Origin of the sequence: Streptomyces sp. WAC07094 (assembly GCF_036320405.1) — a bacterium.
Classification (GTDB): domain Bacteria; phylum Actinomycetota; class Actinomycetes; order Streptomycetales; family Streptomycetaceae; genus Streptomyces; species Streptomyces lannensis.
In genome coordinates this window covers 2862292-2918397 of sequence record NZ_JAVMJZ010000001.1, presented here as the reverse complement: position 1 = coordinate 2918397, position 56106 = coordinate 2862292, and the positions used below count along the sequence as shown (strand labels likewise).

Below are 56106 nucleotides of genomic sequence, written 5' to 3'. Positions count from 1 at the left end.
CGCGGACCCGGCCGCCGAGGAGCCGGTGAAGTTCACCGGGCGCAACGACGAGTTCGCCCAGGTCGTCCGCTCGGTCAACGCCCTGCACGCGCACGCCGTCGCCCTCCAGGAGCGTCTGACCACCCTGGAGTCCGACCGCAAGCACCTGGTCGGCCAGCGGCAGAGCATGGCCGACGAACGCTCCAAGCTGCGCACCGAGCTCACCGAGGCCTCCGCGCACCTCGAGCAGGTCCGGCACAGCATCCACGGCACCTTCGTCAATCTCGCCCTGCGCACCCTCGGCCTGGTCGAGCGGCAGCTCACGGTCATCGAGGGGCTGGAGGAGCGCGAGCAGGACCCCGATCGGCTCTCCACGCTCTTCAAGCTCGACCACTTCGCCACGGTGATGCGCCGCCACAGCGAGAACCTCCTGGTCATGGCCGGCACCGAGCACGTCCAGCAGCACGCCGGGCCCGTGCCGCTCGTGGACGTCGTGCGCGCGGCCGTCAGCGAGATCGAGCGCTACGAGCGGGTCCGGATCGCCGCGCTCCCCCCGCACGCGCACATCGCGGGGTTCGCCGCCGACGACCTCTCGCACCTGGTCGCCGAACTCCTGGAGAACGCCACCTCGTTCTCGCCGCCCGACGTCCCTGTCGAGGTCTCCGGCTGGCTCCTGGAGAGCGGCGAGGTGATGCTCTCCGTCCAGGACGAGGGCATCGGCATGAGCGGCGAGCGGATGGGCCGGCTCAACGAGCGGCTCGCCGAATTCGAGCCGGACGACGCCTATGACCAGGAGAGTGGGGAGGGCGGCCTCGGGCTCGGCCTGTACGTGGTGGCCCGCCTCGCCCACCGGCACGGTGTCCGCGTCCGGCTGCGCGAGCAGAAGCAGGGCGGAGTCGCGGCGGTCGTCGTCCTGCCCAAGCCTCTGCTGGCCGCGGCCCCGGCGGCCGCGGTGCCCGTCGCGGGCCCCGCGACGGGGGGCGCGCACAACACGTCCCTGCCCGGCGCCGACGCCGAAGCCAACTCGAACGTCCTCAGCAGCCGTGCGCGGATGACGGTCCGGGCTCCCGAAGGGGACGAGGACCCGCTGATCGCCGCGGCGGAACAGGCCGTGCGCGAGCGCGAGGAGAGCCCCCTCTCCCCGGAGCCCGCACGGGACCGGCAGGCGCTGCCGCGGCGCGGCAGCGACGCGACGGAGGAGGCCGGATCCGTACCGGGGGCCGAGCCGGCGTGGAAGCCCGCCTCGAGCGCGCCCGAGCCGTTCGCGGAGACCGGCCCGGAGACCACGATGGAGCTGCTGCTCCCCTCGCCCCGGGGGGACGAACCGGCATCCGGCACCACCGCCGGCATCCCGGCCCAGACCTCGGCCGACCCGTACGCCATAGGGCCCGACGCCCATGCCCGCGCCGCCGACGAGGGCGAGCCCCGGCACGCTCCGGCACCGCAGGAGCCGCAGGACGAAACCGAGGCGCCGCGGGTCACGGCCAAGGGCCTTCCCAAGCGCACCCCGAAGATCTCCGCGCCCGCCCCGGCCGCGCGGCAGCGGGCCGGCGGTGTGGACGCCGAGGCCCTGCGCCGCAGGCTCGGCGGTTTCCACCGCGGCGCCAAGGAGGGCTACCGCCACAGCGAGGCGGAGGCGTCCGAGAGGACCGGCGAGACGAGGGAACCGGTGCAACGGCCCACGCACACGGCTGAACCCGGCACGGCACAGGACGTAGAAGCATCGGGGGGCACCGTCGAGGAGGCAAGCAGTTGACCGCGCCCAGTACGTTCGGACTGAGCAGTGAGGCACGCAACCTGCACTGGCTGCTGACGAACCTCGTCGAGGAGGTGCCGGGGCTGCTGTCGGTCGCGGTGGTCTCCTCCGACGGACTGCTCCTGCTCTCCTCCGACCCCGGCCGGAACGAGCAGGCCCGTACGGCCCGGGAGGGCAGGCCCAGCGGCCCCAAGGGGTCCTCGGCCGACCTCGCCACCGTCGTGTCGGGCGTCGGCAGCCTCACCATCGGCGCCGCGAAGCTGATGGACTTCGGCGGCGTCAAACACACGATGGTCGCGATGGACGAGGGAAGCCTGTTCGTCATGTCCATCAGCGACGGTTCGCTGCTCGGCGTGCACGGCTCCGCGGACTGCGACATGAGCGTGGTGGCCTACCACATGGCGCTCTTCGTGGGCCGTGCCGGACACGTCCTCACCCCCGAACTCCGCAGCGAGCTGCGCAAGTCCTTCGAGGCCGACTCGGCAGGGAGCGCCCGATGAGCAGCACACCGAAGAAGCTTCCCGTGCGCGGCGGCGACCGCAAACCGGCCCGGGTGCGGCCCTATTCGCTGACCGGCGGACGCACCCGTTTCGGGCACGTCCTGCTCGTCGAGACCTTCGTCGCCGCGTTGGACGCCCCGGAGGAACGGCGTGAACTGACCAATGGTTCACTGGCCACCCGGGTGATGCCCGAGATGCGGGCCATCGTCGAACTCTGCCGCCGCATGCGTACGGTGGCGGAGATCGCGGCGCTGCTGAAGATGCCGCTGGGGGTGGTCCGCGTGCTCCTCAGCGATCTCGCGGACCAGGGAAAGATCCGTGTGTACGGAACCGGTCACGGCCCCGGACAGCCTGACCGCGCTCTGCTGGAAAGGGTGCTGAGTGGACTCCGTCGTCTCTGACGCCTCCCCGGGCGTCTCCCCGCTCCTCGACGACGAGGAGCAACTGCAGGCCTGGCAGACGGACCGCACCCGCGCTCCGATCGCCACGAAGATCGTGGTGGCCGGCGGCTTCGGCGTCGGCAAGACCACCCTGGTGAGCACCGTCTCGGAGATCACACCTCTGCAGACGGAGGCGCTGATGACCGAGGCGAGTGAGGAGACCGACGACCTCACCGACACGCCCGAGAAGCTCACCACCACGGTGGCGATGGACTTCGGCCGCATCACGCTCGACGACGACCTGGTGCTCTACCTCTTCGGCACGCCGGGCCAGCAGCGGTTCTGGTTCATGTGGGACGACCTGGTGCGCGGTGCGATCGGCGCGGTGGTCCTGGCGGACACCCGGCGGCTCGCCGACTGCTTCCCGGCTCTGGACTACTTCGAGAGCAGCGGCCTGCCCTACATGGTGGCGGTCAACCATTTCGACGGCAGCGAGCGGTTCGAGCCGGAGGACGTCCGTGAGGCGCTGACGATCCCCGCACGCATACCTGTCATGATCATGGACGCGCGCCGCCGGATCTCGGTGATCGAGACCCTCCTGGCCCTCGTCGGCCACGCGCTCGACGTCACCCCCGAGCAGCCTCGATAGGAGCACCACCCGCATGCGGAAGATACTCGTCGTCGGAGCCGGCCAGTCCGGACTCCAGCTCGCCCTCGGCCTCCAGTCGCACGGGTACGAGGTCACCCTGATGTCCAACCGGACCGCGGACGAGATCCGCTCCGGCCGGGTCATGTCGACGCAGTGCATGTTCCACACGGCTCTGCAGCACGAGCGCGATCTCCAGCTGAACTTCTGGGAGAACCAGGCCCCGAAGATCGAGGGGCTCGGCGTGTCCGTGGCCGGGCCGGAGTCGCAGCGCGTGATCGACTGGGTCGGCAGGCTCGACGGGTACGCCCAGTCCGTCGACCAGCGTGTGAAGATGGCCGGCTGGATGGAGATTTTCGCGCAGCGCGGCGGTCAGCTGGTCATCCACGGTGCAGCGGTCTCCGACCTCGACTACTTCTCGCGCACCTACGACCTGGTGCTGGTGTCGGCCGGCAAGGGCGAGCTGGTGTCGATGTTCGGCCGTGACGCCTCCCGCTCGCCGTACAGCGAGCCGCAGCGGGCCCTCGCGGTCGCGTATGTGCACGGTCTCGGCCCCCGTCCGGAGCACCCGGACTACGACGCGGTCCGCTGCAACCTCGTGCCGGGCGTCGGCGAGCTCTTCGTGATGCCGACCCTGACCAACTCCGGCCGTGCGGACATCCTGTTCTGGGAGGGCATCCCCGGAGGCCCGCTGGACGTCTTCAACGGCGTCAAGGACCCGTCGGAGCACCTGTCCCTGACCCTGGAGCTGATGGAACGCTTCACGCCGTGGGAGTACGCGCGGGCCACCAAGGTGGAGCTGACCGACGCGAACGGCACGCTCTCGGGCCGTTACGCGCCCACCGTGCGCAACCCGATCGGCCGGCTGCCCGGCGGCGGACTGGTCCTGGGTGTGGCCGACGTCGTCGTGGCGAACGACCCCATCACGGGCCAGGGCTCCAACTCGGCGTCCAAGTGCGCCGCCGCCTACCTCGCCTCCATCCTCGAGCACGGGGACAAGGAGTTCGACGAGTCCTGGATGCAGCAGACCTTCGACCGCTACTGGGACACGGCCCAGCACGTGACCAAGTGGACCAACGCGATGCTCGGCGTGCCGCCGGAGCACGTCCTCAACCTGATCGGTGCCGCGGGCACCCTGCCGCCGGTCGCCGACCGCTTCGCGAACGGCTTCAACAACCCGGCCGACTTCGAGAACTTCTTCTACGACCCGGAGAAGACGGGGGCGTACCTGGCCTCGGTCGCAGGAGCCTGACGGGCTTGTGACCTGTGGCTCGACCGCGGGTCGTTGTTCACTGCCGGTCGCCGTCGGACGGCCCGGAGACGGCCCCGGCTCTGTCTGCCGGGGCCGTCGGCGTTCCACCGGTGTCGGTTCCGCGATGCGAACGGGCGCGGAGACCGCCGAGGTCTGCTCGGCTTGTCCCCCTGGCCTTGGCGTGCTTCCCGTCGGCTGCGGTCTCTGCGGTCTCTGCGGTCTCTGCGGTCTCTGCGGTCTCTGCGGTCTCTGCCGTCGCGCTCAGCCTGCGAGGCGTCCCGACGGGCGAGGCCTGGATCCGCCGCACCCGGAGCACCGGCGGTCACTACTGCATTGTCAGATCTCCGAACAGACCCGCGATGACGAAGCCCGCACCGAAGATCGCAAAACTGACCACGGTCATCACGGCGAGCCGGCCACGGCCGACCCGCGGCTCCATGTGGTGCGCACGGCCGGTGGGCGGCGCCGTGGCCGCGTCGTACGGGGCCCGTTCCGCCGGGCCGTTCGCACCGCGGCCGGGCTTCGGAGTTCGTCGAGCGGGCGCGGGCGGGTGTTGCTGGTTGCCGCAGAGCGCGGCGCCGGCGAGGGCGAGTGCCGCGACCTGGGGGACCGGGCCGGTGTCGCTCCGGACCGTCATCATGCCGTGTTTGAGACCGTGGTCGACCAGCCACCAGTTCATCGGCAGCGCCACGAGGAACCCCGTGCACAGGGCGATGGACATCACGAACCAGAACCGTGGACCGGTCGGGTGCGTGGCGGCCATGTCGTGTGTCAGCCACGGAACCATGACCGCGGTCATCCCGCCCATGACGGCGTTCATGGACAGCAGCTCCGCGATGAAGGTCTTGGACAAGGACGTGCGGTACGAGCCGAACATGCCTTTCATGAAGAGGGCCTGGAACACGGTCCAGCCGAACAGGAATCCGAGGCCGTAGTCGCACAGGACGTCGGCCCACATCGGCAGGCCGGCCCCCGAGGTGAGGACCTTCGCGGCGAGGATGCCGATCCCGTCGCCGGTCACGCAGTGCATCGTGGAGCCGACCACCTGCCGCCACTTGGCGGAGACGTACTGCTCGTGGGTGCCCGGCAGCGGTTCCCGGCAGCTGAGCACGTACAGCAACGCCCCGAACAGCCCGCTGAACGCGGTGATGATCACGAATCCCTACTTCATCACCGTGGCCTCCGGCGTCGTGTGGATGTCGATGGCGACGAAGAGCACACCGATCACGACCTGGATGAACCACAGGAGCATGACGCCCTCGACAAGCATCCTCACCTCCCGAGCCGTTCGCGGCGCTTCATCCCGTGCGACGCCGACCGGCGCCGGCCTTGGCGGAGCGGATCACGTCCGAGTCCTTCTCAGGCCGATCCGGGCCCTCCGTAGCCGCCGCCGGGCGCCGGACGGCTCTGGTCGTCCCGCGGTGTTCCCCCCGTCACCGTGACCCCCGGTCGTGCGGGTCAGCCGCCGGTGCCGTACCAGGCGCGCAGCCAGTCCCGCATCTTCTGCACTTCGCCGGTCTGGGAGGTGCTGATCTGCCGGGCCAGCGTGGTCACCTGCGCGTGGGTGGCTCGCCCGGGCACGGCATCCGCGATGACGGTGGCCATCTCGTGGTGCGGGGTCATCGCCGTCAGAAACGCCTTGTCGAAACCGGGACCGGCCGGAACTGCGGCCAACCGACTCTGCATCGATCGCAGACCGGTGTGAATCCGGTTGGTCAGCGCCCGGATCGATGCGGGGGCGGCCTGCTGGCTCTGTTCCGGGGTCATGCCGTACCACTGCCGCAGCCAGGTGGTCATCTCGGTGATCTCGCGGTTCTGAGCCGCAATGATCTGCCCGGCCATGGTCCTGGCCTCGGGATGGGTGCCCCGGGCCAGTTCGAGCCGGGCCATGGCCACCGCGGCGGCGTGATGCGAGATCATGTTACCGAGGAACGTCTGTTCCAATTCCGGGCCGTTCAGCCCGTGCAAGGCGGTGGCGTAGCGCTGGGCCGACCCCAGAATCGCCTGGGCGTCACTCGGTGACGGCTGAGGGGAAGGCGGGGCGCTCGGCGTCGACGTGGGCAGAGGTGCCGCAGCGGCCGTGGTGGCCGACGCGACGACGATCGCCGCGGCCAGCGCGGCCGTGATGGTCCGGCCTATGCCTGAGCCTGAACTCATGGCTGGTGTCCCTCCTGGCGAGAGCCGGCCGTCATCGCGACGGCGCATGTCACGATCAGTGGTCATACGTGTACGTCGAGTGTACGAACGTTGATGCGCCACCGCACTCGGGGCAGACGTGGTCCAGGAGAACCCGGCGCGCTGCCCCGAAGGTCACCCCGCCTTCGCCGGATCGATTCCGTACAGCTCCGTGGCGGCGACGGCCCGCTTCACCGTGCATGGTTCCTGTTCAACGGCCGGGGCCGTCCACATGGGTATCAGCCGGGCCGACGTGGGTGTGGAGTCCATGCGCAGGTACTGGCAGGCACCGTTGATCCGCAGGGCGAGGACGTAGACGCCGTCGCCGGCGGCCGTGCCGGACACCACGGTCACGGCGTCCCCGGCCGCGACCAGGTGCTTGTCCTTCAGGAAGTCCAGGGCGCCCTGCGGGGTGTGTGCATATCCCGAGGTCGCCGTCTGCCGGTACGCGTGGGGGCCGGTGGGCTGCCGGGTGAGGAGTGCGCCCATCTGCGCCGCGAGGCTGCCGGGCCTGCCGTCGGTCCGCGTGGCGGGGCAGGACGTGACGGACTGCTTCACGCTGTATGTGCCGACACCGAAGGTGTAGCGGTAGCAGCGGACCGGATAGGCGTTCGCGGCGACGGTCCCTGAGCTCGGGGGGAACAGTCCCAACATCACCTCTGCCGTGTGGACGGTGCCGCCGGGCCCGCCCTGCGCCGCGCCGGCGCTCAGCAGCGCTCCGCCGTGTGTCTCGACCCGGGCGACGAGCGTGCCCTCGGTGAACTGTCCCCCGTAGGTACCGCCCCCCGAGTAGAAGCCGCCGTTCAGGTCCCCGCGCAGGTCCTCGGCGAGTCCGGCGGCCTGGGCGTCGACGGCGGAGGTGTCCGGGGCGGTGGTCCTCTGGAAGAGCAGCGTTCCGGCCACCCCCGTGGCACAGGCGACGAGCGCGGTCACCGAGAGCAGCAGCACCCGCGATGCGATGCCGCGCCCCCGAGTCGGTCCGGAGCCGGGCCGTTGGTAGTGCCGGCGCTCCGTGGCGTGCGTCGTCATGTCTTCTCCCCCCTGCCGGCAGGGCGTCCTGGATGCGCCGCTGCCGCCGCATACTGCCAGCCGCCCCGATCAGCCGTGTCGTTCGGGGTGCACGGGCGCCGCACACCGGCGCTGCCACCGCGCGCCGGGAGGGTTGCCCGGCGGCGGGCGCCGGCACGGCGAAACAGCCGGCGTCGGAGCCGTCCGCGGCGCCGAATCGCGGTGCCCGCACCACCCTGCCGTCGCCCAGGGACATGGCCACACGCGTGGCCTCGGGGAAGCAGGCCATCAGATCCTCCGGCCGCGGCCGGTTCAGCGGTGCGTGGGGCGGTTCGCCCCACCGGCCGCCTACGGCGTCGCGGCGACTCCGGGCGCGCCGAGGGACCCGGAGGACACGAACGTGTCCTGCGCGGCGGTCTGGCTCCTCTCGAACGCGGACAGTGCGGCCAGTTCTTCGGGGGTGAGGGCGGACAGCAGTTTCTCGACGTCCCTCAGCTGCCGTTCGACGTCGTCCCGCGCCTTCTTCTGCCGGTCGGCGAGGGTGAGCCGGTCGTCGAGGGCCTTGCGTGCCCGACGGGCCTGCGCGTCGGCCTGCCGCTCGGTGCCGACCAGCCTCTGCACGCTCTCGGCCCGCTCACGCGCCAACTGCCCGATCACATGGCCCTCGTCCAGTGCGTGCTGCGGATCGCGGGCGAGCAGCAGGCGTACGTACGCGGAGATGTGCGTGCTGCTCTGGTACTGCTGCCGGGCGAGACGGCCGACTTCGCCGCGACTGGTCTGCAGGGCGAGTCTGGTCCTGGCGAGTTCCCCGTCCAGCCGCTCGACCTCGTCCTGCTGCTTCTTGAGCTTCTCGGTCGTGTCGTTGTAGACCTCGGTGGCCTGCTCGGTCTCCCGGTAGTGCTTCTGGAGATCCGTCAGCAGCTCGGAGAGCGGGCGGGGGCCCGGCTGCGCCGCCGGAGTGGTGCCGGCGTCGGGAGCGGCCACCGAGGGAGCGGGCGCGAGTACGGCCGAGACGGTCACCGCCGCCGTACACGCCAGGCGCAGCAACCTTTCTGACATCTCATCACCTCCGGTGCGGGGATGGTCCTTCCACCTCGCACCGGCAGGATCGGGCGCCCGCAACCCGGGCGCCCGCCGGGTGGTCGGTTCGGCGCAGGGAGGTCACTCGTCGGCGGTGTCCGGGCCACCGCCCGGCGTGGCGCCTGGCGTCCGGCGCGGCTTCGACCACGGCCACCGAAGGCCCTCCCGGCTTCGGCCCTCGGGCCGGTACTCGTACTTCCAGCCCTGGTGGAGGCCGAGTCTGCTGCTCCGGCCCGCTTCCACGCGCCGGTAGACGAGCACGGTCGGCGGGCCGCCGGCCGCGTCCGGGACCGGGACGCGGTACCACTTCGGCGGGTGGCCCGTCGGGCCGAGGAGGACCGGCAGCACGCGCCCGTCCAGGGGTCCGCCCACGAACGGGGTGTCTTGGCTCTTCACGACACCAGTGTCCTCTTCGGGCGGGCCGGCGCAGGTGCCGGTCCCGGCGCGGGAGGCCGTGTCACAGCAGATGGCCCGCATCGCCGACCACGGAGAGGACGCGTCTGAGCAGGGCGCCGATCGGTCCGTCGGCACTCTCCAGGGCCAGTGCGCCGCGTACCACGGCGGCGGTCTGCGGATCGCGCCCGGCGCCGGCCACCAGGCATGCCACGAACTGCTCCACGAGCCAGTCCCGCAGTTCGTCCACCGGAGGCTGCTTGTCCTCGTCGAGCCAGATCAGGGAGGCGGCCTCCACGGCGGTGATCCACGTCCGCACGGTCATCCGCAGCCGTCTCCCGGGCTCCTCCACGTCGAGATGGCTGAGGATGTGCTCGGCTGCAGCGCGCCGTACCCCGTCGACGATGGCCGTGGTGCGGGACGTCTCGACCACGCTGCCGCCCTGGAGCAGCGCGCTGAACCCGGCGTCGTGCTGGTCGACGAAGGCGAGGTAGCGGTCGAGGGCGCGGCCGAGGCGCCGGGTCAGCGGTCCCTCCGGGGGCTCGGCGAAGCACTGCTCCAGCTCCTCGGCCGCGGAGCGCAGCGCGGCCTCGTACAGCTGCTGCTTGCCGCCGGGGAAGTAGCGGTACACGAGCGGGCGCGAGACCCCGGCCGCCTCGGCCACGTCGTCCAGCGAGACCTCTTCGGGCGCGCGCTGCGCGAACAGGGACAGCGCGGCGCCGAGCAGCTGGCTCCGCCGCTCCTCTACGCTGAGCCGACGGTACGCGCGGGTGGGGGCCTCGGAGGTCATGTGGGGCAGCGTAACCGCGTTGTCGTGCAGAACGGCGGGGCGAGCGGGTCCCCCGGCCGGGTCGGCCTGCACGGCCGGCCGCCGGAGTCCCACGGGTCCGTCCTCAGGCCAGCAGCCCCGAGGACCGCCACAGCCGCCGTCCGACGCCCCGCAGCACGCCGATGTCGTCGAGGAAGTCCGTCAGCCTCTTCGCACCCGTCTGCATGACCTCCCGCCGGTGGCCGCTCGCCCTGACCTGGGCGGCCGCCTCCTGCTTGTCCAGGCCGACGTTCGTGTAGACCTCGGGGTTCACGAACGCCACCGAGAAGACGCGTGCGAACTCACCGGAGGTGATCCGGGTGAACTCCTGCGACCACCGCGGGGCGGTCAGCATCTGGCGGCGCAGTTCCTCGCGCGCGTACCGGACGTGCCGGGCCTCCTCGACCACGTGGATGCGGGTGACCCCGCGGATCAACGACTGCACCCGCTCGTCGGGGAAGGTCAGCCGCTGCATCCAGTCGAGGACCTCCTCGCCCAGGAGGGTCGCCGTGAAGGAGCCGGGTGTCGTCGAGATCGTCTTGAAGAGGCGGCCGAGGTTCTGGTGCACCCGGCTCACCGGGTACCAGGGTGTCCCGCCGTGCGCGATCAGCCGGGCGAACATCTTCGAGTGCCGGCATTCGTCCTCGATCTCGGTCAGCGCGTAGCGCACATGCGAACTGGTCGCCGCCTTGTCGTAGATGTGCCGGACCAGCAGCTGCATCAGGATGAGCTCGAACCAGATGCCGAGCGAGGCGAGCGAGGCCGCCTCGTGCTGGGAGAGCAGGATCCGCTGCTCCTCGCCCATCCGCTTCCACAGCGGCGTGTCGTACAGCGACACCAGCTCCGGCGGCCAGAACCACTTGCCCTCCTCGAAGGGCGCGTCCCAGTCCAGTTCCTTGTCGGGATCGAAGGAGTGCTTGGCGGAGGAGGCGAGCAATCGCTCGGCCACCTGCTCCCGGTCCTTGAGCAGTCCGAGCGCGTCGCGCAGCACCTCGGCCTCGGTCACGGTCGTCATCGCTGTCCCCACCACCTCGTCGCACGGGCCGCTGTTACCGGCGGTCACGTCTTATGAGACTGCTTGTCAGCAAGGACGTCAATCCCCTGTGCGCCACTTGTTGACGGAGCGTCTACCACGTGTGAGCGTGAACTGTATGTCGACGCATGAGCTGTACGCCAAGGAACCGGGAGAAACCCTCTGGCAGGTGCCCGCGAGCGGTGCGGCGCGGTTCAGCTGGGAGTACGACGAGGGGCGTGATCGGCTGCTCGCCCTGTACCAGAAGGGCAAGGACAAGCAGTGGGACGGGCAGAAGCGGATCGACTGGGATCTGGAGGTCGACCCGTGCGACCCGCTCGGCACCCCTGACGAGGCGGTGACCCTCTACGGCACGCCGTACTGGGCGAGGATGACCGACAGCGACAAGGGCGAGCTGCGCAAGCACTACGCCTCCTGGCAGTTCAGCCAGTTCCTGCACGGCGAGCAGGGTGCGATGGTCTGCGCGGCGCGGATCGTGGAGTCCGTCCCCGATCTGGACGCGAAGTTCTACTCCGCGACCCAGACGATGGACGAGGCGCGGCACGCGGAGATCTACGGCCGTTTCCTGCACGAGAAGATCGGGATGGTCTACCCGATCAACGACAACCTCCAGTCCCTGCTCGGCGACACCCTCAGGGACAGCCGCTGGGACATGCCGTACCTGGGTATGCAGGTGCTCATCGAGGGCCTGGCGCTGGCGGCCTTCGGCATGATCCGCGACACCACGGACAAGCCGCTGCCGAAGCAGATCCTGGCGTACATCATGCAGGACGAGGCCCGGCACGTGGCGTTCGGCCGCATGGCCCTGCGCGACTACTACAAGCAGCTCACCGACGCCGAACTGCGCGAACGCGAGGAGTTCGTCATCGAGGGCTGCTACCTGATGCGCGACCGGTTGCGCGGTGTGGAGGTGCTGGAGAACTTCGGCATCCCGAAGGCGGAGGCGGAGGAGTTCAGCGAGAACTCCGAATTCCTGCGCCTGTTCCGCCAGTTGCTCTTCAGCCGCATCGTGCCCTGCGTCAAGGACATCGGTCTGTGGGGCAAGCGCCTTCAGCAGGCCTACGTGGACATGGGCGTCTTCGAGATGGGCGACTCCAATCTCGACCTGCTGATGGCCCAGGACGAGGAGATCGCCGAGAAGCTGGACGCGGAGCGTTTCGCGGTGGAGGAGCGGGAACGGGTCACGGAGGTGCGGGAGGCCGTCGAGGAGGGCCGGCGCCTCACGGGCTGATCACCGAGAACGCCCCGCTGCCGCCGTCAGCCGCGGGCCTCCGGTCGCACCTTCCCCGGCGGGAACGGCCTCTGCAGAGTGAACGCATGCTCCGTCGGCCCGTGGGAGCGGAGGTGCAGCAGGCGTTCCTCCGCCTCCGCCACCGTCGGGCGGTGGCCCGCCGGTACCCACCACAGGGCCGTGACCGCCTCCTTCAGGCGTTCGAAGAACTCGCGGCGCCGGGACAGCAACTCACGGTGCCGTCCCCGGTACACGAAGGAGGTCAGCGCGTCGGCGTCACGCCATGTCGACAGGTTGACGATCAGCCACTCGTCGCCGAGGACGGGAACGTCCGTCGCGTTCCCGGACGACTCCTGCAGGCGCCAGACGAAGCCGTCCGAGGCGTCGGCCATAGCGTTGACGGGGTCCAGGGCGTCGACGAAGTCCTTCAACTGCGGTGAGTCCAAGGAGGACTTGAGACGGGCGATGTTCACCTGGGCGAGTTCGTGCACGGATGCGGGCTGCTCGGTGTCCGTCATGGACCGGACGGTAGGTCGGCCCCGAGGGGTGCGGAAGGCCCGTCTCGACAGACGGACCGGTCAACCTCCCGTGTCCCGCTGCGACTGCAGCACCGCCCGCATCACCGACCGGGCGATCGGTGCCGCGTCCCCGCCGCCGCTGATCTCCCCCCGTTCACCCGCGGCGTCCTCCACCACCACGGCGACCGCCACCCCCGGCTCCATCGCGTCGTCCGCCTGCGCCCAGGAGATGAACCAGGCGTACGGCGTGCCCGAGTTGCCCACTCCGTGCTGGGCCGTGCCCGTCTTGCCGCCCACCGTGGCGCCGGGGATCATCGCGTTCTGCCCCGTGCCCTCCTGCACGGCGTTCACCATCATCTCGCGCAGCGCCGCCGCGGTCGCCGGGCTCATCGCCCGGCGCAGGGTGCGCGGTTCGGTGGCGGAGACCGTGTCGCCCGACTTCGTCGTCGTCCTGTCCACCAGGTACGGCGCGCTCACCGAACCGTCACCCGCCACGGCACCCGCGATCATGGCCATCTGCAGCGGTGTCGCCCGCGTGTCGAACTGCCCGATCGAGGACAGCGCCAGCTGCGGCCCGTCCAGCTTCCGGTCGAAGGTGCTCTGCGCCACCGAGAACGGGATCCTCAGCTTCTGGTCGTTGAAGCCGAACCGCTCCGCCGCCTGCGTCATGTTCCGCAGCCCGACCTCGAAGCCCAGCTTGGCGAACACCGTGTTGCACGACCACTCGAAGGCGTAGCGCAGGGACGCGTCCTCGCAGCCCCGCGCCTCGTTCGTCAACCGGGTCGTCGTGCCGGGCAGGAGGTAGGGGTCCGGGGAGTTGGTCGACTCGTCGAGGTCCCGCACCACCCCGGCGTCCAGTGCGGCCGCGGCCGTCACCACCTTGAACGTCGAACCGGGTGGATACGTCTGCCGGATCGCCCGGTTGAGCATCGGCTTCCCCGCGTCCGCGTTCAGCCGTTCCCAGGCCCGTGCGACGGAGTCCCTCGAACCGGACAGCTCACCGGGGTCGTACGACGGCGCCGAGACCAGCGCCAGGATCCGCCCGGTCGACGGCTCGATGGCGGCCACGGCACCGCTGCGCCCGCCCAGGGCCTGGTACGCCGCGCGTTGCGCCGCCCCGTTGAGGGTGGTGACGACATTGCCGCCGGAGCTGCGGGTCCGGGTGACGTCGTTCCACAGGGGGAACGGCGCCAGATCGGGGTCGGTGCCCGCGAGAGTCGCGTCCTGGGTGTCCTCCAGCATGGTCGTCCCGTAGACCTGCGAGGCGAAGCCGGTGACGGGTGCGAACAGGGGACCGTCCGTGTAGGTGCGTTCGTAGCGGAACATCCCGCCCGCGTCCCGGGAGCCGGTCACCGCGCGCCCGTCGACCAGGATGTCGCCGCGCGGTGCGCCGTACCGGGCGATCATCTGCCGGCGGTTGGCCGGGTTGTCGTCGTAGCGCGAGGCCTCGAAGATCTGCACCCGCGTCGCGTTCACCAGCAGGGCGACCAGGAGCAGCGCGCACAGGGCGGCCGCCCGCTGGATGGTGGGGGTTCCGCCGGGCCGCGCGGAGTCGAGGCCCCGGGGCAGGTTCATGGCACGGCCGTCCCGTCGTATTGGCTGCGAGCGGAGTCGCTGATCCGGATGAGCAGCGCCACGATGATCCAGTTGGTGACGACGGACGAGCCGCCCTGGGCGAGGAAGGGCATCGCCATGCCAGTGAGCGGGATCAGCCCCGTCACCCCGCCCGCGATCACGAACACCTGGAGCGCGACGATCGACGCGAGCCCGATGGCGAGCAGCCGCCCGAAGGGGTCGCGCAGCGCCAGGCCCGCCCGGTAACCGCGCTCCACCAGCAGGGCGTAGAGCAGGAAGAGGGCGGTCAGGCCCGCGAGGCCGAGTTCCTCGCCCGCCGTCGCCAGGATGAAGTCCGACTTGGTGGCGAAGCCGATGAGGATCGAATGGCCGAGGCCGAGGCCGGTGCCGAGCGCGCCCCCGGCGGCGAAGGCGAACAGGGACTGGGCCAGCTGGTTGGGTCCGATGCCCGCGTCGATCGAGGCGAAGGGGTGCAGCCAGTCCGCGACCCGCGCATGCACGTGCGGTTCCAGCCGGCCCACGGCCAGCGCACCGGCGAACGCGAGCAGCAGGCCCACGGCGATCCAGCCCGTGCGGCCCGTGGCGACGTACAGCAGCACCACGAACAGTCCGAAGAACAGCAGCGAGGTGCCGAGGTCGCGCTCCAGTACCAGCACCCCGACGCTCAGCAGCCAGATCGCCACGACCGGCCCCAGGACCCGCCCGGTCGGCAGTTGCAGCCGCCACACCCGCCGGCCGGTGTAGGCGAGCGCATGCCGGTTGGCGGCCAGGTACCCGGCGAAGAAGACCGCGAGCAGCACCTTCGCGAACTCGCCCGGCTGGATGGAGAACCCGGCGATCCTGAGCCAGATCCGGGCGCCGTTCACCGCGGGGAAGAAGATCGGCAGGGTGAGCAGGGCCAGCGCGGCCACCACACAGACGTACGTGTAGCGCTGGAGCACCCGGTGGTGCCGCAGCAGCAGCACCACCGCGATGAAGAGCGCCACGCCGACCGTGGACCAGTACAGCTGGGTGGGAGCGGCCCGGTCGCCCGGCGTCTCCAGGTCGAGGCGGTAGATCAGGACCAGACCCACGCCGTTGAGCAGGACGGCGATCGGAAGGAGCAGGGGATCGGCGTACGGGGCGCGCAGTCGCACCGCGCAGTGCGCGAGCAGGGCGAGCACGCCGAGCCCGGCGCCGTAGCGTGCGGCTCCGGGCGGGACGGTGCCCTGGGTGGCGAGCCCGACGGCGCAGTAGCCGTACATGGAGATCAGAACGGCGAGGACGATCAGGGCGAACTCGACGCCGCGGCGCCGGGGCAGCCGCAGGGCGGGAGCGGGGGCGTCGTCCGTCTCCGTCCTCGTCCCCGGCAGTCCTGGCGTTCCGGGCTCGATCATGTGCGGAACGTAGCAAGCGGCGACAGTGATGTCCTGTTATGTCGTCTCAATCAGCTCTTTCCGGTACACCTGGGGGCCTCGGCCCGGGCAGTCTCAGTGTGGCCACCGCCCCGCCGTCCTGGGCGTTGGTGAACTCCAGCGCCGCGCCGAGCACCCGCGCCTGCCCGAGCGCGATCGTCAGCCCGAGGCCGTGGCCCTTCCCGCCGCTCTCGGTCCGGAAGCGCTGCGGCCCGTGGGCCAGGAGGTACTCGGGGTAGCCGTCCCCGTGGTCCCGTACGGTGACCCGCCGGCCGTCGACGGTCAGTACCACCGGGGCCCGCCCGTGCCGGTGTGCGTTCGCCACCAGATTGCCGAGCACACGCTCCAGGCGGCGCCGGTCGGTCTCCACCCACGCGTCCCGCACCACCCGCACCCGGGTGCCGGTCCCCGAGGCCCGCACCACCCGTTCGGCCAGGGGCGCGAGATGCTCGGTGTCCAGGTCTAGACGCTCGCTCTTCGTGTCGAGGCGGGAGATCTCCAGCAGGTCCTCGGTGAGCGTGCGCAGTGTGGCCACCCGGTCGCGCACCAGCTCGGTCGGCCGTCCCGGCGGCAGCAGTTCGGCCGCGGCGTGCAGCCCCGTCAGCGGGGTGCGCAGCTCGTGCGCCACGTCGGCCGTGAACCGCTGCTCGCTCAGCAGCTTGCCGTGCAGCGTGGCCGCCATCGTGTCCAGCGCGCCGGCGACCGCGGCCACCTCGTCCTGCAGGCGCGTCGGGTCCTTCGTGCGCGGGTCGTCCACGCGTGCGTCCAGGTCGCCCGCGCTGATCCGCCGGGCCACCTGCGCGGTGGTCTGCAGTCGCCGGGTCACCCGGGTCACCGCGAAAGCCCCGACCAGCAGCGTCACACTGATCGCCAGGGCCGAGGACCACAGGATCGCCCGGTCGAGGGCGGCGATGATGCGCGCTCCCTGCCGGTAGTCGACCTGTACGGCGAGCACCCGTCCGCCGTCGGCCGGGCCCGCCGCCCACATCGTGGGCTGGGTGTCGCCGGTGCCGACCATGGTGCCGCGGCGCCCGCCCTCCGCCAGGTGCCGCAGCCGGGCCGGCAGCCCCGGAAGGCCGACGCCCGCGCCGAGCGGCAGCCGGTCGCCCGCCTCGTACGCCCGCGCCGCCTCGGTCAGCCGGTCGAGCGCCCGGCCCCGGGCCTCGCCGACGGTCCGGTCGGTGACCTGGACATGGACGAGCACGCCGAGCAGGGCGGCGAGAGCGCAGCACATCACGGCGATGAACGCGGCCGCCTTCCAGGTGAGGGTCGCGGTCCAGTCGGGCAGTCGGCCCAGGGTTCTGGCCATGGCGGTCATCACGCGCTCTTCGACGGAACCGGCGGCACCCGCCGATGCGGCGGCGCGGCGCCCGTCCGCAGGATCTCGTCCCGGCTCGCCAGCATCGCGTGCTGGTGCGGGTCCCAGGTCCACACGGTGCGGAACTCGTACCCGGGCAGCGTCGAGGGGGAGCGGATGAGCACGTCGCGGCCCGCGAGCTCCACGCTGATCACACTGTCCGAGGTGCCCATGACCTGGACCAGCCGGTGGTGCGCGACGGTGTAGACGCGTACCGCCAGCTGATCGCCGGGGAAGCGGACGCCGAGGACCATGTCGTCCCGCCCGTCCCCGGTGAGATCGCGGTAGTAGGCGTTGAGGAGCGGGCATCTGCGGCCCTTGGAGCCCTTCTTGCCGCAGTTCGCGAGCTGCCTGCGGGTCGGCGCGTACAGCGCGCTCGGCCCGGAGTACGCGTCCGCGTGGGCGGCGACCTCGGCGCGGAAGACGTCCAGCGGCGGCACCCGGTGGACGTCGTCACCCGGAACGATGACGCCGTCCACGGTCTCGGTGTCCGCCACGCCGTAGTCGAGGGCCGGCGTGGAGGCGGGCGGCAGCTGCGGCCACAGCTCGACCGGTCCGACGGCGGTGGCGGTCGGTCCCGCCGAGCGCAGGGCGCCGGCGTCGCCGCACCCCGCCAGGAGCAGGGCGGTCGCGGCGAGACCGAGGGCTGCGCGGACACGGCGGCTGGGGAACACGGGGGCACGTCCTTTTGGTCACCTGCTGGCCGGTTGCTCACTCTATGACCGGACGGCGGGTCACTCGGCGAGTTCCTCCAGCAGGCGGACCGTGTCCAGTCCCGCCCGCAGATACTCCACGAACAGCCGGTTGTGCAGGGCCCAGGGCCCGCGGCGGGCGCGGATCATGCGGATCGCCTCGTCGGCGGGGTGCCCGGCCCGGATCAGCGTGTGCGCGACGACCAGGCCCGAGCGGTTGTACCCGTGGTAACAGCGGACGAGGACCCGGCGGCCGTCCTCCAGCGCGTCGTCGGCCGCCCGGGCGAGCCGCATCACGCCGGCGATCTGGGTCCCGTCGAGCGGACCGTCCGGTATCGGCCACACATGGTGCTCGACCCCCGCGTCCGGGCCGTGCCCCGGCAGCCGCAAGAGGGTCAGCACGAGGTCGAACTCGTCGCGCACGACGGCGAGTTCCAGCCCTCCGGAGCGCCCCGCGAACTCGTGGCCGCCCATCCACAGGCCGGGCACGATCTCGCTCCACGGGCTGTCCGGAGCGGGAACATCGGGCTGCTCTCCGAGGGTCCGCAACGGCGCCTCCCAACGACTCCCCAACTGCTCACAAAGGTAACCGGGTTCTTGCCCCTGGAGCACCCCGCCTGGTCCCATGGTCGAGGGGTGATGGTGCATGAGTGGACTGCGCGTCATACCGACCTGGCGGCAGGGGCAGGAACGCCTGTACGTGTGCGCCACCGACGGCAGGAGCGTCGCCTGGTACGACCGGGAGGCGGGCCGGGTCAACCTGCTCAGTGAGGATCTGCGGCAGGACGTGCTCACCGCGCTCGGCCCGTTCCTGACCGGTCCGGTGGCGGTGGGGCCACCACCCGTCCCCACCCCCGCGGAGCTGGCCCGGCTCACCCTCCACCCGGACGACGACCTGGCCCCGAACCGGCCCGGTGAGGCGCTGCTCATCGCCCTGGACCGGGACCCGAAGGCCGCGCACCGGCTGCGCACCGATCCACGACGCAGGGCGCTGGCGGTCGAACAGCGGACCGGTGACGCCCTCGACCTGCTGGAAGGCGGGGGCTGGCGCACGCTGCACTCGGTACCGCTGCCCGGCGGGGACCGCATCCACCATCTGGTGATCGGCCCGGGCGGCCTCTTCGCGGTGCGCTCGCTCGACGCACGCAGGCAGCGGGTCCTCGTCGCCGATCCGATGGTGACGGTGGGCCGCCGCGACGCACGGCCGCTGCTGCGCCGGGTGCGCGCCGACGCGGCCCGGGCGTCGTACGCGCTGACCGCCGAGGTCCGTCCGGTCCTGGTCCTGGTGGAACCGGCCCGTCTGGAGACGACCGTTCCGCCGCGGGGGATCAGGATCCTCGCGGACACCGATCTTCCCGGCCTCGCCCGGCTCGGCGGTCTGCTCAAGCCCGCGGACGTGGAGGCGCTGCACGCGATGGCGCGGGACCGGCACATCTGGTCCAGGGTGTGACCGGTCAGGGCAGCCGGGCGGCGCCGGCGGGGTCGAGGAGCGGGGCCAGCAGGTCGCCGTGCGCCTGGAGGCGGGGGGCGATGTCCGGCGCCCGGAAGACCAGGCTGTCCGGGGACGCGCAGTCCGCGACCTCCTGCCAGGTCACCGGCGCCGACACGGTCGGCTCCGCCCGGGCGCGCAGGGTGTAGGGGGCCGCCGTCGTCTTTCGGGCCGCGTTCTGGCTCCAGTCCACGAACACCTTCCCCGGCCGCAGGCTGCGGGTCATGCGGTGGACGACCAGGCGGGGCATCGCCTTCTCCGCCGCCACGGCGAGCTGTTTGGCGTAGTCCGTCGTGGCCCGCGACGGCGTCGGTGCCACCGCCGCCAGCAGATGCAGCCCCTTCGACCCGGACGTCTTCGCACAGGTCTCCACCCCGTCCGCCGCGAGCCTGTCCCGCAGCCACAGCGCGACCTCACAGCACTCGACGACGGTGGCGGGTGGGCCCGGGTCGAGGTCGAAGACCAGCCGGTCCGCCTCGTCGGGGGCCTCGATCCGCCACTGGGGGGTGTGGAACTCGGTGACCAGGTTGGCCGCCCACATCAGGCTGGGCAGGTCCTGGACCAGCACCATGCGGGCCGGGCCCTCCGAGCGCGGCACCTGGGCCGTGACGACCCAGTCGGGCGTACCGGGCGGCACGTTCTTGGTGAAGAAGACCTGACCGTCCGGTCCGTCCGGATAGCGCAGGAACGACACGGGGCGATCGCGCAGGTGCGGCAGCAGCGCCTCCGCGGTGGTCGCGTAGTAGTGCAGCAGCTCGCCCTTGGTGAATCCGGTCGCCGGATGAACCACCTTCTCCAGGTTGCTGAGCGCGAGCCGCCGCCCCTCCACCTCAGTGATCGGCGTCATACGATGAGAATCCCATGAAATCGCCTGATCCATGAGGAAAAGGGGCGGAACGTGCGATCGATCTGGAACGGAACCATCTCCTTCGGCCTGGTCAGCATCCCCGTCAAGCTGATGAACGCCACCGAGAGCCACTCGATCTCCTTCCGCCAGATCCATCTGGAGGACGCCGGCCGGATCCGCTACCGCAAGTTCTGCGAGCTGGAGGACCGCGAGGTCGACTCGTCGGAGATCGGCAAGGGCTACGAGGACGCGGACGGCACGGTCATCCCGATCACGGACGAGGACCTGGCGAAGCTTCCGCTGCCGACCAGCAAGACGATCGAGATCCTGGCCTTCCTGCCGGAGGACCGCATCGACCCGCTCCAGCTGGACACGGCGTACTACCTCTCCGTGAACGGGACCCCGGCCGCCAAGCCGTACGCGCTGCTGCGGGAGGCGCTGAGACGCAGCGGGAAGGTGGCCGTCGCGAAATACGCGCTGCGGGGGCGGGAGCGGCTCGGGATGCTGCGCGTGGTCGGCGATGTGATCGGCATGCACGCGCTGCTGTGGCCGGACGAGATCCGGGCGGCGGACGGCGTGGCGCCCGACACGAGCGTGACCGTCCGGGACAAGGAACTGGACCTGGCGGACGCGTTGATGGACACGCTGGGGGACGTGGATCTGGACGATCTGCACGACGAGTACCGCGAGGCGCTGGAGGAACTGATCGCGGCGAAGGCGGAGGGCAAGGAGCTTCCGCAGGTACCCGAGCCCGAGGGCGGCAAGGTTCTGGACCTGATGGCGGCCCTGGAGAAAAGCGTGCGGGCGGCGAGGGAGTCGCGGGGCACGGGCGAAGCCGCGGAGGTGACACGTCTGCCGGGCGGTAGGTCGCCCGAGGAGTCCGGGGGCACGAGGTCGACGGCGAAGAAGACGACCGCGGCGAAGAAGGCCGCGGCGAAGAAGACTGCGGCGGCGAAGACGCCCGCGAAGAAGACCGCGGCCAAGAAGACGGCTGCGAAAAGGACGCCTGCGAAGGAGACGGCGGCCAAGAAGGCCGGGGCCGGGAAGACGGCGGCCAAGAAGACCGCGGCGCGCAAGCGGACCGCGTGAGGAGGCGGCTCGTCGGCGGAAGCCCGCGCGTGTGCCGGCGGACCGCCGCCGCGGACCGCTGGATCGGTCCGCGGCGACAGCCCGCCGGCGTTCACTCGGTGCGGGTCGGTGCGAGGCGCCGTCAGCGCACCGTGAAGGTGACGCGCGCGGTGCTGGTCGCGGCGGGCAGCTTGGTGGTGTCGACGGCCAGGTACTCGCCGTCGTCCTGCTGTCCGCTCGGGAGGATCTTGGAGTGCAGGGTGTAGGGCGCCGACCCGGTGGTGACGCCGTCGATGCCGAAGTCGCTGTCGTTGCTGATGAGCAGGGTGCGGCCGTGGTCGGTGGTGGCGACACCCTCGACCTTGTCGTGGCCGAAGAACGCGCCGGTCGGGTCGAGGCGGGTGACCAGGTCGCCCAGGTCCAGGTACGGGCTCTTGGCGACCGGGGTGACCCCGGCCGTCTTCAGCGCGGCCTGGGCCGTGGCGGTGTCGCCTTCGCCCACGTAGGCGTCGATGGTCTGGTGCTTCGGGCCGATGAGCAGCCCGCCCTCGGCCCCGTCGTACGTGGCGCCCCGCACCTTGGCGGAGGGGCCGACATCGGTCGCCCGGCTGATGTCGATCTTGAAGAGCTTCTTGAACGCGCCGGGCTCCATGTTGCCGTCCCGCTCGTCCACGACGAACGTGGTGTTGCTGAGCGCGGTGATCTCGCTGACCGCGCCGCCGGTCGCCTTGGGGTCGTCGAGCAGGTAGACGTACTCGTGCGTCGCGTGGGTGCGCAGGTTGTACGTCGCGATGCGCAGCACGGTGACGTTCTTGGTCTTCACGCCGGCCGGCAGATCGGGCTGCTGGAGCGCGGACTGCATCATGCCGACGAGCGTGCTGCCGTCCGGTGTGAGCGCCAGCCCCTCCATTCCCTTGTTCGGCACCCGGTTGGCCAGTTCGGCCGGGAGCGAGCCGTTGAAGGGGGACAGGCGCTGGAGCGCCCGGCCGTCGCGGGAGAAGTGGGTGATGAACGGGCCGTACTCGTCCGACACCCAGAAGGAGCCGTCCGGCAGGGCGACCAGGCCCTCGGGGTCGTAGCCGTTCGGCGAGGCCGGCAGCGCGTTCCCGGCCAGGTCGATCAGCGACTCACCCGTGTTCGCCTGGGTGTTGACATGCCCGTTGTACAGGGTGCCGTCGGCGGCGCGCAGCGGGATCGTCTTGAGGACCTCCGCCTTGGTGCCGACGAGGCGGATCCTGGCGATCGCCGGGTGGAAGTCCGGCAGGGGCAGCGCCTTGTGGCCGTCAGGGGTGTCGACATTGGGGCCGCGGTCGGTGATCCCGTAGAACTCGTCCTTCGAGCCGGGCACGGGGTAGAGCGACGAACCGTACGCCCCGCCCGAGATCTTGACCCCGTCGATCGTGGTGAGCGCCGGCAGATGTGTCCGGTAGAGCTTGACGGCGTCGCTGACCGTGTAGTCGAAGCCGTCGGTGCCCTTGAAGCCGGAGTTCGGCGTGTAGTCGAACGAACCGTCCTGGTGGACCGTCAGAGAACCGTGCGCGGTCTTGGTGTGCGAGACGAGCGTGGCCGGCCTGCCGCTGTCGTTGGACAGGAAGCCCTTGCCGCGGACGGTCAGCGTCCGGCCTGCGTGGGCGGTGAAACGGTCGGAGCGTGCCTTGAGTACCGGACCCCGACCGCCGTGAGCCGTCGGTGCGGCAGTGGCCAGGCTGCTGCCGGCCAGCGACAGCACCACAGCGGTGGCTGCGGCGGTCGCGATCCTCAGACGAGACATGAGTTCCCCTCCTGGTCCGTGCGTCTCCTTGCGGGCGCACGACTGGCGAGCCTCTTTCCGCCACATGTCCGTTGCGACAAGCGGGACTTGACGAAAGCCGGTGATCGGGTGACGGGAAGTTGGCCAACAGGCACAGCGCTTGTCAAGCGCCCCTGAACGCGGCCCCCGACGGAACGGGGCGCCTGTGGTGCCGGAGGCGAATCGCAATCCCCTGTCCGACGCTCCCGGTTCACACGATTCCCCACGGGCACCCACCTGTTGCTCACCCGCCCGAGGAACGCTCCTGACATGAGCATTGCCTTCTTGCGGGCTCGCCGCCTGCTCACCGCGCCGGCGATCGCCCTGGTAGCGGGCGACATCGACGCCGCCCTGGACGAGGCGAACGACGCCGGTTTCGACAGCAGTGACACGCAGCTGATCCTCGACCGCTACTGACGCGACCGACGGTTCGGCACCGGGCGGTCCGCGGGCACCACGACCGCGGACCGCCACGGCCTTCCGGCGGGGGCCGAACCCGCGGGCCGGTCAGGGGGACGGGCCCCGGGGATCTCGTGCACGACCGCCTCCGGGGGCGCTGTGGCCGTCCGCGCCCCGCAGCGCACGACGAGCGCCCGAGCTGCCGTACGGGACCGGGCCGCCTCGTGGTGAACGCGGGCGCGGTGCACCCGTGCCCGCGGGAGGGGCGGGCCGCCGACGAGTGCCGGGCCGGGCGCGGTCCTCCGGTTGCGCGCGGCCCGGATGCAGGCAGCATGTTGTGGGAGATACGTTCGCCGTGCCCTGTACACCCGGGCGGCGGTGGTGACGTTGCGCGACGCCCAGCGCACCGGCAGCGGCGGGTCGACACCCTGGAGCGGGCTTTGGCCGCCCCGGGCGGCCGGGGCTTTTGCCCAGGGCGATGGGAGGCACGAGCGATGGGTAGCGAGGCGACCCCCGTGGACCGCCTCCGGAAGTTCGCCCGCACGGTCCTGGCGCACCGGGGCGGCGGCAGCGGCGCACGTCATGACGCCGGACGAGCGCGTGAGGTGTACCAGAGCTCGACCATGGGCGCGTTGATGGACGGCGTCTACGACGGCGATGTCTCCGTGGGGCAACTGCTCGAGCACGGGGACTTCGGGCTCGGCACGTTCAACCACCTCGACGGCGAGATGCTCGTCCTGGACGGTGTCTGCTACCACCTCCGCGCCGACGGTTCCGTGGAGACCGCCGACAGGGGTGATCTGTCGCCCTTCGCCGCCATGACGTGGTTCACGCCGGAGATCACCGAGGAGATCACGGCGCCCATGACCCGTGCCGAGGTGATCGCGCTTGTCGACGACCTGGCCCGCAGCCCCAACCTGATCTACGCGATCCGGATCACCGGGCGTTTCGGCGGGATCCGCACCCGGACGGTGCGGAAGCAGGAGCCGCCGTATCCCTCGCTGACCGAGGCCGCCGAGGGGCAGGCGGAGACCGACTTCACCGATCTGGAAGGGACCTTGGCGGGCTACCGCACACCCGATTACGAACAGGGCATCTCGGTGGCCGGCTACCACATGCACTTCATCGACGCATCCCATGAACACGGCGGTCACTGCCTGGACTTCCGCGTCGAGCACGGCACCGTCGCGCTCGGCGAGCGCTCCGAACTCCACCTCAGTCTGCCGACGACACAGCAGTTCCTCGGCTCCGATCTGACCCCCGGCAACCTGACCGAGCAGATCCGCCAGGCCGAGGGCGGCTGAGGGGCGGCCTGCGGAACCGCTGTCCGCGGCCGGCGAGCGGGTGGGTCCGCCACCGGCCCCGCTGCCGGCAACGGGCGCGGCCGGCTCCGGACTTCGACGGCCGAGGAGCTCTCTGCCACCACAACGAGAGGCTGCATTCCATGTCCGAGTCTGAAGCGCGTGCCGCCCAGCGCGCGGTCGAGGTGCTGTCAGCGTACGGCGTCAGCCATGTTTTCGGAGTGCCCGGCGCGAAGATCGACTCGATCTACGACGCCCTGGTGGACAGCGGCCCTCAACTGGTGGTGTGCCGCCACGAACAGAACGCGGTCTTCATGGCCGCGGCGGTCGGACGGCTCACCGGGACACCGGGGGCCGTCGTCGTCACCTCAGGGCCGGGCACATCCAACACCGCGACCGGCCTTCTCACCGCCAACACCGAGCAGGACCCGGTCGTCGCGCTGTGCGGGGCCGTGCCCCGCGCGGACCGCCTCAAGCGCAGCCACCAGTCCATGGACGCCACCGCCGCCCTCAAGGCCTTCACCAAGTACACCGGCGAGGTGAACGACGCCGACAACGTCCCGGAAGCGGTGGCCAACGCCCTGCGTGCCGCCGTCACCCAGCCCCGGGGGGCCGCGGCCGTGATCCTGCCCTCCGACGTACTGGCCACGCCCATCCCGGCCGGCATCACCAGGGCGTGCCCCGTACCCCGCCTGGGGCCCGCACCGGCCGAGGGCATCGAGCAGGCGGCCCGCCTCATCCGTGACGCCAGGCGGCCGGTGATCCTCGCCGGTGTACGGGGCGCCGATCCGGAGGCCTGCGCCGCCCTGCGCGCCCTCCTCGAGGACACCGACCTGCCGGTGGTGGAGACGTTCCAGGCCGCGGGCGTCGTCTCCCGGACGCTGGACGAGCACTATCTCGGCCGGGTCGGCCTGTTCCGCAACCAGCCGGGCGACATCGTCGTCTCGCACGCGGACGTCCTGGTGACCATCGGCTTCGACGCCGTCGAGTACGACCCGAAGCTGTGGAACACCGACCCGTCCCGCACCGTCGTCCACATCGACGTGGTGCCCGCGAACATCGACAACCACTACCAGCCGGCGATCGAGCTGCAGGGTGACGTCGCCGCCACCGTCCGGGCCCTGGCCGGACAGCTGTCCGGGCTCCGTCTCGACGCCGAGGTCCTCGGTGAACTCGCCGAGCAGCGGCGGGCCCTGAAGGAGGCCGACGACACCGCGCGCACGGCGAACCACACGCGTGCCGGCCTCAATCCGGTGTCGGTCCTGCTCACGCTTCGCGACATGATCGACGACGACGCCACCGTCACCTGCGACATCGGCTCACACTACATCTACACGGCCCGGCACTTCCGCGCCTACGAGCCCCGGCACCTGCTGTTCTCGGACGGCCAGCAGACGCTCGGGGTGGCCCTGCCCTGGGCCATGGCGGCCTGCCTGGTACGGCCCGGCAGGCAGGTCGTGTCCGTGTCCGGCGACGGGGGATTCCTGTTCAGTGCCCAGGAACTGGAGACGGCCACCCGCCTCGGCCTGCACTTCACCCATGTGATCCTGCGCGACAACACCTACGACATGGTCCGCTTCCAGGAGGAGCTGAAGTACGGACGCACCTCGGGAGTACAGCTCGGCGACTACGACATCGCCCAGTACGCCGGAGCCTTCGGCGCCCACGGCTACCGCGTGGAGACCGAGGAGCAGTTCGCCAAGGTCCTCGGCGAGGCCCTGTCGCGCGAAGCCCGGGTCCAGCCGGGCATCACGATCATCGACGTCCTCGTGGACTACACGCGGAACACCGAACTCTTCGCCCAACTCCACGAGGGAGTCCTCGAATAGGCGCCTGCGCCGCGCACCATCGGATCCACCCGCCGGCGAGTCCCGCGAACCGGCGGCTCCCGTACCCGGATCCCGGCACGAGAAAGGCCATGACATGGGCACCTGCACCGTTGGCGACCACCTGCTGCGCCGTCTGCGGGAGATCGGGGTCGGGCACGTCTTCGGCGTACCCGGCGACTATCAGCTGGAATTCCTCGACCAGCTCGAGGCGATGGACGGCATCGAATGGATCGGGAACTGCAACGAGCTCAACGCCGCCTACGCCGCGGACGGTTACGGCCGGCTGAACGGGATCGCGGCGCTGGTCACCACGTTCAGCGTGGGGGAGCTGAGTGCCCTGAACGGCGTCGCCGGAGCGTACGCCGAGTCCGTGCCGGTCGTGTCCATAGTGGGGACGCCGGCGACCTTCATCGTGGAGGACAAGCAGAAGGTCCATCACACGGCCGGTGACGGCGACTTCCGGCGCGCGGCGAGGTGCGCCGAGGAGTACACGGTCGCCCGGGCGACGCTGACCCGCGACAACGCCGCTTCGGAGATCGACCGGGTGCTGTGCCTGTGCTGGCTGCTCAAACGTCCCGTGTACATCATGCTGCCCTCGGACGTGGCGTACGAGACGATCGAGGCGCCTGGCGAGCCACTGGTCCTCCCCGAGCCGTCCAGCGACCCCCGCAAGCTCGCGAGGTTCACCGACCAGGCGCGGGACCTGCTGCGCTCGGCGGACTCGATGGCCGTGCTGCTCGGCCCCGAGGCCGACCGGTACCGTCTCGCCCCGCAGCTGGTCCGGCTGGTCGAGGGCATCGGCTGCCCCGTCGCCTGCCTCAGCTCCGCGAAGGGCGTCTTCCCCGAGGACCACGACCAGTTCATCGGCGGGTACGCGGGAAAGCTCAGCGACTCCTACGTCAGGGAGACCATCGAGAACGCGGCCTGCCTCCTGGCCGTCGGCACTCAGTTCACCGACTCGGTCACCGGAGGGTTCTCCCAGAACATCGACCCCTCCCGGCTGATCGCACTCCATCCGACGGCCGCGGCCGTGGGCTCCGTCCGGCACGACCATGTGTCCATGAAGGACGCGATCCAGGCTCTCGCAGGCGCCGGCATCCGCAAACCCTCCGACATCACCTCGCAGTTCCGGCGGTGCGTCGGCGCAGCGGCGCCCCACGAGCCCGCCCGCTCGGCCCGGCTCGTCCAGGAGCGCTTCTGGGAGCAGTTCCAGGAGTTCCTCGAACCGGGGGACGTGGTGATCGCCGACCAGGGCACCTCGTACTTCGGATGCGCGGAACTGCCGCTCCCGCACGGCTGCACCTTCGTGGGCCAGCCCCTGTGGGGCTCGATCGGCTACACGCTCCCGGCCCTGCTGGGGTGCATGCTCGCCGCGCCCGAGCGCCGTCACATCCTGCTGATCGGCGACGGCTCCTTCCAGCTGACCGCGCAGGAACTGTCCACGGTGCTGCGCCATGGCCTCAACCCCGTCGTCATTCTGATCAACAACGACGGCTACACGGTCGAGCGCCACATCCTGGGCGCGAACGCGGGTTACAACAACATCGCCACCTGGCACTACGACCGGCTGGTCGAGGCCTTCGACCCGCTGGGCCTGGCCGTCACCGTCAAGGCGACCACCGAGGAGGAACTCGCTGCCGCGTTCGAAACGGCGGGCGGCGACCGCGACCGGCTCGTGTTCGTCGAGGCGTTCATGGAGCGCCTGGACGCCCCCGAGTCCCTCGTCCAGCTGAGCAGGGCGTTCTCCACCTCCGACTACCACCACGCGCCCGTCTCCTGACCGTGGACCGGTGGCCGGCTGAACCGCGTTCCGCCTGGTGAGAGGGGCACCGGGCACGGCGGTCCGGGCGCCGGGCGGCGCCGCCGCTTCTGCGCGGGCCCGCCCGCCGCCGAACCCGGAGAGCTGTGCGACCGCACGGTGCCACCTTCGGGTGAATCTCGCGCAGCCGCCTCGTCAGAACGGCAACTCGGCACTATTTTCGAACACATGAGCGAATGGCGTGATGCGGAAGAGGTCCCGCTGCCGATACCTGCCCGTGTGCCGGCGAGGGAGGAGGTGGAGTTCAACCGCACCGGCCTCTGGCTCACGCTCAGCCGCGAGGGGCGGCGACAGAGGACCCAGGTCATCCAGTACCGCGATCTGCCGGACGGGACCCGGGCGATCCTCACGATCGTCGACTGGCCGTCGCCGTCGATCCCCATGGTGTGGGTCGCGTGGGACCCGGACCGGATGAGCCTCGAATACACCTCGAGGGAGGTGCTCGCGACGGCGGAGGCGCAGCCTCGCGAGGGCGACGCGCAGGCGATCGGCACGGGGGAGATGCTCGACTGCTTCACGGGTGATCACACGACGTACTGGCCGCACCGCGAGGTCGAGGTGCGCGTCGGGGGGCTGTGGCGTCCCGGCCGGCTGCGCTGCATCTACCGCGGGCCGCACAAGCGGGCGGTCGCCCTGGTGACGACCTCGTTGTACGAGCCCGAGTGGGGGGCGTGGGTCGCGTTCAAGCGGATGTACCGCTGGGACCCGGCGGCGATCCGGCCCGCCCGTCCACCGGATCCGCCGTCCTGACGCGTCGCCGCGTACATTCCCGTGCACAAGGGGCATGACGGGCGGACCGTCAGGACATCCCGGCGGACCGGGAGAAGTACCGCGACCGGGGAAGGTGACGGCTCGTCATGTGAGGCTCGCGGCCTGTTCCCTGCTGTTTCCGGGGGTCTTCTCGCGGTGCGGGAGCAACAGCGGAGTGGCCAGGAGGAGGACACCCGCGATCGCGATCGCGGTGCGGGGGCCGGTGGCCGCGGCCAGCAGACCCCACACCGCGGTCATGGCCGCGATGGAGGCGCTGGTGCTGACCGACCACGCGGACAGGGTGCGGGCGACCCGGTCGGGGGCGGTGTGTTCGAGCCGGTGGGTGGCCAGCACCGTGTTGTACAAGGCGCAGCAGGTCACCAGTCCGAACTGGACGGCGATGATGAGCACGATCCCGGGGACACCGGGCCGCACGAAGGCCAACCCGATGGGCCAGCACGCCCGCAACGCCCCGACGGTGCGGATCACCTGGTGCTGCCCGAACCGTGTCACGAACCGGTGCGCCAGACGCGAGCCGATGAGGCCGCCGACGCACGGGGCCGCGAACACGAGACCGTACTGCCAGGGCGCGAACCCGAGACGGCCCAGCAGCAGTACGGCGAGCAGCGGCTCGGAGGCCATGATCAGGCCGTTGACCGCGATCGCGTTGAGGAGCAGTGGACGCAGTGTGGGGTGGGCCAGGATGTGACGCCAGCCTTCGAGCAGATCGCCGGCCCGCAACCGGGGTGTACCGGTCCGCTCGGGGCGTGGTTCGGTCCCGCCGATGGCGCGGATGCCCAGCGCCGAGAGCAGATAGCTGACCGCATCGGCCACCACGGTCGTCATCGGGCCGAAGATCCCGATCGCCGCACCGCCGAGCGGCGGTCCGACCATGGACGCCGTCCACATCGTGGACTCGAACCGGCCGTTGGCGACGAGCAGGTCCTCCCGTGGCACGAGCGTCTTCACAAAGGCGCCGCTCGCCGCGTTGAAGGCGATGTTGGCGGCGGCGACGACGACGGAGACGACGAGCAGTTGGGCGAAGCCGAGCACACCGAACGCGAACGCGACGGGGACGCTCACCATCGCGGCACACCGGGTCAGGTCCATCGCGATCATGACCGGCCGCTTGCGGCGGAACTCCACCCACGGTCCGAGCGGCACCGCGACCATCGCCCCCACCGCCCGACCCGCGGCGGCGAGCACCGCCACCTGGGTGGGCCCGGAGTGCAGTACGACGATCGCGATCAGGGGAAACGCACCGAACCCGAGCCATGTGCCGTAGGAGCTGACGGCGAAGGCCGCCCACAGCCAACCGAACCGCCGTCCCAGCGCCCGCCTACCCGGCATTCCCACCGCACCCCTCGCCGATCCCGACAACCACACGCTGACCACCGGCATCAAAGCGAGCGGCAGGCCGCCTGATCAAACAACCGGAGAGCCAGGGAAGCACAACCATGCGTTGTGCCGATACCGTGGCCGCGTGGATCTCGACGCCGTACGCACCTTTGTGGCCGCCGCGGACGCGGGACGGTTCCAGGACGCCGCCGCCGAGCTGTCGATCACCCAGCAGGCCGTCTCCAAACGCATCGCCACGCTGGAGAAGATCCTCGGCGTGCGGCTGTTCACCCGTACGGCGCGAGGAGCGCGGCTCACCATCGACGGACAGGCATTCCTGCCCCATGCCCGTGATCTCCTGCGGGCCGAGGAGCGGGCGGTCGCCTCGGTGCGTCCCGGACGCCGCGCGCTGCGCGTCGATGTGATCGGCCGACAGCTCGCCCCGGCCGCCGTGCTGGGCGACTTCCATCGCTCGCACCCCGAGGTCGAGCTCGACGTCGTGACCCTCTTCGACGCCGACGCGGCCGTCGACGCCATCCGGTCCGGCACGATCGACGCGTCATTCCGCGCCGTGACCATGCCCGGCCGGCGGCTCCCCGACGACATCGCGGCCGTCGCGGCCTTCGACGAGCCCGTCCAGCTCCTCACCGGCCCCGCCCACGAACTCGCCGCCGCCCGTACCGTCGGCCCGGCCGAGCTCGCCGGACACCGGATCTGGATGCCCGGCATCGTTCCCGGAACCGAGTGGGCGGCCTACTACGACGCCCTCGCCGCCGAGTTCGAGCTGACCATCGAGATCACCGGACCGGACTTCGGCACCGAACCCCTGCTGGACACCATCGCCGACTCCCGGTCGCTGGCGACCTTCGTCGGCGAGCGGACACGGCTCGTCTGGCCCGCCGACCACGGCCTGCGGCGGATCGCCGTGCACGGTCCGACACCGGTCTACCCGCATTCGCTGGTGTGGCACCGGGACAATCCGCACCCGGCGCTCGCCGCGCTCCGCGCCCACCTCGGCTCCGGGCGGTTCGACCACTCCGGCACCGGGACCTGGACACCGGCCTGGGCGAGGCGGCCGGACGCGGACAGCGCGGTGCCGGCCGCCGGCTGAGTGCTCCCGTCTCAAGGGATGGGCCGATAGCGCAGGGGTCTTCCGTTCCGGTCCGCGGAGGCGTACGTTCCGCATACCCCGCGACGCGCTTTCCGAGGCGCCGGCCCGCCGCTACCGGGACGGCGGGCCGCGCGGGGGCCAAATGCCTGCGCCGTGCCGTGTTCCACGGGCTCGGCCGACAGCCGCTGCCCTCGGCGTTCCCGTGTCCCCGGTCGTCCTCGGGACCGGCCGGGCGGCTCTCCGCACGGCCCCGATGCAGGCCGATCGTCCCGCGCCGCAGCCCACGGTGCCGCGATCCACCGTGCCGAAGTCCCGCTTCTCCAAGGCCGGGTGGTCCGGGCGCCCGCGGTGCCATGATGATCGCCGTCGGCGGTTTCCCGCCGGTGGAAGGCCCGGCCGAGGAACCGTCCCACCGCCGTGCGAACGCCGTGAAGCACGCCGAAGGAGGCCGCGTGGAAGACCGGACGCAGCAGGAGCAGGCGAGCCCCGAGACCGAGGCGCGCATCCGGGGCAGCTACGAGCGGCAGGGGCTGATGAGCCACCTCGGTGCGCGGATCGCACACATCGCGCCGGGCCGCGTGCACCCCGTGCTCCCGAGCCGGCCCGAAGTGACCCAGCAGCACGGCTACGTCCATGCAGGTGCCACAGGTGCCACAGGTGCCACAGGTGCCATCGCGGACAGCGCGGGCGGTCACGCGGCCTTCACGCTCTTCCCCGAGAACACCGAGGTGCTCAACGTCGAGTACAAGATCAACCTCCTTGCGCCCGCCGTGGGGGACCACCTCGAGGCGGCCGAGCAGTGACCGCGCCGCCACTGCCGTCCTGGGTGATCCGGTGGCAGCGCCCGTTCCCCGACGCCAATCTGCTCCTGCTGAAGGGGAGGCAACCCGCCCTGGTCGACAGCGGGTTCGTCGGCCACGCCGAGGAGACGGCCGCCTGGGCGCAGGCACGGACCGGCTCCGTCGACCTGGTCGTGAACACCCACTGGCACTCCGACCACGTCGGCGGCAACGCCCTCCTCCAGGACATGGGCGCCGCGATCGCGGCCGGAACCCCGGAGGCCGAGGCCGTCGCCCGCAGGGACCCGGGCTGCTGTGCGGCCGAGTACCTCGACCAGCCGGTCGCCCCGTACACGGTCGACATGCCGCTCGACGACGGACGGATCCTCCGGCTCGGCGACGCCGACTGGGAGGTCGTCCGCACCCCCGGACACACCCCCGGGCACCTGTCGCTGTGGCAGCCGGACGAGCGACTGCTGGTGGTCGGGGACGCGCTGTCCGACTACGACGTCGGCTGGGTGAGCCGCGCCCTCGACGGCCCCGAAGCGGCGGCCACCGCGCTCGACTCCCTGAAGCGGCTCGCCGCCCTCGACCCTCGGGTCGTGCTTCCCTCGCACGGACCCGTCCCGGCGGATCCCGATGCGGCGTTCGCCGCCGCGCTGCGCCGTGCCCGGCGGTTCGTGGACGACCCGGAGGGAGGGGTCTGGTACGGCGCCAGGCGGATCTTCGCGTTCGCCCTGATGATCCGTGACGGGATCCCGGCCGACCGGGCCGAGACCTATCTGCACGCACGGGCCTGGCTGCGCGACGCCGCACGGCTTCTGGGCCGTACGCCGCAGACGCTGGCCGTCGAACTGATCGACGCGATGCTGCGCAGTGGCGCCATCGTGCTGCGGGACGGCCGCCTGCACGCCGCGGCCGAGCACACGCCGGTCCGGGCGGAGTCGCTGTGTGTACCCCACCCTCGCGACTGGCCGCCGACGCGGCTCTGAGCCGCGTTTTTTCAGTCGTTGCCGTCGCGGTGACGGAGGCGGTGGTGGGCAGTGGTGCCGTGGTCCGGGGGAGGTCCGTCGGTGCACCACCGCCGAGCGCTCGCCGGTCCGGCCCGGTCGCGCTGACCCGACGGGCGGGCGCACCGCCGGCCCGTCGGCAGGCGCGCCGGCGCCCGGTGCGGTCAGCGGGTGCCGGTGTCGAGGGCCGCGGCGCGGAGGGCCGCCGCCACCCGGACGACCGCCTCGTTCGGTGGCTGGGGGAGCCGGGCCAGGAGCAGTCGCCGCTGTTCCTGGGGGCCGCCGCGGACCGGGAGGATGCGGACGCCGGGTGGCGCGGCGGCGGCGAGGGTCGCGGGCACGGTGGTCAACCCGAAGCCGGCGGCGACCAGATGGAGCTTGGCCAGCCAGTCGCGTGCGGTGTGGGCGATCTCGGGACGTTCGTCCAGACCCGGCCACACACCCATCAGCCGGTCCTCGCCGGAGGAGGAGCCCGCGATCCAGCGCTGCCCGCGCAGGTCGGCCACATCGACGAAGTCACCGCGGGCAAGGGGATGGACGGCGGGTACGGCGAGGCACAGTGCCCGTTCGGTGAGCGTCTGCAGCGAGAGCGGGGGAGACTCGGTGTCCGGCGGCCTGAAGGGCGGCGCCGACGCGAGCAGGGCCAGGTCCAGACTGCCTGCCCGCAGGGCGCGTACCAGCGCGGGCGTACTGCCCTCCCGTCCGGCGACGTACAGGCCGGGGTCCGACGCGCGCAGCGAGGTCAGGGCCCGGGGCAGCAGGACGGCACCCGCGCTGGGGAACCAGCCCAGCCGCACCGTCCCGGCCTGCCCGGGCAGTCCGGACAACTCCCGTGCGGTGGCCTCGATCTCGTCGAGCACGATCGTCGCTCGACGCAGCACCACACGGCCGGCCGCGGTGAGCCGCACCCCGTCGCGCCGCCGCTCCAGCAGCTCCGAGCCCGCCGCCCGCTCGATCGCGGCCATCTGCCGGGAGACCGCCGACTGGGTGTAGCCGAGCGTCGCCGCGGCCGCGGTGAAGGTCCCCTGTTCGGCCACCGCGCGGAAGACCCGCAACGCGGTCAGCGACACATCGGTGAAGTCCATGACGATCTCGCATACCAGCCGTGCGTAACTTTCGTTGGACTCATGGCCCCGGGCGTTCCTAGCGTGGCATGCATGAACGCTTCACGCATCGCCCTCGTCACCGGCGCCAACCAGGGGCTCGGCCGCGCCCTCGTCGAAGGACTGGCCGCCCGGATGAACCCGGACGACCTGGTCCTGCTCACCGGACGCCACGAACGGCGCGTGGCGGACGCCGCGGACGAGGTCACCGGGCTCCCGGGCACCCGCGCCCGAGTGGAGGGCCGGGTCCTCGACGTCACCGACGCCGATGCCGTCGCCCGCCTCGCGGACGAACTGGGGGCGCGGTACGGCGGGGTCGACATCGTCGTCTCCAACGCGGTCGCCCGCCTGCTGCCCGGGGAATCACAGGCCGAGCGGGCCGACGAGTTCATCGACGTCTCCAACACGGCCACCCACGCGATCCTGCGCTCCTTCGGTCCCGTCCTGCGCCCCGGCGGACGACTGCTCGTCGTGGCCAGCAGCCTCGGCACCCTCGGGCACCTCGATCCGCGGTTGCACCGGCTGTTCGACGGCGCCGATCTCGACCAGGTCGAATACGCCGTCGAGTCCTGGCGCGGCGCCGTCCACAACGGCACCGCCGTGGAGGCGGGTTGGCCGGTCTGGCTGAACGTGCCCTCCAAGGTGGCCCAGGTCGCCGCCGTCCGCGCGGTCGCCGCCGCTCGCCGCGAACACGACCTGGCCGCCGGCATCCTGATCGCCTCGGTCTGCCCGGGCATGGTCGACACCGACACCTCGCGCCCCTGGTTCAGCGACTTCAGCCAGGCTCAGTCCCCCTCGGAGGCCGCACGCGCCGTGCTGGACCTCGTCCTCGCCGAGCACGCCGATCCCGCGCTCTACGGCGAGTTGGTCCGTTTCGGCAAGGCCCTGTCGTGGCACGACGGCACACCCCTCGTCGAGCAGGACGGGTTGGTCACGCCCTGAAGCGCGGGGTCGTCAGGCAGGTTTCCGCACACAGGAAGGAGTCCACGTATGACTGCCATCACCACCCCGTTCGGTTTCTCCAGCACGGCCGCCGAGGTCGCTGAGGGGATCGACCTCACGGGACGCCGGGTCGTGGTGACCGGCGCCTCCTCCGGTATCGGGGCGGAGACCGCTCGCGCCCTGGCCGGCACGGGGGCGGAGGTCACCCTCGCCGTGCGGGACACGACGGCGGGCGAGCGGGTCGCCAAGGAGATCACCGCGACGACCGGCAACCAGGAGGTGCGTGCAGCGCATCTGGACCTGGCGGATCCGGCGTCCGTCGCTGCCTTCGCCGCCGCGTGGCGGGGACCGCTGCACGTCCTGGTGAACAACGCCGGCGTCATGGCCTGCCCCGAGCAGTACACCGAACCGGGCCGGGAGTTGCAGTTCGCCACCAACCACCTGGGCCACTTCGCCCTCGCCACCGGCCTGCACAAGGCGCTGGCCGCCGACGGCTCCGCCCGGATCGTCGTCGTCAGTTCCACCGGCCACCAGCAGTCACCGATCGTGTGGGACGACGTCGACTTCGCCTTCCGCCGCTACGACCCATGGCTCGCCTACGGCCAGTCCAAGACCGCCAACGTCCTTTTCGCGGTGGAGGCGACCCGCCGCTGGGCCGAGGACAACATCACCGCCAACGCCCTGATGCCCGGGGCCGTCCACACCAACCTCCAGCGCCACACCGGCGGCCGCGGCAGCGGACGGGTCCCCGCCCATCTGATCAAGACCGTCGAACAGGGCGCCGCCACCTCCGTCCTGCTCGCCACCTCGCCCCTTCTCGAGGGAGTCGGCGGCCGGTACTTCGCCGACTGCAACGAGAGCGAGGTCGTGGACCGCTGCTCCGGCACACTCGACGGCGTCGCCCGCTACGCCGTCGACCCGGACAACGGCCGTCGCCTGTGGGCTCTGTCCCGGGAACTGCTCGCCCAGGCCGGCTGAACCGTCCGGAACCCCGGGGCCCGGCGCCCGCCCGGCGCCGTTCTCCTAGACCAGCCGCACCTGCCGATCGAGCACGGCCGAGTGGATGCCGGCCGAGGTGTCGCGCAGGTACGCCTGCCGCAGGCCGTGGGCCCTGCGGTACTCCTCCGTCGCGAGAGCCTCCCGCATCGCCGCCTCCGAATCGAAACTGATCCGCACGATGGCGTCGATGGGTTCCTCCGCTCCGTCTCCACCGGAGTCCGACAGGTAGTACTGCACGTACTCCCGCACCTGGGGCAGGGCCGCATAGGTCGGGCCGTACTCGTGTTCCATGAAGCGCCGGAAGTCCTCCGTCGAGATCTCGGTCCGCTTGCGGATCACCGTCATGAGCGTCAACATCGCTGTCCCCATTCCTGAACACCTGTTCATTGGATTTTACAATGAACAGGTGTTCAATGGGTGGGTGGGCACTACATCCGAAACCAAGGGCAATCGCGACCTCCGGGCCGAGCTCGTCGCCGCCGCGGTGGCCATGCTCGCGCAGCCGCAGCCCGTCGCCGTACCGTCGCTGCGGTCGATCGCGAAGGCCTGCGGGGTCGCTCCGTCGGCGGTCTACTGGCACTTCCCCTCGGAAGCCGACCTCCGGTCCGCCGTGCTCGACGCCGAGTACACCTCTCTGATCGACGCCGTCGAAACGGCGTTGGACTCGGCGGGAGCGGGCGCCGACGCGCTGGTGGTCGCGGGTGACGCCTATGTCGCATGGGCGCTCGGGCACCCGGGTGCCTACCAGCTCCTCTTCGAGAGCGGCGACGAACTCCCGGCCGGCAGGGCGGAGCACGGCCCCAGGCTGCAGCGGCGGATCGTGGAACTCGCCCGCAGGGTCGACCCGGACGCCCCGTTCCCCGCAGCCCTCCTGCTGTGGTCGGTCTGGCACGGCGTCGTCTCGCTGCGTCTGCACAAGGACGAATGGGACTGGGGCATGACGGCGCAGGAGGCCAACCGCCGGCTGATGTCGGCGCTCACGGCCGGACGTCCCGATGGCGCCCGCGACACCGACGGCACACCTCGGTGGCGGGGGATCGCGCGGTGAACTCCGCCGACGCGCCTGGCCCGGACTGCTCCGTCGGCCGGGTCGAGCACGCGATGGGCATCATCCGGGGCCGGTGGAAAGTGCTGATCATTCACCACCTGGCGGCGCAGCAGCCACGCCGTTTCTCCGGCCTCGAACGGGCTATCCCCCAGGTGACCCAGAAGATGCTCATCCAGCAGCTGCGCGCCCTGGAGGCCGACGGCGTCGTGCGCCGCATCGTCCACCCCGAGGTGCCGCCGCGTGTGGAGTACGAACTGACCGCGGCCGGACGCGCGCTCGCCACGGCGCTCGCGGCGCTGCACGACTGGACGGTGCAGACGTGCCGGGCGGACGGTCGGCCGGAGGGTGATGTCCCCGGGCCCGACCGGTCCGGCTGAGTCAGACGGTGGGGAAGGAGTCCATCCAGATGATCTCCAGGGTGCGGTGGACGATGCGCCATCCCTCCGGCCGCCGGACGAGCCGGTCGACGAAGAACCCCGTCTCGATGAGGTTCCAGCCCTGCCCGTCGGTGCCGCCCTTGTGGGTGTGCAGGTGCTGGGTGCGTGCGACGGCGGTGTCGCCGTCCATGTCGACCGCGGAAACCCCCTGGAAGTGCTGCCACTTGAGCAGCCTGCTCATGGACCCGTCCGATCCGCGCATCACGTCCGCGAGCGCGCGGTAGTGGATGTCCTTCAAGGGGGGACCGCCGGCCGCCGAGTAGTCGACGGTGGCCTCGGGGGCGAAGACGGTGTCCCACTGCTCGAGGACACCGTTGTCCCCGGCCTGGTGGAGATCCTGGCCGAGGGCGTATCGCACCATCAGGTCCTGGATCTCGACCCGGTCGGCCAGGTACTGCAGACGCTGCTCGAAGGGCAGGTCGGGGCGGGTGTGGGTCGTGTTGTCGGTCATGACGTCACCGTAGACCGCAGCCCCATGGATCAGTAAGTACCTACAAAAAAGTAAGCCCCTTGGCGGGTTTGCAGGGGTGCGGCGTCCCGCTCGTCCGTGTGCCCCGGGAGGGGGCCGACGTGCCGCCGTGGACGGCCTGTTCCGCGGCGACGGCTGCTGACAGACTGCGGGGATGGCAACTTCGTTGAGCCGGTTGTCCGGCCGGGTGTGGATCCACCCCGGCGATCCGGATCCCGAGGCGGTCAAGCCCTGTGTGGCCGTGATCGCCGACGACGCGGGCAGCACGGTGGTCGATGCCGGTCAGAGCCCGGCGCACGCCCGATCGGTGCAGGCGGCCATGGCGGACGCGGGACTGCCGGCCGCCCGCCGGCTGGTGTACACCCACCACCACTGGGACCACACCTGGGGCGCCTGCGCCTGGGAGGCGGAGGAGATCGTCGGTCATGAGTCGGGTGCGGCACTGCTGTCCGCCGAGGCGCGCCGTCCGTGGAGCCATGCCTACCTGAAGGAGCAGGTGGCCGCCGAACCCGGGCTGGGGCCGAGCTTCACGGCCCGCGCACGGGCCATGAGCGACTGGGCCGACTTCGCCGTACGGCCTCCGACCCGCACCTTCACCGATCGGCTGGTGCTCCCGGGCGGGATCGAGGTGCGGCATGTGGGCGGCCGGCACGCGCCGGACTCCACGGTCGTGGCCGTCCCCGACTCCGGGGTGATGCTCCTCGGCGACTGCTTCTATCCACCGCCGTTCCATCTGCGCGAGCCCGGCCCCGCGGGCGAGGAGATCGACATGGGGCAGATCACCGCGCTGGTGGCGGAGGGCTTCGACTGGTACGTCGACAGCCACAGCCCGCCGTGGCGGCCTCCGTCCGCCTGAGCGAGGGCGAACGGCCCGCCGCGTTGGGTCGGTGCCGCGGTCCGGGTGTGCGCGCAGGCGGTCCGAGGTACGCCCGCGGACCGCCCGCGCGGACACCTGCCGCGCCGCCTAGCGCGGCAACGCGATCCCCCGCCCCCGGCCGCGGCGCACACTCCGGTCGATGACCCCGAGCTGTTCCATCCTGTCGAGCTGGTAGGCCACGGAGGACTTGCTCGACAGGCCCACGGCCCGGCCGATCTCCTGCACCGAGGGGGCCTCTCCGTGCTCGGCGATCCAGTCCCTGATGCACTTCAGGATGCGTTCCTGGCGCTCGGTCAGGTGGTCCTTCACGAGGATTCCGCTTCCTCCTGCGACCGGGCCTGCAGGCGCAGTTCCACCTTGGCCGCCGGTGATCGGCCGGCCCGGGTGTTCCAGTACGGATGGGCGGCGAGCCGGCCGGAGAGTTCCCGCAGGCGTCTGCGCAGCGCCGCGGTCTGTCGAGGCCGCCGCGCAAGCGCTTCGTAGGTGCGGTTCCAGTCGCGCTGGGTCTGCATCAACTCGGGTGGGAACGTCCTGTGCGCCATGCCTTGAATTCAATCACGTGTTCGATTTTTAGGGCGAGAGCCGGGCGCCGGGCTTCTCGCGCTGACCTGTGGTCGAGCTCCCCGGATGGCGGAAACCATCAGATATAGGGCAAAGTTGCCTCGGTATGCGAGGGGCGCCGGAGTGTTCTGTTGCGCACAGGAGAGCGACGGTGATCAGAAATGGCCCACCACCGCCAAAGCCCACGCCCACACCTTCGTGACGCCGGACTGCTCGCACTGGTCGGCGCACTGGTGGCCGTCCTGACGCTGGTCGTCGGTCCCGCCCGGGCGGCCTCCGCGGGCCGCGTCACGACGATCGACGCGGCGACGCACCGGATGACCGTCAGGGAGGACGGCCGAACGGTGATGACCTTCCCCGTGAGCTTCGGGAAGCCCGGCTTCCGCACACCGTCCGGGACGTTCCACGTGCTGGGCAAGGAGTCGGTCGTCGAGATGACCTCGTGCAGCGCGCACATCACATGTGATCCGGCCAGCCCCAACTACTACGACCTCAAGGTCCATTGGGCGGTGCGACTGACCGGCGGCGGCGTGTACGTCCACGCGGCACCCTGGAACCACGCCGTCGGACGGACCGACATCTCCCACGGCTGCATCCACCTGAACACGCCGGACGCCCGGCGCTTCTACGATTTCAGCCGGGTCGGCGACACGGTGATCGTCAAGAACACGGGCGGTGCCGTCGAGGGTCCGAGCGGCCCGTGACGACCGGGCCGCAGGCGACGGGTCGCCCCGGTCTGCGCCGCCGTTGATCCACTCGGCCAAGGGATCCGCGTACACGACGCGTGCCCGCCCGGCCGCGGGCCCCGGTCCGCGGCCGCGGCCGGCCGCATCGGCCGGGATCCCGCCCGGGCGAACGGAGCCGAGGTCCGGCCGTTCGATCCGCCGGTGATGGGCAGCGGTGTCTCCTCAGGCGCCGGGCGTGCCCGCATCGTCGAGCCAGACCACGATTCCGGTCAGGTCGTGCAGGACTGCCGCGACACCCGCCCTGATGGCGGCCGCACAACGCGCCGCGGTGAACGAGGCCGGGTCGTAGGTGGACGACATGCCGAGGCCCTCACCGCGGAACGAGGCGCCCGACCAGTCGACGGCCGTGACGTTGTAGGTGGGTTCGGCCAGTTCCGCGCCGACGACGAGGAACCGTTGCGACAGATGGTTGGGGGTGACCGTCGCGAGCGGGTCGATGAGGTCGTTGCCCGCGCTGACGACGAGGTCCGGGCCCATGTCGAGGGCCTTGGTCACGGTGGGAAGAAGGCCGGAGGTGCCCTCGGCCCGCACCGTCCTGAGGTCGACGTGCTCGGCTTCGGCCCAGTCCTCGACGGCCTTCACCAGAGCCTTGGTCGGCCGGTCGTCACCCGTGGTGAGGAGGACCACCCGGTAGTCCTTCGGCGGGTGGACGCCGGTCCACGACCCCGGCCGGGGTGTGGTCGTCGACTCCGGGACGGGCGAGGAGGAGGCGTCGACGAACCCGGCGCCGAGGGCGCCGACGGCGGTGGGCTCGGGGTGCGGCCGTGACCAGTCGTCGGCGGAACTGCATCCGGTGACCAGGGCGGCGGACGCGACGAGCGCGGCAAGAGTCCTGAGCAGGGGGCGCAAGGTGTTCGTCCTCCGAGTGATGTGAACGGTGCGTCCCCATCCTGCGATGCCCGCTCTCACAAGTCGTCCCGAAAGGGCGTTTCATCGAACCTGTTTTCGTACGGTTCGTCGACGAGCCGAGCCGAGTTCACCCGTGACATGGACGGTGCCCTGGCAACTCTAAGGAGCCACATGTCACGACACTTCCGTCGCGCCGTCATCGGGATCGCCGTCGCGGTGCTCACCTTCCTGGGCCTGGCCGGGCCGGCGTCCGCCCACGGGTTCACCTCGACGGTGTATGTCCATGTCACCGAGGGCGAGGACAACCGCATACGCACGAAGCTGGAGCTCGAGTACGACCTGTTCGTCGTCTCCGCCGCCGACTACGAGAAGGACGACACCCTCTTCCGGACCGGCGACGCCGCGTTCGAGTCCGGCGACACCGCGGGGCAGGCCGCGGCGCTCAACGCACGTGCGCGGTCGGCCGTCGCGTATGCGACCGAGCGCTTCTCGGTCGTCTCGGGCACCGAGAACTGCACACCGACGCAGGTGGGCGGCTTCACGATGGGCCGGCGGGAGGGCGTGCCGTACGCCGTGCTGCAACTCGACTGGGCCTGTCCCCAGGGGGGCGGGGAACGCCAGGTGCGCAGCGCGCTGTTCCCGGACTCCGAGGGTTACGTCAAGGGCGTCAAGACGATCGCCACCTATCAGCTGGACGGCCTTTCGGGCAGCGCCGCGCTCGACGCCGCCCATCCCGCCTTCTCCCTCGAACAGTCCTGGTACGAGCGGTTCTGGGAGTTCTTCCGGCTGGGCGCCGAGCATCTGCTGACCGGCATCGACCACATCCTGTTCCTGCTCGCGCTCATCGCGGGATCGCGCCGACTGCGGGAGATCGTGCTCGCGGCCACGAGCTTCACTCTCGCCCACTCGGTGACGTTCCTGCTCGCCGCCCTCGGTCTGGTCGATGTGCCGGGCAGGGTCGTGGAGCCCGTCATCGCGCTGTCGATCGCCGTGGTCGCGGGCTGGCATCTGTGGCGGATCCGGCGGCGCGGCGGTCACGCCACCGACCTGGAGGCCGGCGGCGGCCACTTCAGCCTCGACCGCGCGGGCTGGACCCGCCTCGGTGTCGTGTTCTGCTTCGGTCTGGTCCACGGCCTCGGCTTCGCGGGCGCGTTGGGGATCGAGACGGCCTGGTCGTGGACCCTTCTGTGGTCGCTGCTGGTGTTCAACGTCGGCATCGAGGCCGTGCAACTGGCCATCATCGCCCTGGTGTTCCCGCTGCTGGCCGTGCTGCGCCACCGGGCGCCGACGGGGGGCCTCTGGGTGACCGGTGCGCTGTCGGCGGGTGTGGCGGTGATGGGGCTCGTGTGGTTCGTGCAACGGGTGTTCGGTATCTGAGACAAGAGCGCAGCTCTCGTTCGAAGTTCAATAATCCCCAAGATCTCATTTACATCTGGTTTACCGACCCAAGAGACCTTTTTGACCTCCAATCACGCACTTCAGTGCCTCTTAAGGAACGAAAGTGATGAGATCCAGACCCTCCTCGCAGGCCTCCGGGCCTGCGCGGCACCGCGCGGCCACCGGGGCCGCAGCGGCATTCCTGGGCTTGGCCATAGCCCTGGGCGGCACCCTGGCGGCTCCCGCCAGCGCCGCCGACACGGCCACCCTCAGCGGCATCGTCCTCGGGGTGGGCGCCAACGAGACCCAGCGCACCGTGACCTGGTACTCGTCGGCGGACACCACCCAGGTCGTCCAGGTCGCGCCGACCGCCCAGGTGGTCAACGGTGAGTTCCCCGCCGGCGCCGCCACCTTCGACGCCTCCGGCGCGGCGAACATCGCCACCAGCGGCGGCTTCAACCGCCACGCGACGATCACCGGTCTGAAGGAGGACACGGCCTACTCCTACCGTGTCGGCACCGAGGGCAACTGGTCCTCGGCGTACTCCTTCAAGACGCAGGACTTCGAAGGCGACTACGACTTCCTGTTCTACGGCGACCCGCAGATCGGTTCCTCCGGCGACCTCGCCCAGGACCAGGCCGGCTGGCAGGACACGGTCGACGTCTCGCTGAAGGCCAACCCCAACGCCGAGCTCCTGGTGTCGGGCGGTGACCAGGTCGAGACGGCCAACACCGAGTCCCAGTGGAACGCCTTCCTCGCGCCCGACGGCCTGCGCCAGTACCCGTGGGCCGCCACCATCGGCAACCACGACGTCGGCGGCAAGGCCTACGAGCAGCACTTCACCACCCCGAACACCGACCGCTCGGCCCCGTACTACGACAACGGGAACCCCGCGGGCACCAAGTCCGGCGGTGACTACTGGTACATCTACAAGGATGTCCTGTTCATCGACCTGAACAGCAACAGCTACAACTCCGCCAACGGCGGCGGCGACGCGGCGCACATCAACTACGTCACCGACGTCATCAACAAGCACGGCGACGAGGCCAAGTGGAAGGTCCTCGTCTACCACCACTCGATCTACTCGCCGGCCAGCCACGCCAAGGACGGCGACAACAAGACGCGTCGTGTCGACTTCCCGACAACGTTTTCCAAGCTCGGCGTCGACCTGGTGCTCCAGGGCCACGACCACAGCTACTCCCGTAGCTACCTGATCAAGAACGGCGAGAAGGCGAACCCGGCCGAGCAGCCCGGCGCCGCCGATGTCTACCCCGGTCCCGGCGGTGTCCTCTATGTGACGGGCAACTCGGCCTCGGGCTCGAAGTACTACGACATCACCACGCCGGACAGCAGCGGGACGAGCGGTGCCGGCAACGGCGCCGACCCGCTCAACCCGAAGAACTACTGGTACAACTCGGTCCAGAACCAGGAGCACGTCCGCTCCTACGTGAAGGTCCAGGTGCGGAACGACAAGCTCGTCGTCGAGAACCTCCGCAGCGGCACCTGCGCGGCCCCGAACTCGGATGCCGCGCCGTGCTCCGCCGACCAGCCCGTGGGCTCGGTCGTCGACAAGGTGTCGGTGCACCCGTACCACGGTGACAAGCAGGACCTCCAGGTCAACGTCCCCAACCCGGCTCCCGGTGAGTTCGGCTGGACGATCGACGGCTACAACGGCCTGGTCGACCTCGGCACCGCGGCGGAGAAGAACGGCGACCACTTCGAGGCCGGCGGCAAGATCAACCCGATCCTGGTGTCGGACACCCGCCGTTCGCTCGCACCGTGGTCGGTCTCGGCCAACGTGAGCGACTTCCGTGACGCCGACAAGACGTTCTCGGGCTCCTACCTCGGTTGGACGCCGTACGTCCTCGACGGTGGCGCGGGCGCCAAGGCCGGCGACCCGGTGGCCTCCGGCTACGACGACCACGGCCTGGGTCTGTCCATCTCGCGCGGCATCGGTTCGGCGGACCAGGGCCACGCCCGTGGCACCGCCAAGCTCGGCGCCGACCTGGACCTGAAGATCCCGGACACCGTCACCAAGGGCGGTTACCGGGCCACTCTGACGATCACCGCACTGAGCAGCTGATCCAGCCCGTTCCACCGGCGGGGCAGGCCCCTTCGGGCCGGCCTGCCCCGCCTCCCGTGCCAGGAGAACCCCCAGATGTACGCGCTCGCACCACGCCGGAAGACCACCGTCGTCTCCCTCGTCCGCACCGCCGTCCTCGCCCTGCTCGTCGCATGCGCGATCACCGGCCTGAGCGTCGGACCCGCTCGCGCCGCGGACGGCGACGTCACCTGGACGGTCAGGACGGCCGCGAACGGGTACGGCGACGACCGGTCCAGCTTCGCCTACGACCTCAACCCCGGTGGCGACGTCAAGGACGCCATGGTCGTCGCCAATCACAGCAAGACCCCCCTCAGCCTGGCGGTCTACGCCGCCGACGGGTTCACCACCGACACGGGCCGGCTCGACCTGCTCACCAAGGACAAGAAGTCCGTCGGCATCGGTGCCTGGGTCCACGCCGACCGCGACCGCGTCGTGATCCCCGCGGGCAAGTCGGCGCAGATCCCCTTCACGGTCACCGTTCCGGACCATGCCGTGCCCGGCGACTACGTGGGCGGCATTCTCACCTCCCTGCGGCAGGCCGACGATGCCGAGGGCGTCAATGTGGACCGGCGCCTCGGCATCCGCATCAAACTGCGGGTCAGCGGCAAGCTCAGCCCGCGCCTCGCGATCGAGAACCTCCATGTGGGGTATGCAGGCTCGTTCGATCCGTTCGCCAAGGGCGACGCCACCGTCACCTACACGATCCACAACACCGGCAACGCCATTCTGTCCGCCCACCAGCAGGTGTCCGTCGAGGGCCCCTTCGGCGGGCTGCGGACCGAGGCCGGCCGTGTCGCCCCGTCCCCCGAGCTGCTGCCCGGCGAGACCTGGAAGGTGACGGTGCCCGTCCACGGTGTGGCGCCCGGAGTCAGCCTGACCGCCACGGCCACGCTCACGCCCAGGCTCACCGACGCCTCCGGGTCCACCACCTCACTGGAGCCCGTCCGGGCGACCGCGCACGGGTGGGCGGTGCCGTGGACGCTGTTGCTGCTGCTCGTCGTGGTGATCGCGGCGGTCGTCGCAGCCGTCGTCCTCACCCGCCGCAACCGCAAGCGCCGCAAGCTGCGGGAGGACGAGCGCGTTCGGACCGCCGTCGAACATGCCCTCAGCGGCCGGACGGCACAGAAGAGCTGAACGCCGCACCGGCGGCGGCCCGTCGTGCCGAGGGTCCCCCCGGAGCCGACCGCCGTCGGTGCCCGAGGCCCTGAACTTCGCCCGGCGGTGGCCCGGTTGTCTCGCCCACGACAAGTGGGCTGCTCGACCAGCACATCACCCGCGACGTCGACCTGCGCAACAGCGTCGAACGCAGCGACGAGCCGGACCGCGTCCCCGCCGGCGTCACCTACCAGGTCGCCGACGTCGTCTCCCTCAGCCACGGCCTGAAGTTCCACAAGGACGCCGCGGCGACGCTCGCGGCAGCCCTCGCCGCGGGCCTGTTCAGCGGCTCCGACGACCTGGGCCAGTCCATCGGTTACCCGTTCATGGTGAACTTCGTCGGCGCGGACTACGCCTTCCACGACACCCTGACCGCCGTCGCCGCGAACCAGGGCGCGACGCTCTACCACTGCACCGCGGGCAAGGACCGCACCGGCTGGACCACCGCCGTGCTTCTCACCCTGCTCGGTGTGCCGCGGGCGACCGTGGAGGCGGACTTCCTGGCCAGCAACACCTACACCGGAGACCCGGACGCCGTGGAACTGTCCTGGCTGCGCGCGGCCTTCGCCGAGGTCGACTACATCTACGGCGACTTCGACACCTATCTGCACAAGGGCCTGACGCTGGACGACGCCACCATCGACGCCCTGCGGGCGAAGCTGCTGGTCTGACCGCACGTCCGGCACGGGACAGTGGTGGACCTCGGATGTCGCGGCTTTCCCCCAGGGGGCGGCCGGTCCCCGGCACGGCCGCCCCTGTCCGTCCGGCATCGCACCCGGGTCCGGGTGTGGCCGACGAACCGCGCCACGCCCGGATCCACTCGGGGCCGACCCCGGCCGATGACCTGCGACACGGCGGTCGCGGTGCGCACATGCGCCCTCTGCCGCGGTCGCCGACATGCCGCACCGACGGGTGCGGGCTGCACCCGACGCCGCCCCGCGGCACGTGCCCCACCGCGCATCGATGGAATGCGGGCCCCGGGCGGGTCTGCGAGGATCGCTGCATGATCGTCGGGATCCGGTCACTCGCGATGGGGTGGACGGCCGCCGTGCCGGTGATCGCGGTGGTCCTGCTGGCCTTCACCTGGGGGCGTGGCCTGCCGGGCGGGATCGTCGCCCTGGTGACGGTGGTGCTGGCCGGATCCGTACTGGCCGCGGTCCATCACGCCGAAGTCGTCGCGCACCGGGTCGGCGAACCCTTCGGCTCACTCGTGCTCGCCGTCGCGGTCACGGTCATCGAGGTGGCACTCATCGTCACACTGATGGCGGACGGTGGCGCCAAGGGCGCGACCCTGGCTCGCGACACCGTCTTCGCGGCGGTGATGATCACCTGCAACGGGGTGGTGGGCCTGAGCCTTCTCGTCGCCTCGCTGCGGCACGGCATCGCGGTGTTCAACGCGGAGGGCACCGGAGCCGCCCTCGCGACCGTGGCGACACTGGCCACCCTCAGCCTGGTCCTGCCGACCTTCACCACCAGCAGGCCCGGCCCCGAGTTCTCCCCGACGCAGCTCACCTTCGCCGCGCTCTCCTCACTGGTCATGTACCTGCTGTTCGTGGCGACCCAGACCGTGCGCCATCGCGACTACTTCCTCCCGATCACCCGGCAGGGAGAGGTGATCACCGCGGACGACCACGCCAACCCGCCCTCCGTCCGCGCCACGGCCTTCAGCCTCGCGCTGCTCGGCCTCGCCCTCGTCGGAGTCGTCGGACTGGCCAAGGGCGTGTCGCCCACCGTCGAGTCCGGCGTGGCGGCGGCAGGCATGCCGCAGGACGTCGTCGGCGTGGTCATCGCGCTGCTCGTACTGCTGCCCGAGACCATCGCCGCCCTGCGGTCGGCACGCCGCGACCGGGTCCAGACGAGTCTCAACCTTGCGCTCGGCTCCGCGATGGCCAGTATCGGCCTGACCATCCCCGCCGTCGCCCTGGCGTCGATGTGGCTCTCCGGACCGCTCGTGCTGGGCCTCGGCTCCGTCCATATGGTGCTGCTCGCCCTGACCGTGGTCCTGGGCTCGCTGACGGTGGTACCCGGCCGGGCCACACCACTTCAGGGAGGTGTCCACCTGGTGGTGTTCGCGGCCTATCTGGAGCTGGCGATCACCCCCTAGACCCCCGGCGCTCACCACGACGGACCGGTTTCTCACGGGGACTGCGATCCCGGGCGGCTGCCGGACGGTGTCCCGGACATCCAGGTGCCATGACGGCGCACGCCACGCAATCGGCGGCCGGAGCCGTGCGGGTGCAGGGGGATCGTCGTACGGCACCGTCAGACCGCGACGGCTTCGCCCATCTCCTCCTCGGCCGCCTCGTCCGCGGTGTCCTGCCCCATGCTCGCCGGCGGGGTCGCTGCCGGGGCGGGGGCGGCGTGGCGCTCGGCCACCGCGGCGACGGCCAGCAGCAGCAGTCCCGCGACCAGCCAGAGGACCAGCGTGAGGATGTGGCCGGCGAAGCCCGCCGAGTCGAAGTAGAGCAGGCTGCGTGCGCCCTCGACGAAGCCCGCGCCGTTCCAGAAGGCGTTCAGCGCGCCGAAGAAGCCGTTCTGCAGCGCGGGCTGGAGGATGCCGCCCGAGCTGGTGAAGTTGAGCATCACGAACAGCACCATCAGGGCCAGCGTCGTCCAGCGCTTGAGGAAGGTGTGCAGGGCGATGCCGATGGTGAGGATCCCCGCCGAATAGAGCCAGGACATGCCCCACAACCCGAGCAGGTGGTGGTCGGCGAGGTGGAAGACGGGCCCGGCCAGCACGGTTCCCATGACGCTGACCACGAGTGACGTGCCGAGACCGATGGCGGCCCGGATCCCTGTGCCGAGGGCCGCACCGCCCGCACTGATCGCGGCGACGCTGGCGTAGGAGCCGATGCTCAGCGCGACCAGCAGGAAGAACAGGCCCTGTCCGGTCGGGTCGCCGTCGGCGAGCCGGGACAGGTCGGTGACGCGCAGGGGTGCGCCCTGCTTGCCGGCCACGGTGGTGAACACCGCCTGCGCGGCGGTGGCGGAGGTGTCGGAGTTGGCCTTGGCGATCAGCAGCTCGGGATGCTCGGCGCTGGGCACATAGGCCGCGACCAGGTCCCGGTCCATGATCTGGCGCTGTGCGGCGGCCCGGTCGGGCACGGTGGTGACGTCCAGGGCGTCCCCGGCCTTGTCCTCGATCGTCTGGGCCAGCACCTGATGGCGTGGTGAGGTGCCGACGACGGCGACCTTCAGCCCGTGCGCGTGCGGTGCGTGGAAGGCCCCGAGGTAGGCCATGCCCATACCCAGGCACATCAGCAGCGGGGTGAGCAGCAGGATCACCACATGGCGGACGGCCTGGTGGGTGGAGGTCACTGTCGGCCGCTCCGCGGCCAGGCGGTGGGTACTCATCGAGGGCTCTCCTTGGGGTTTGGTGGTTGTAAACTACATATAAATATTGTTGTAAGCTACAACTATTCGGGAAGGGTGCCTGCCATGCCGGACCGCGATGCGTCGATGGACGTCATCCAGCGCGAACTCACCCGGTTCGCGCGTCGCGCCCGCCAGAAGGCCGCCCAGCTCCATCCGGAGCTGTCACTGGTGGCCCACAGCATGCTCGACCACATGGACAAGAACGGCAGCTGTCACGCCGCCGACCTCGCCGGGCACTTCCTGCTGGACAAGTCGACCGTCAGCCGGCAGATCGCGATGCTGGAGGCGGAGGGCCTGATCGTGCGCGAGCCCGACCCGGACGACCACCGGAAGCAGATCTTGAAGGCGTCCGAGAAGGGCCTTGATCTCCTGACGGGCGCCAACCGTCGGCGCCGCGCCTCCTTCGAGCGGCGGTTCACCCACTGGGGCGACGCCGACGTGGCACAGCTGGCCGCCTACCTGCGGTGCTACAACGCGGCCGAGGACGACTGAACCGGGGCGCGGCAACGGGTCCTGTCGCTTGCCGCCATGCCCTGCGGTGATGTACCGGGACCCCGTCCACGGCCCCGACATACGGTCGCTCAGGGCGGCACGCACCCGGCCGTGCACCGAGCGCCGCGCTCCAACGAGGCGGGAGACCCGCCGAGTTGATCGCGTTGTCAGTCCCCCCTGCCATCATCCCGCCATGCTGTACGACGCCTTGGTGGCCGAATCCCGCAGGAACGACGGGCTCGACGAAGTGCGCTCCGTCGCGCTCGACCGCGTCCGCCGGCTCGTCGACCTCCTGGAACATCAACGGACCGAGTTCCGGCGCTCCATGGGGCACGAGTACCGGCGATCCAGGACACAGGGCGCGGCGACCCGGACCGAGATCGACGGGCGACTCGCGGCCTGCACGGACGAGGAGGGCAGGGCCGCTGTCCTGTGCCTCATGCTGGCCGCCCGCTTCGACGACACGAGCCTGTGGCAGTACGACGCCGAAATCGGGTCGCTGATCTCGAGGGTGCGCGGCTGGACGCCCGGCGAGGTCGCCGTGATGCTGCTCCGCGCCACCGAGTACGACGTGAACCACTGGTTCGCCGAAGCACTGGGTCAGGTGCTGGACGCCGCCGACCAGCTCGACGCCGAGGGCCGCCGTGCGGTCGGGCCCTGGCTGCGGCACGCGCACACCCGGCTCATGGACACCACCCTCGAGGCGCGGCTGCGCACATCGCTCGCCCAGCGCCTCCGGGCGCTGCTGGCGAGTGTGGACGAGGCGGACATCCCCGAGGGACTGATACCCGTCGGTGCTCCCTGGGCCGCCCCGCTGAGGGATCGCGCGAGGACTTCCCCGACGTCGGAAACGGCCCGCTTCATCAGGCACTTGGCGAGTCCGTCGGGGCCGCGACCCGCGCAGCGGTGGCGGCGGACCTGCCTCGAACTCGCGGACGCGGCGTCGGCACGGGACCTCGTGGCCGACGTCCTGCGGGCGCTGGCCGAGGACGATCCGCTGTGCAGCACAGAAAACGGTGCGCACACCGGCTGGCTGCATGACGGCTACCACTACCACTACGTCGTCCACCAGAACGACGCCGACCTGGCACGGGGCATCGTCTGGGCGGCCGCGCTGACAGCAGGCCCGGCAGCGGTGCGTCACCTCGGCGCGCTCGCGCTGCGGACCGGCGGACACGGAACCGGGGTGATCGAGGACCTCAAGCTCGCGGGTGCCGCCATCAACGCCCTGGCCGAGACCGGCGATACGGCCTCCCTCGAGGCACTGTGGCGATTGCAGTCACGGATCAGGCACCGGGCACTGCGCAAGCAGCTCGACACCGCGCTGGTGACGGCGGCCGGCAAGCAGGGCATCACGGCGGAGCAGCTCATCGAGCGCAGCGTGCCGGACCACGGTCTGGCGCCGGACGGCTCGCTGGAACGAGAGGTGGGCGGACACCGGGTGCGGGTGGCGATCGACGGGGCGGGAACCGTACGGCTCACCTTCGCGCGCCCCGACGGAACCACGTCCCGCACGGCTTCGGCGGCAGTGAAGGACGGATTCCCCGACGAGCTCCGGGAGCTGAAGGCCCTGGCCAAGGAGATACGGGGGACGCTGTCGGGCGAGCGGGCCCGTGTGGAGGCGCTGATGTCGGCCGGGCGGGAGTGGCCGTACGAGGAGTGGTGCCGCTACTACCGCGACCACCCGGTCACCGGAACTCTTGTCCGCGGGCTGATCCGGGAGTTCCAGGACGAGGGCGGCGAGTGGCACGCGGTGGCACCGGCGGCCGAGCCGGCCGGTCGGCCCGAGCGCGTCCGGTTGTGGCATCCGATCCGGGCGTCAGCGGAGGACATCGGGGAGTGGCGGGAGCGGATCGTCGCCGAGCGGCTGCGGCAGCCGTTCAAGCAGGCCTTCCGGGAGATCTACCTGCTCACCCCCGCCGAGGAGGAGGCCGGTGTCTACTCCAACAGGTTCGCCGCCCACATCGTCCACTACAAGCAGCTCTACGCGCTGTTCAAGGAACGCGGCTGGCAGGCCAACTTCCTCGGCCGGTACGACGGCGGCTACGACGGTCAGGCGCGGGCCGAGTTCGGCGACGGCGAGTGGCGGGCCTGTTTCCACCACGAGCCCGCCGCGGACGACGACGGCGGCTACGCGCCCGAGTACGCCGCGACGGACCAGGTCCGCTTCGAACGGCGGGACGGCCGGCGCCTACGTGCGGTACCGCTGGCGGAGGTGCCCCCGCTGGTGTTCAGCGAGGCGATGCGGGATGTGGATCTGTTTGTGGGTGTGACGTCGATCGCCGCCGATCCCGAATGGGCCGACCGTGGCGAGGACCGTTACGGGGGGTACTGGCGGAGGGCGTCCTTCGATGCGTTGACGGCGAGTGCCGAGGTGCGGCGGGAGGTGTTGGAGCGGATCCTGCCGCGTTTGAAGATCGCCGCCCGGTGCACGCTGGAGGGTCGTTTCCTGGTTGTGCGGGGGGACTTGCGTACGTACAGGGTCCATCTGGGCTCGGCGAACATCCTGATGGAACCGGACGATTCCTACTTGTGCATCGTTCCGTCGCGTGGCAAGGGTGACGGGAAGGTCTTCCTGCCGTTCGAGGACGAGCGGCTCTCCCTGATCCTGAGCAAGGCGTTCCTGCTCGCCGCGGACACCGACATCACCGACGAGTCGATCCTCCGCCAGATCAAAAGGGGTGCCTGATGGCCACTGTGACGTTCCGGGACGAGACCGCGACGGGCAAGCCGGTCGCCGCGTGGGAGATCGCCGGGCTGCCGGAAAGGATGACCGTACGGGAGCTGATCCGGCTCAGGGTCCGTGAGGAGGTCGCCCGGCACAACAGCCGCCCGAGCACCCATTTCAACGGTCTCGTCCGTCCCGACGACGCCGAGGTCGAACTGAACGGTTACCGACTCCGCGAGCCGCGCCGCATCGACTGGCAGCGCCAGGCCGACACAGCGGAACGCGCCTTCCTGGCCAACGGCTTCTTCGTACTGGCCGGTGACCACCAGGTCGAGGACCTGGACGAAGTCGTGGACCTGACAGCCGATCCCGACCTGGTCTTCATCAAGTTGGTCGCCCTGGTGGGTGGTTGAGAGAGTGCGGTCTCCGTGAAGCGGTAGCCCTCGCCGGTCAGCACAGCCTCATCGCCGACCCGCCGCCCAGGGACGGCTTCCTGTTCTTGGACCGGGACCGGTTCGCCGCCTCGTTCGCCGCGGACACCGCCGCCGACCAAGCCGCCTTCATGGCGGACTCCCAGGTGCCCTGGGGCGTGGACGCCCTCAACGGAGCCGCGCCCCAGCCGGCCTGGCGGACCGAGCCGACCTGGCACCTGGTCGTGACCGACGACGGGATGATCCCCCCGCCCGCACAGCGTGCCATGGCCGAGCGGGCCGGAGCCCGGACCGTCAGGTCCCCGGCAGCCACTCGGTCCACGTCTCCCGGCCGGCCCGGCGCGGTCGCCGATCCGGTCAAGCAGGCCGCACACGGCTGACCGGCCGGCCCCGCGACGGCGGCCACTCGTAGCGGCCCCACACAGGCGCGCCCGCACGAACTGCGACGGTGCGCACTCCCCGGTGACCCGCGGGACGGGCCAGGGCCCGGCGACCATCGGGCCGCCATCCGCCATCCGCCATCCGACCCCCCGTGCCGCGGACATACCTGCCCCAGCGAATCACCCACACCGATCCACCGACCAGGGCAGCGGGGGCACCGGGATCCGCCGCCCCTGCTGCCCGATCGAACGTGGACGACGCTGTGGACCGAGGCCGAGTCCAGGGCAGGACCGGGCGGCTGGGGTAGAGCCTTATGTGTCCCCGTGCCGGAGATGTGCGCCAGTCGCCCGGCCGGCTGGCGGCGACGCCCGGTGGCGGTAAAGCTTTGGAGACCGAGGTGATCGAGGGGGAAGCGAAGCTGATGTGACTGTGGAGGAGCCGTGGGCAGCCTGGTCGTCGTCGGAGTGGATGGCTCGTCGTCGAGTGATGCGGCGGTGGTGCAGGCCGCCCGGGAAGCACGACGGCGTCATGCGACGCTTCGTGTGGTGCACGGTTTCAGCTGGCCTGTCGGGCCCATGTACGCGCCGCTGGACCCGTCGCCGCTCAATCGCCTGGCGCACGACTCCGCGGAGCTCGCCCGCGGTGTCGCGCCGGAGGTGGAGGTCACCGATGCCGTGATGACCGGCGGCGCGGTAGCGGTGCTGACGGCCGAGTCACGAGACGCGGACCTCATGGTCGTCGGCCGGCGAGGCATCGGTGGCTTCGTCGGCATGCTGCTGGGCTCGACGGCGGTCTCCCTGGCCACTCACAGCCAGTGTCCGGTGATCGTGGTCAGCGACGAACCGGATGACGCGGGGCCGATCGTGCTGGCCGTCGACGGCTCCCCCGAAGGCGAGAACGCGGTCGAATTCGCCTTCGCCGAGGCTGCGTTGAGGAGAGCCGAGATCAGGGCCGTGCATGCGTGGCTGCCCGATTACGCGCCGGCCGGTATGGGCGTGGAGAGCGCGGAGCGATTGCTGGCCCAGGCAGTCGTCGGTCGCCGGGAGAGGTATCCGGACGTCAGGGTCGGACAGGAGGTCCTGAGCGGCGAAACCCGCGAGGTACTGATCAAGGCGAGCAGCGGCGCCCAGCTGATGGTCGTCGGAGCCAGAGGGCACGGCGGCTTCTCCGGGCTGCTCCTGGGCTCGGTGAGTCAGGCGCTGTTGCACCACGCGCACTGCCCGGTCGCCGTCGTCCGCCGTAGTGCGTGACGAGGGTCGTGCAGGGCGGCCGTCGGACGCACAACAGGCTGGAGGCCGCCGGGACCGGAGGCGAACCTGTGCGCGGTGCGGGATGCCGGTCCTCGCCCCCGTACGGCGCCGTGCGAACGGCACCGGGGGCGATGTGCGATGGGACGCTCACCCTCGCCGGAGCATCTTGTGTGCCATCGCGATCACGGCGCGGGCCGCGGGACCGGGCGCGCGGTCGGACGGAGAAGCCAGGGAGAACTGCCAATCCAGGTCGGCGTCGACGACGGTCAGCGTGGCGACGTCCCGCCCTTGGCCGAGGGCGACCCGTGGCAGCAGTGCCACGCCCAGTCCGTTTCGTACGTAGTCCACGCCGGTGGTGAGATCGGTGATCTCGATGGCGACGCGGCGGGGGACGGAGGCGGCGTCGAAGGCCCGGTCGGCAACGGTCCGGTTGCTGTAGCCCAGGGGAAAGTCCACGAAGTCCAGGCCGGCGAGCTCGGTGATCGAGACGCTGGGTCGTTTTGCGAGCGGATGGTCGGCGGGCACGACGAGATCCAGCACCGAGGTGGCGAGGTCGGTCAGCGTGATGCCGGTCGGACAAGGTCCGGGCCCCGAGACGAAGGCAAGGTCGAGCCGCCGTTCGAGGAGGGCTTCGATCAGGCCCTGCGAACCGGAGGGGGCGGCGCTGGTCTGCAGGAACACGCCAGGGTGACGCCGGTGGAATTCACCCAGGAACACGGGAAGGTCGATGAGCCCGACCGTGGCGATCGCGCCGAGCCGCAGTGTGCCGCTGAGTCCGCCGCGGACCTCGGCCACCGCGTCCGCGGCCTCCCGGGCGGCGTCGAGAGCGGCATGGGCGCGCGGGAGCAGGGCGGCACCGGCGTCGGTGAGCAGTACGCGTTTGGGGGTGCGTTCCAGCAGCGGCGTACCGAGTTCCCGCTCGAGGTTCTTGATCGTGGTGGAGACCGCTGACTGGACGACGTGCACCCGTGCGGCGGCACGGGTGAAGTTCGCTTCCTCCGCGACGGCGACGAAGTACTCGAGCTGGCGCAGTTCCACCCTCCGAGTATCCCTCGAGGTATCTCTCAGCGAGATGGCCGCGGTCTATTACTTCTGTTGGACAGTGCCTGCTGCGCCCAGCGATTCTGTTGGAAGTCCAACCTATTCAGGAGGCTGAAAATGACCTACAGGACGCCACCGACATATCTGGGCAGCGGTGACCCGGTGCGACAGCGCAAGGACTACTACCCCCCTTGGCTGGACAATCTTGCCGACGATGTGACGCTGGAGGCCGGTGTCTTCAACGGCACCATTCACGGAGCCAAGGACGTTCGCGCGATACTCTCCTACGCGCGCACTCTGTACGAATTCCAGGACTTCATCTACATCGGCAAGTACGGAGAGAACGGCTTCGTCGAGGACTACGCGGCGACCGTGGACGGCAGGCCGATCGCCAACATCGCCGTCGTCTACAAGAACGAAGAGGGGAAGACGCAGCACCTTGTGATGAACCACCGTCCGCTGCCGATGCTCCAGTACTTCTCCCGGAAGCTGGGC

The 56106-nt window shown here is 71.0% G+C and carries 56 protein-coding genes and 1 pseudogene (2 of these 57 cut by a window edge); 33 read left to right on the top strand and 24 right to left on the bottom strand.

The features are described from left to right. The 5 genes in view from RCR19_RS12755 to RCR19_RS12735 are tightly spaced (at most 13 nt apart) and all read left to right on the top strand, a layout consistent with a single transcriptional unit that may run on beyond the window. A protein-coding gene (locus tag RCR19_RS12755; RefSeq protein WP_331265255.1) for a nitrate- and nitrite sensing domain-containing protein crosses the window boundary here: on the top strand, positions 1-1735 show its 3' portion. Its footprint begins 1172 nt before the window's first position; the window shows 1735 of its 2907 coding nt (coding positions 1173-2907); the start codon falls outside the window, past its left edge; the stop codon is at positions 1733-1735. Continuing rightward, on the top strand, positions 1732-2235 hold the full coding sequence (locus RCR19_RS12750) for a roadblock/LC7 domain-containing protein (RefSeq protein WP_331265254.1): 504 nt from the start codon (positions 1732-1734) through the stop codon (positions 2233-2235). Before RCR19_RS12755 ends, RCR19_RS12750 begins: the two co-directional genes overlap by 4 nt. Beyond that, positions 2232-2636, top strand: coding sequence for a DUF742 domain-containing protein (locus tag RCR19_RS12745; protein ID WP_331265253.1), 405 nt, complete (start codon positions 2232-2234; stop codon positions 2634-2636). Before RCR19_RS12750 ends, RCR19_RS12745 begins: the two co-directional genes overlap by 4 nt. Continuing rightward, a complete protein-coding gene (locus RCR19_RS12740) occupies positions 2617-3264 on the top strand; it encodes an ATP/GTP-binding protein (protein WP_059128866.1) in 648 nt (215 codons plus the stop codon). The genes RCR19_RS12745 and RCR19_RS12740 overlap by 20 nt, the downstream gene beginning before the upstream one ends. 13 nt (positions 3265-3277) lie before the next feature. Beyond that, the gene (locus RCR19_RS12735; RefSeq protein ID WP_059128867.1) at positions 3278-4513 is read left to right on the top strand and encodes a styrene monooxygenase/indole monooxygenase family protein; all 1236 of its coding nucleotides are present in this window, start codon (positions 3278-3280) and stop codon (positions 4511-4513) included. A gap of 325 nt (positions 4514-4838) precedes the next feature. Here RCR19_RS12735 and RCR19_RS12730 read toward each other — a convergent pair whose 3' ends face one another. From RCR19_RS12730 to RCR19_RS12700, 7 genes are all read right to left on the bottom strand, one after another. Beyond that, the gene (locus RCR19_RS12730; RefSeq protein WP_331265252.1) at positions 4839-5669 is read right to left on the bottom strand and encodes a DUF4396 domain-containing protein; all 831 of its coding nucleotides are present in this window, start codon (positions 5667-5669) and stop codon (positions 4839-4841) included. A 302-nt stretch (positions 5670-5971) separates the two neighbouring features. Next, entirely contained in the window at positions 5972-6670 is a 699-nt protein-coding gene (locus tag RCR19_RS12725; protein ID WP_331265251.1) for a DUF305 domain-containing protein, read from the bottom strand. A 153-nt stretch (positions 6671-6823) separates the two neighbouring features. After that, positions 6824-7717 carry a hypothetical protein gene (locus tag RCR19_RS12720; RefSeq protein WP_331265250.1) on the bottom strand — a complete coding sequence of 298 codons (894 nt, stop codon included), beginning with the start codon at positions 7715-7717 and terminating at the stop codon, positions 6824-6826. 327 nt (positions 7718-8044) lie between these two features. Further along, entirely contained in the window at positions 8045-8755 is a 711-nt protein-coding gene (locus RCR19_RS12715; protein ID WP_331265249.1) for a hypothetical protein, read from the bottom strand. 102 nt (positions 8756-8857) lie between these two features. Next, positions 8858-9172, bottom strand: a complete 315-nt coding sequence (locus RCR19_RS12710) for a hypothetical protein (RefSeq protein ID WP_331265248.1) — start codon at positions 9170-9172, stop codon at positions 8858-8860. A gap of 61 nt (positions 9173-9233) precedes the next feature. Beyond that, positions 9234-9959, bottom strand: a complete 726-nt coding sequence (locus RCR19_RS12705) for a TetR/AcrR family transcriptional regulator (RefSeq protein WP_115976257.1) — start codon at positions 9957-9959, stop codon at positions 9234-9236. Between the two features lie 103 nt (positions 9960-10062). Further along, on the bottom strand, positions 10063-10992 hold the full coding sequence (locus RCR19_RS12700; protein WP_331265247.1) for a diiron oxygenase: 930 nt from the start codon (positions 10990-10992) through the stop codon (positions 10063-10065). 136 nt (positions 10993-11128) lie between these two features. Here RCR19_RS12700 and RCR19_RS12695 point away from each other — a divergent pair, with 136 nt between their 5' ends. Beyond that, positions 11129-12241: a ferritin-like domain-containing protein gene (locus tag RCR19_RS12695; RefSeq protein WP_331265246.1), complete on the top strand. Its 1113-nt coding sequence runs from the start codon at positions 11129-11131 to the stop codon at positions 12239-12241. 26 nt (positions 12242-12267) lie between these two features. Here the strand turns inward: RCR19_RS12695 and RCR19_RS12690 are convergent, their stop codons facing one another. The 6 genes from RCR19_RS12690 to RCR19_RS12665 are packed head-to-tail and all read right to left on the bottom strand — an operon-like array spanning position 12268 to position 18326. Then, positions 12268-12759 (bottom strand): DUF3291 domain-containing protein, encoded by a 492-nt coding sequence (locus RCR19_RS12690; RefSeq protein WP_331265245.1) that lies wholly within the window; start codon positions 12757-12759, stop codon positions 12268-12270. A gap of 60 nt (positions 12760-12819) precedes the next feature. Further along, positions 12820-14334, bottom strand: coding sequence for a penicillin-binding transpeptidase domain-containing protein (locus RCR19_RS12685; protein ID WP_331265244.1), 1515 nt, complete (start codon positions 14332-14334; stop codon positions 12820-12822). Next, entirely contained in the window at positions 14331-15710 is a 1380-nt protein-coding gene (locus RCR19_RS12680) for an FtsW/RodA/SpoVE family cell cycle protein (RefSeq protein ID WP_331265243.1), read from the bottom strand. The genes RCR19_RS12685 and RCR19_RS12680 overlap by 4 nt, the downstream gene beginning before the upstream one ends. A gap of 46 nt (positions 15711-15756) precedes the next feature. Beyond that, positions 15757-17037, bottom strand: a complete 1281-nt coding sequence (locus RCR19_RS12675; RefSeq protein WP_331265242.1) for an ATP-binding protein — start codon at positions 17035-17037, stop codon at positions 15757-15759. A gap of 8 nt (positions 17038-17045) precedes the next feature. Continuing rightward, entirely contained in the window at positions 17046-17759 is a 714-nt protein-coding gene (locus RCR19_RS12670; RefSeq protein ID WP_331265241.1) for a hypothetical protein, read from the bottom strand. 60 nt (positions 17760-17819) lie between these two features. Beyond that, the gene (locus RCR19_RS12665) at positions 17820-18326 is read right to left on the bottom strand and encodes a dual specificity protein phosphatase family protein (protein ID WP_331265240.1); all 507 of its coding nucleotides are present in this window, start codon (positions 18324-18326) and stop codon (positions 17820-17822) included. Positions 18327-18423: 97 nt separating this feature from the next. Here RCR19_RS12665 and RCR19_RS12660 point away from each other — a divergent pair, with 97 nt between their 5' ends. Then, positions 18424-19227 carry a nuclease-related domain-containing protein gene (locus RCR19_RS12660; RefSeq protein ID WP_331265239.1) on the top strand — a complete coding sequence of 268 codons (804 nt, stop codon included), beginning with the start codon at positions 18424-18426 and terminating at the stop codon, positions 19225-19227. Positions 19228-19231: 4 nt separating this feature from the next. Here RCR19_RS12660 and ligD read toward each other — a convergent pair whose 3' ends face one another. Next, on the bottom strand, positions 19232-20113 hold the full coding sequence (gene ligD, locus RCR19_RS12655; protein WP_331265238.1) for a non-homologous end-joining DNA ligase: 882 nt from the start codon (positions 20111-20113) through the stop codon (positions 19232-19234). Positions 20114-20164: 51 nt separating this feature from the next. On the opposite strand from ligD, the gene RCR19_RS12650 reads away from it, so the two are divergent. After that, positions 20165-21202: a Ku protein gene (locus RCR19_RS12650; RefSeq protein ID WP_331265237.1), complete on the top strand. Its 1038-nt coding sequence runs from the start codon at positions 20165-20167 to the stop codon at positions 21200-21202. 121 nt (positions 21203-21323) lie between these two features. Here RCR19_RS12650 and RCR19_RS12645 read toward each other — a convergent pair whose 3' ends face one another. Then, a complete protein-coding gene (locus tag RCR19_RS12645) occupies positions 21324-22952 on the bottom strand; it encodes an esterase-like activity of phytase family protein (protein ID WP_331265236.1) in 1629 nt (542 codons plus the stop codon). Positions 22953-23240: 288 nt separating this feature from the next. Here RCR19_RS12645 and RCR19_RS12640 point away from each other — a divergent pair, with 288 nt between their 5' ends. The 5 genes from RCR19_RS12640 (at position 23241) to RCR19_RS12620 (ending at position 29068) form a co-directional block, all read left to right on the top strand. Next, positions 23241-23387, top strand: coding sequence for a hypothetical protein (locus RCR19_RS12640; protein WP_331265235.1), 147 nt, complete (start codon positions 23241-23243; stop codon positions 23385-23387). Positions 23388-23884: 497 nt separating this feature from the next. Continuing rightward, positions 23885-24673: an acetolactate decarboxylase gene (budA, locus tag RCR19_RS12635; protein ID WP_331265234.1), complete on the top strand. Its 789-nt coding sequence runs from the start codon at positions 23885-23887 to the stop codon at positions 24671-24673. 140 nt (positions 24674-24813) lie between these two features. Continuing rightward, entirely contained in the window at positions 24814-26499 is a 1686-nt protein-coding gene (gene alsS / locus RCR19_RS12630) for an acetolactate synthase AlsS (protein WP_331265233.1), read from the top strand. A 94-nt stretch (positions 26500-26593) separates the two neighbouring features. After that, positions 26594-28279: an alpha-keto acid decarboxylase family protein gene (locus tag RCR19_RS12625; protein WP_331265232.1), complete on the top strand. Its 1686-nt coding sequence runs from the start codon at positions 26594-26596 to the stop codon at positions 28277-28279. Positions 28280-28486: 207 nt separating this feature from the next. Next, positions 28487-29068 (top strand): hypothetical protein, encoded by a 582-nt coding sequence (locus RCR19_RS12620; RefSeq protein WP_331265231.1) that lies wholly within the window; start codon positions 28487-28489, stop codon positions 29066-29068. Positions 29069-29173: 105 nt separating this feature from the next. Here the strand turns inward: RCR19_RS12620 and RCR19_RS12615 are convergent, their stop codons facing one another. Then, positions 29174-30418 carry an MFS transporter gene (locus tag RCR19_RS12615; RefSeq protein WP_331265230.1) on the bottom strand — a complete coding sequence of 415 codons (1245 nt, stop codon included), beginning with the start codon at positions 30416-30418 and terminating at the stop codon, positions 29174-29176. 133 nt (positions 30419-30551) lie between these two features. Between RCR19_RS12615 and RCR19_RS12610 the strand changes: the two genes are divergently transcribed. The 3 genes and pseudogenes from RCR19_RS12610 (at position 30552) to RCR19_RS12600 (ending at position 33288) form a co-directional block, all read left to right on the top strand. Beyond that, positions 30552-31517, top strand: a complete 966-nt coding sequence (locus tag RCR19_RS12610) for a LysR family transcriptional regulator (RefSeq protein WP_331265229.1) — start codon at positions 30552-30554, stop codon at positions 31515-31517. A gap of 452 nt (positions 31518-31969) precedes the next feature. After that, a pseudogene (locus RCR19_RS12605) lies at positions 31970-32308 on the top strand (PaaI family thioesterase); the annotation flags it as partial. A gap of 8 nt (positions 32309-32316) precedes the next feature. Beyond that, positions 32317-33288, top strand: a complete 972-nt coding sequence (locus RCR19_RS12600; RefSeq protein WP_331265228.1) for an MBL fold metallo-hydrolase — start codon at positions 32317-32319, stop codon at positions 33286-33288. Positions 33289-33470: 182 nt separating this feature from the next. On the opposite strand, the gene RCR19_RS12595 is transcribed toward RCR19_RS12600, so the two are convergent. Further along, positions 33471-34391: a LysR family transcriptional regulator gene (locus RCR19_RS12595; RefSeq protein WP_331265227.1), complete on the bottom strand. Its 921-nt coding sequence runs from the start codon at positions 34389-34391 to the stop codon at positions 33471-33473. 72 nt (positions 34392-34463) lie between these two features. On the opposite strand from RCR19_RS12595, the gene RCR19_RS12590 reads away from it, so the two are divergent. Both RCR19_RS12590 and RCR19_RS12585 read left to right on the top strand, forming a co-directional pair. After that, on the top strand, positions 34464-35351 hold the full coding sequence (locus RCR19_RS12590; RefSeq protein WP_331265226.1) for an SDR family NAD(P)-dependent oxidoreductase: 888 nt from the start codon (positions 34464-34466) through the stop codon (positions 35349-35351). 48 nt (positions 35352-35399) lie between these two features. Further along, complete coding sequence (locus tag RCR19_RS12585) at positions 35400-36329, top strand: SDR family NAD(P)-dependent oxidoreductase (RefSeq protein ID WP_331265225.1); 930 nt, start codon at positions 35400-35402, stop codon at positions 36327-36329. 45 nt (positions 36330-36374) lie between these two features. Here the strand turns inward: RCR19_RS12585 and RCR19_RS12580 are convergent, their stop codons facing one another. Further along, positions 36375-36719 carry an EthD domain-containing protein gene (locus tag RCR19_RS12580; protein ID WP_331265224.1) on the bottom strand — a complete coding sequence of 115 codons (345 nt, stop codon included), beginning with the start codon at positions 36717-36719 and terminating at the stop codon, positions 36375-36377. A gap of 52 nt (positions 36720-36771) precedes the next feature. On the opposite strand from RCR19_RS12580, the gene RCR19_RS12575 reads away from it, so the two are divergent. Continuing rightward, positions 36772-37398 (top strand): TetR/AcrR family transcriptional regulator, encoded by a 627-nt coding sequence (locus tag RCR19_RS12575; protein WP_331265223.1) that lies wholly within the window; start codon positions 36772-36774, stop codon positions 37396-37398. Continuing rightward, on the top strand, positions 37395-37775 hold the full coding sequence (locus RCR19_RS12570; RefSeq protein ID WP_331265222.1) for a helix-turn-helix domain-containing protein: 381 nt from the start codon (positions 37395-37397) through the stop codon (positions 37773-37775). Before RCR19_RS12575 ends, RCR19_RS12570 begins: the two co-directional genes overlap by 4 nt. Position 37776: 1 nt before the next feature. On the opposite strand, the gene RCR19_RS12565 is transcribed toward RCR19_RS12570, so the two are convergent. Then, positions 37777-38286, bottom strand: coding sequence for a nuclear transport factor 2 family protein (locus RCR19_RS12565; protein WP_331265221.1), 510 nt, complete (start codon positions 38284-38286; stop codon positions 37777-37779). A 172-nt stretch (positions 38287-38458) separates the two neighbouring features. Between RCR19_RS12565 and RCR19_RS12560 the strand changes: the two genes are divergently transcribed. Further along, positions 38459-39160: an MBL fold metallo-hydrolase gene (locus RCR19_RS12560; RefSeq protein ID WP_331265220.1), complete on the top strand. Its 702-nt coding sequence runs from the start codon at positions 38459-38461 to the stop codon at positions 39158-39160. 108 nt (positions 39161-39268) lie between these two features. On the opposite strand, the gene RCR19_RS12555 is transcribed toward RCR19_RS12560, so the two are convergent. Beyond that, positions 39269-39490 (bottom strand): MarR family transcriptional regulator, encoded by a 222-nt coding sequence (locus RCR19_RS12555; RefSeq protein ID WP_331265219.1) that lies wholly within the window; start codon positions 39488-39490, stop codon positions 39269-39271. Then, entirely contained in the window at positions 39487-39723 is a 237-nt protein-coding gene (locus tag RCR19_RS12550; protein WP_331265218.1) for a hypothetical protein, read from the bottom strand. Before RCR19_RS12550 ends, RCR19_RS12555 begins: the two co-directional genes overlap by 4 nt. 180 nt (positions 39724-39903) lie before the next feature. On the opposite strand from RCR19_RS12550, the gene RCR19_RS12545 reads away from it, so the two are divergent. After that, entirely contained in the window at positions 39904-40446 is a 543-nt protein-coding gene (locus RCR19_RS12545; RefSeq protein WP_331265217.1) for a L,D-transpeptidase, read from the top strand. A 204-nt stretch (positions 40447-40650) separates the two neighbouring features. Here the strand turns inward: RCR19_RS12545 and RCR19_RS12540 are convergent, their stop codons facing one another. Then, the gene (locus RCR19_RS12540) at positions 40651-41337 is read right to left on the bottom strand and encodes a hypothetical protein (RefSeq protein ID WP_331265216.1); all 687 of its coding nucleotides are present in this window, start codon (positions 41335-41337) and stop codon (positions 40651-40653) included. Between the two features lie 171 nt (positions 41338-41508). Here RCR19_RS12540 and RCR19_RS12535 point away from each other — a divergent pair, with 171 nt between their 5' ends. From RCR19_RS12535 to RCR19_RS12515, 5 genes are all read left to right on the top strand, one after another. Further along, complete coding sequence (locus RCR19_RS12535) at positions 41509-42714, top strand: HupE/UreJ family protein (RefSeq protein WP_331265215.1); 1206 nt, start codon at positions 41509-41511, stop codon at positions 42712-42714. A 127-nt stretch (positions 42715-42841) separates the two neighbouring features. Then, entirely contained in the window at positions 42842-44797 is a 1956-nt protein-coding gene (locus RCR19_RS12530; RefSeq protein WP_331265214.1) for a metallophosphoesterase family protein, read from the top strand. Between the two features lie 75 nt (positions 44798-44872). After that, a complete protein-coding gene (locus tag RCR19_RS12525; RefSeq protein ID WP_331265213.1) occupies positions 44873-45952 on the top strand; it encodes a DUF916 domain-containing protein in 1080 nt (359 codons plus the stop codon). A 119-nt stretch (positions 45953-46071) separates the two neighbouring features. Then, on the top strand, positions 46072-46644 hold the full coding sequence (locus RCR19_RS12520; protein ID WP_331269419.1) for a tyrosine-protein phosphatase: 573 nt from the start codon (positions 46072-46074) through the stop codon (positions 46642-46644). A 332-nt stretch (positions 46645-46976) separates the two neighbouring features. Next, entirely contained in the window at positions 46977-48077 is a 1101-nt protein-coding gene (locus RCR19_RS12515) for an ionic transporter y4hA (protein WP_331265212.1), read from the top strand. Between the two features lie 158 nt (positions 48078-48235). Here the strand turns inward: RCR19_RS12515 and RCR19_RS12510 are convergent, their stop codons facing one another. Further along, positions 48236-49327, bottom strand: coding sequence for a hypothetical protein (locus RCR19_RS12510; protein WP_331265211.1), 1092 nt, complete (start codon positions 49325-49327; stop codon positions 48236-48238). 84 nt (positions 49328-49411) lie between these two features. Between RCR19_RS12510 and RCR19_RS12505 the strand changes: the two genes are divergently transcribed. The 5 genes from RCR19_RS12505 (at position 49412) to RCR19_RS12485 (ending at position 54570) form a co-directional block, all read left to right on the top strand. Beyond that, complete coding sequence (locus RCR19_RS12505) at positions 49412-49840, top strand: MarR family winged helix-turn-helix transcriptional regulator (protein WP_331265210.1); 429 nt, start codon at positions 49412-49414, stop codon at positions 49838-49840. A gap of 193 nt (positions 49841-50033) precedes the next feature. Further along, a complete protein-coding gene (locus RCR19_RS12500; RefSeq protein WP_331265209.1) occupies positions 50034-52529 on the top strand; it encodes a DUF4132 domain-containing protein in 2496 nt (831 codons plus the stop codon). After that, the gene (locus RCR19_RS12495; protein WP_331265208.1) at positions 52529-52921 is read left to right on the top strand and encodes a hypothetical protein; all 393 of its coding nucleotides are present in this window, start codon (positions 52529-52531) and stop codon (positions 52919-52921) included. Before RCR19_RS12500 ends, RCR19_RS12495 begins: the two co-directional genes overlap by 1 nt. After that, positions 52918-53319 (top strand): hypothetical protein, encoded by a 402-nt coding sequence (locus RCR19_RS12490; RefSeq protein ID WP_331265207.1) that lies wholly within the window; start codon positions 52918-52920, stop codon positions 53317-53319. Before RCR19_RS12495 ends, RCR19_RS12490 begins: the two co-directional genes overlap by 4 nt. A gap of 441 nt (positions 53320-53760) precedes the next feature. Next, positions 53761-54570: a universal stress protein gene (locus tag RCR19_RS12485; RefSeq protein ID WP_331265206.1), complete on the top strand. Its 810-nt coding sequence runs from the start codon at positions 53761-53763 to the stop codon at positions 54568-54570. Positions 54571-54717: 147 nt separating this feature from the next. On the opposite strand, the gene RCR19_RS12480 is transcribed toward RCR19_RS12485, so the two are convergent. After that, positions 54718-55608 carry a LysR family transcriptional regulator gene (locus tag RCR19_RS12480; RefSeq protein ID WP_331265205.1) on the bottom strand — a complete coding sequence of 297 codons (891 nt, stop codon included), beginning with the start codon at positions 55606-55608 and terminating at the stop codon, positions 54718-54720. Between the two features lie 120 nt (positions 55609-55728). On the opposite strand from RCR19_RS12480, the gene RCR19_RS12475 reads away from it, so the two are divergent. Then, positions 55729-56106: the 5' portion of a hypothetical protein gene (locus RCR19_RS12475; protein ID WP_331265204.1), read on the top strand. It continues 51 nt past the right edge of the window; only the first 378 of its 429 coding nucleotides appear in the window; it begins with the start codon at positions 55729-55731; its stop codon lies off the right edge, out of view.

Coding starts and splice junctions, on each gene's coding strand:
- RCR19_RS12745 (WP_331265253.1), top strand. CDS start 2,232: ATGAGCAGCACACCGAAGAAGCTTCCCGTGCGCGGCGGCGACCGCAAA.
- RCR19_RS12735 (WP_059128867.1), top strand. CDS start 3,278: ATGCGGAAGATACTCGTCGTCGGAGCCGGCCAGTCCGGACTCCAGCTC.
- RCR19_RS12725 (WP_331265251.1), bottom strand. CDS start 6,670: ATGAGTTCAGGCTCAGGCATAGGCCGGACCATCACGGCCGCGCTGGCC.
- RCR19_RS12720 (WP_331265250.1), bottom strand. CDS start 7,717: ATGACGACGCACGCCACGGAGCGCCGGCACTACCAACGGCCCGGCTCC.
- RCR19_RS12715 (WP_331265249.1), bottom strand. CDS start 8,755: ATGTCAGAAAGGTTGCTGCGCCTGGCGTGTACGGCGGCGGTGACCGTC.
- RCR19_RS12705 (WP_115976257.1), bottom strand. CDS start 9,959: ATGACCTCCGAGGCCCCCACCCGCGCGTACCGTCGGCTCAGCGTAGAG.
- RCR19_RS12700 (WP_331265247.1), bottom strand. CDS start 10,992: ATGACGACCGTGACCGAGGCCGAGGTGCTGCGCGACGCGCTCGGACTG.
- RCR19_RS12695 (WP_331265246.1), top strand. CDS start 11,129: ATGTCGACGCATGAGCTGTACGCCAAGGAACCGGGAGAAACCCTCTGG.
- RCR19_RS12690 (WP_331265245.1), bottom strand. CDS start 12,759: ATGACGGACACCGAGCAGCCCGCATCCGTGCACGAACTCGCCCAGGTG.
- RCR19_RS12685 (WP_331265244.1), bottom strand. CDS start 14,334: ATGAACCTGCCCCGGGGCCTCGACTCCGCGCGGCCCGGCGGAACCCCC.
- RCR19_RS12680 (WP_331265243.1), bottom strand. CDS start 15,710: ATGATCGAGCCCGGAACGCCAGGACTGCCGGGGACGAGGACGGAGACG.
- RCR19_RS12675 (WP_331265242.1), bottom strand. CDS start 17,037: ATGGCCAGAACCCTGGGCCGACTGCCCGACTGGACCGCGACCCTCACC.
- RCR19_RS12660 (WP_331265239.1), top strand. CDS start 18,424: ATGAGTGGACTGCGCGTCATACCGACCTGGCGGCAGGGGCAGGAACGC.
- ligD (WP_331265238.1), bottom strand. CDS start 20,113: ATGACGCCGATCACTGAGGTGGAGGGGCGGCGGCTCGCGCTCAGCAAC.
- RCR19_RS12645 (WP_331265236.1), bottom strand. CDS start 22,952: ATGTCTCGTCTGAGGATCGCGACCGCCGCAGCCACCGCTGTGGTGCTG.
- RCR19_RS12640 (WP_331265235.1), top strand. CDS start 23,241: ATGAGCATTGCCTTCTTGCGGGCTCGCCGCCTGCTCACCGCGCCGGCG.
- alsS (WP_331265233.1), top strand. CDS start 24,814: ATGTCCGAGTCTGAAGCGCGTGCCGCCCAGCGCGCGGTCGAGGTGCTG.
- RCR19_RS12625 (WP_331265232.1), top strand. CDS start 26,594: ATGGGCACCTGCACCGTTGGCGACCACCTGCTGCGCCGTCTGCGGGAG.
- RCR19_RS12620 (WP_331265231.1), top strand. CDS start 28,487: ATGAGCGAATGGCGTGATGCGGAAGAGGTCCCGCTGCCGATACCTGCC.
- RCR19_RS12615 (WP_331265230.1), bottom strand. CDS start 30,418: ATGCCGGGTAGGCGGGCGCTGGGACGGCGGTTCGGTTGGCTGTGGGCG.
- RCR19_RS12595 (WP_331265227.1), bottom strand. CDS start 34,391: ATGGACTTCACCGATGTGTCGCTGACCGCGTTGCGGGTCTTCCGCGCG.
- RCR19_RS12590 (WP_331265226.1), top strand. CDS start 34,464: ATGAACGCTTCACGCATCGCCCTCGTCACCGGCGCCAACCAGGGGCTC.
- RCR19_RS12585 (WP_331265225.1), top strand. CDS start 35,400: ATGACTGCCATCACCACCCCGTTCGGTTTCTCCAGCACGGCCGCCGAG.
- RCR19_RS12580 (WP_331265224.1), bottom strand. CDS start 36,719: ATGGGGACAGCGATGTTGACGCTCATGACGGTGATCCGCAAGCGGACC.
- RCR19_RS12565 (WP_331265221.1), bottom strand. CDS start 38,286: ATGACCGACAACACGACCCACACCCGCCCCGACCTGCCCTTCGAGCAG.
- RCR19_RS12560 (WP_331265220.1), top strand. CDS start 38,459: ATGGCAACTTCGTTGAGCCGGTTGTCCGGCCGGGTGTGGATCCACCCC.
- RCR19_RS12550 (WP_331265218.1), bottom strand. CDS start 39,723: ATGGCGCACAGGACGTTCCCACCCGAGTTGATGCAGACCCAGCGCGAC.
- RCR19_RS12545 (WP_331265217.1), top strand. CDS start 39,904: ATGGCCCACCACCGCCAAAGCCCACGCCCACACCTTCGTGACGCCGGA.
- RCR19_RS12535 (WP_331265215.1), top strand. CDS start 41,509: ATGTCACGACACTTCCGTCGCGCCGTCATCGGGATCGCCGTCGCGGTG.
- RCR19_RS12530 (WP_331265214.1), top strand. CDS start 42,842: ATGAGATCCAGACCCTCCTCGCAGGCCTCCGGGCCTGCGCGGCACCGC.
- RCR19_RS12525 (WP_331265213.1), top strand. CDS start 44,873: ATGTACGCGCTCGCACCACGCCGGAAGACCACCGTCGTCTCCCTCGTC.
- RCR19_RS12515 (WP_331265212.1), top strand. CDS start 46,977: ATGATCGTCGGGATCCGGTCACTCGCGATGGGGTGGACGGCCGCCGTG.
- RCR19_RS12510 (WP_331265211.1), bottom strand. CDS start 49,327: ATGAGTACCCACCGCCTGGCCGCGGAGCGGCCGACAGTGACCTCCACC.
- RCR19_RS12505 (WP_331265210.1), top strand. CDS start 49,412: ATGCCGGACCGCGATGCGTCGATGGACGTCATCCAGCGCGAACTCACC.
- RCR19_RS12500 (WP_331265209.1), top strand. CDS start 50,034: ATGCTGTACGACGCCTTGGTGGCCGAATCCCGCAGGAACGACGGGCTC.
- RCR19_RS12495 (WP_331265208.1), top strand. CDS start 52,529: ATGGCCACTGTGACGTTCCGGGACGAGACCGCGACGGGCAAGCCGGTC.